Genomic DNA, 40,996 nt, shown 5'->3' on the forward strand with positions numbered 1-40,996 from the left:
ATGCCATGCAAGCGCTCTCCCAGCTGAGCTATACCCCCTGATCAAAGGAAGGGGGATTATACTGATGCGATGATTTATTGTAAAGAAAAGATCAACCGGGAAAACTACCGAGATGACTGTTCATGCGTGCCAGTGTTTCTTCGCGTCCGAGCAACGCCAGTACCGCATCGATCGACGGGGTGTGAACTTCGCCGGTGACCATGACCCGTAGCGGCATGGCGATTTTCGGCAATTTGACGTCGTGTTCCTTGGCGGCGGTTTTTATTTCCTGATGGATGACTTCGCGTGTCCATTCGATGTGGCGGAATTTTTCCAGCAAGCCCGTCATGATCGGTTTTGTTTCCGCAGTAAAATGCTGCGCTTTCAACTCGTCATCCGGTTCCAGCGGACGGTAAAAGTACACTGCGGCATCCGCCAATTCTTCGATGGTGTTCACTCGCTCTTTGAGCAAGTCGACAACCTGTGTCAGATCGGGGCCGCCATCCGTCAGACAATTGTCTTTGGTCAGGAAAGGTGTCACCAGTTCGGCCAGACGAGTATTGTCCGCTGTTTTGAGATATTGCTGATTGATCCAATGCAGTTTTTCCGGATTGAATTTGGCCGGAGAACGGCTGATTGCGGATAAGTCGAACCATTCCACCAGCTGATCGCGGCTGAAAATTTCCTCGTCACCGTGCGACCACCCCAGTCTCGCCAGGTAATTCAATAACGCTTCCGGCAAATATCCATCCTCGTGATATTGCATGACCGAGACCGCGCCATGCCGTTTCGACAGGCGTTCGCCGTTGGCGCCCAGAATCATCGGCACATGCGCGTATTCCGGTAATGTAGCGCCCAATGCCTTAAGAATATTGATCTGGCGCGGGGTATTGTTGACGTGGTCGTCGCCGCGAATGACGTGGGTGATATTCATATCCAGATCGTCGATCACCACACTGAAATTATACGTTGGGACGCCATCGCCGCGCAGCAGCACCAGATCGTCGAGTTCGTTGTTGGCGACGGTGATTTTCCCCTTGATCTGATCGTTGAAAGTCACGTAACCGTCCAGCGGGTTTTTGAACCGCAGCACCGGTTTTATACCGGCTGGCGGTGTTTGCTTGCTATCGCGCCAACGGCCGTCGTAGCGGGGTTTCAAACCGGCCGCCAATTGCTGTTCACGCATTTCCTCCAGTTCTTCCTTGGTGGCATAGCAGTAATACGCTTGATTATTTTGCAATAATTGCTCGGCAATCTCGTGATAACGGGCTAAGCGCTGCATCTGGTAAAACGGCCCTTCGTCGTAATCCAGTCCCAGCCACGCCATGCCGTCCAGAATCGCCTGAATCGATTGCTGCGTTGAGCGTTCCAGATCGGTGTCTTCAATGCGCAGAATAAATTTTCCGCCGTGCTTGCGTGCATAAGCCCAGGAAAACAGCGCGGTGCGTGCGCCGCCGATGTGGAGATAGCCGGTTGGGCTGGGGGCAAATCGTGTGCGTACCATCATGATTGTTGTGTCAACTATTACGCCGAATATTGGAAAGCGGGTAGTTTACGCGATTCCGCCGAGTATGTTGATAGCCGTATGAAAGCCAAAGCCGATTATAATGAGCGCACTTTTTAATTCAGATGCTTTTCTTGTGGCGCAGACAGGCGCGTTTGCTTAATGACTGACTTGATCCATGATCTGATTTTTGCCGCTGCCGGACGGACACCGGACGTCGAAGCGTTGTCTTATGACAGTCAGCGCATGAGTTATGCCATGCTGGCAGGGGCAGTTGCGGCAACGGCGGAGGGTTTGCGCGCATGTGGCTTGAGCCGTGGCGAGCGTGTGGCGGTTTATCTCGAGAAACGTTCCGAGACCGTAATCGCGCTCTTTGCCGCAGCGGCGGCGGGCGGTGTAATGGTTCCGGTGAATCCGGTATTGAAGCCGGAACAGGTGGCGTACATACTGATCGATTGTAATGTCAGGATACTGGTTACCTCACTGGAGCGGTTAAAGTTGCTGCAAGCGGTTCTGCCGCTTTGCCATGATTTGTATACGGTGATTCTCGTTGATGGCGGAGATCATTTGCCTGCGCTTGCCGGTCTGACAGTTGCCGGTTGGCAAGCCATTTCTGCGGTGCAAAAAGAATATTCCGCATCAGGCGTGATCGACAGCGACATGGCGGCGATTATTTATACCTCGGGCAGCACCGGTAAACCCAAGGGTGTGGTGCTGTCACATCGCAATTTGCTGGCTGGCGCGAAAAGTGTCGCGCAGTATTTGCAAAACCGTCCGGATGACCGGATTCTGACCGTACTGCCGCTGAGCTTCGATTATGGATTGAATCAACTGACGTCCGCTTTTTACGCGGGTGCAACCAATATCCTGATGAACTATCTGCTGCCGCGCGATATCATCCGCATCGTCAGCGACGAACGAATCACCGGCCTTGCGGCTGTGCCGCCACTGTGGATTCAGCTGGCACAACTGGACTGGGGCAAAACACCGTCGTTGCGCTACATTACCAATTCGGGTGGTGCCATGCCGCGTGCGACACTGAATCAATTGCGCAGCGTTTTGCCGGCAGCGCAGGTTTTCCTGATGTACGGTTTTACCGAAGCTTTCCGCTCGACCTATCTGGCGCCGGAAGAAATCGAACGGCGTCCGGATTCGATCGGAAAGGCGGTACCGAATGCAGAAGTTTTGGTTTTGCGCGACGATGGCTCGCCATGCGCGCCGGGTGAGCCGGGTGAATTGGTACAACGGGGCGCTTTGGTGGCGATGGGATACTGGAACGATGCGGAAAGAACGGCATTGTGCTTCAAGCCGCTGAAAGCACGCCAGGCCGGATTGCCGCTTGCGGAGATCGCTGCTTGGTCCGGCGATACCGTGCGTGTCGACGAAGAGGGATATCTGTATTTCATCGAACGCCGCGACGAGATGATCAAAACCTCCGGTTACCGGGTCAGCCCTACCGAAGTGGAAGAAGTTATTTATGCGTCGGAGTGTGTTGCGGAAGCGATTGCGATCGGTGTGCCGCATCCCGTGCTGGGACAAGCGATTTCGGTGATCGTGACGGCCCGCCGCGGCATGCGGCCGGAAGCTGATCTTTTGCTGCGTCTATGCAAGCAGCGTTTACCTGCGTATATGCTGCCCAGTCACATCGAACTGCGTGAGGGTAATCTGCCGCGCAATCCGAACGGCAAAATAGACCGTAAATTGCTTTCTCAGGAATTGCAGTATTTGTTTAAGGGAACCGCTCAATGAGCAATTTACCTCCAGAACATGCGCCGCTGGTGCAGTTTGCCGTGCAGGACGATTGTCTGCAAGTGGGCGGTATGGCGTTGACGCGCTTAGCGCAACGCGTCGGCACGACGCCGTTTTATGCGTATGACCGGCAGAAAATCAGCGAACGGATTGCATTATTACGGCGGCATTTGCCGGCAGGGATTTTGCTGCACTACGCGATGAAAGCCAATCCGATGCCGGCGCTGGTGCAACATGTGGCCGGTTTGGTCGACGGTATGGATGTGGCTTCGGCGGGTGAGATGCGCGTGGCGCTGGATACGGTTCTGCCACCAGCTCATATCAGTTTTGCCGGACCTGGGAAAAAAGAGCATGAACTGCGCAGCGCCATCGCGGCGGGCGTTATGCTGAATCTCGAATCCGCACGGGAGATGGAATCGGTCGCGCAACTGGGAGAAAGTTTAGGGATTACGCCCAAGGTGGCCATCCGGGTTAATCCGGATTTTGCGCTCAAATCCTCCGGCATGAAAATGGGCGGCGGGCCGCAGCCATTCGGTATCGATGCCGAGTGCGTGCCCGATGTGCTGCAGCGATTAGCCATGCTGGGCCTGGACTTTATGGGTTTTCACATTTTCAGTGGCTCGCAAAATCTCAATGCAGCCGCGTTGCAGGAAGCGCATGCAAAATCCTTGCAATTGGGTATCCGGCTGGCTGAATATGCGCCATCTCCGCCGCGCTGGCTGAATATCGGCGGCGGTTTGGGGGTGCCGTATTTTCCCGGAGAGCGAACGTTGGATCTTGCCGCCGTTGGCGAGAATTTGCAGCACCTGATGCCTGAGATGCAGCGGCAACTGCCGGGTGCCAGAATTGCGATCGAATTAGGCCGCTATATCGTCGCGGAAGCGGGGATTTATGTGTGCCGTGTTCTGGAACGTAAAATCTCGCGCGGACAAGTTTTTCTCATCACTGATGGCGGGCTGCATCATCATCTGGCCGCTTCCGGCAATTTCGGCCAGGTCATCCGCAAGAACTATCCGGTCATCATCGGCAATAAAGTCCGTGGCGCGGAAAGAGAAGTGGTATCCGTTACGGGGCCATTGTGCACACCTTTGGATATACTGGCCGATCAGTTGTCCATGGCCAAAGCATCCGCAGGCGACTTGGTTGTGGTGTTGCAGTCGGGCGCCTACGGTTTAAGTGCCAGTCCGGTCGCCTTCTTAGGTCATCCCGAACCCATCGAAGCGCTGGTTTAATCGATTAAATTTCATCGTTCTGCGCACAATTGTTGTTTATTGTGCACAAGTAGTTACCTTTGTTGTAATTCCGCTATTAATTGTTAAAGATCAGTTGAATATTCGCTTTAAATATACTTAAATGACCGCTGTAGTTAATTTATATTACTTATTGAAAGAAAAGCTTTGTTTCGTGCAGCTAAAAATAAGAAATGCACCGTAGATTCTGCGCTTTTTCAATGATGATGTAGCGCCAGCACAGTTTACTATTTTGACACTTTCTCTTGATATCAACGAATGTCCGGAAGAGTACTAAAAACGAATGTAACGAGCTGCTTATTTAATTGGGTGATTCTATGAATGATTTGTATCAAAATTTTCAGAAGTTCTTTGAAATTGTAGTTGCTGATACAGCTGAGCTGCTTGAGCATGTTTATAGAATCCGCTATCAAGTGCTGTGCGTGGAACAGCGTTTACCCGGATTCGACCCTGCGCTTTGTCCGGATGAAAAGGAGAAAGACAGTTATGACAGCCATTCCTGCCATGTGCTTTTGCGCTATCGCCCATCGGGAGAATTTATCGGCACTGTGCGGTTAATTCTGCCGGATTCAACGCGGCCTGAGAAGCTATTGCCGGTTGAGTTGTATAGTCAAACAGACCCGGCACTGTGCGATATCAAAGCGTTACCGCGCCAGCAGACGGCTGAGATTTCCCGCTTTCTGGTGATCAGTCAGTTTGACCGGCGTAAAGACGAACGGCGCAGGGAAGAGCGCCGCAAGGAAACCACCGGAACTGACAGCGATAAAAGAAACACGCAGGATCGCCGTTCCACCGATCGCCGTTCCGCGCTCAGCATTGGCCTGGTGTTGATGGCGGGCGTTTTACGCATGTCTGTCAAATACAATATTAAGCACTGGCTATCGGTTGCCGATCCCGCGCTGAATAAGCTGATGGGTTTTTACGGCTTGAATTTTAATCCGATCGGACCACCGGTAGACTATCATGGCATGCGCCGTCCCTATTACGTGAAAGTAGAAGACGCACTCAATAAAATGTATCAAGAGCATCACGATGCCTGGGAAGTCGTAACCGACTGCGGTACTTATAATCCCATTCATATTAACTAATGGAATAACCCTGAATCAGGAATCTGTTTCTTGAATTTATTTCATTTCTCTTTACAAGCTCAATTCTCAAGGCACTGTTTCTTAAAAACTAGAGCCTGCTTGTGTTTTGCTCTAACTGTATGCCTTTGGGTTGTGACAGTGGAAGTAAGAGCAAATGATCATTATGAAATTGTCACCAATCCGGGCGTGAACGAAAAAACCCTCTCGGTCAATTCGTTACGCTCAATTTTCAGTATGCGTTTGAAAACCTGGTCTGACGGAACCAAGATCAGGGTTTTTGTGCTATCCGATGAAGATCAATTGCATCAAATCGTTTCCAAGGAGAAGTTAAACGTATTTCCCTATCAACTCAGATCCACCTGGGATCGATTAGTATTCTCGGGCACAGGCCAAGCGCCGATTAAAGTCAACTCAAGTGAAGAAATGCTTGCCAGGATTGCTACTACACCCGGCGCAATAGGTTATTTATGGAGAGCCAATATTAATGAAAATGTTAACGTGCTCGAGATTAAGTAGCTATTTCAGCAGCTCCGTCCGGTGGCTGGGTAAGGGCGTTGCCGTGCTGTGGGTGATCGGCGCTGTTTCCGTTCAGGCGCAACAGCTTGATCAACCACAAAAGCAATCTGAATCCGCTCAAGCGCCTGTCAAATGGGTGCAAGCGAAAGATTTACCCGCCGAAGCGACAGAAGCGGGCAATACCAAAGAAAAACCCGGTGTGGTCAGCACTGTGCTCAATTGGTGGCATTCAACCGATCGCCCCGGAGATCTGCAGATTCATGGCTTTGTCAGCCAAGCTTACATAACAACTTCGGATAATGATGTTTTTGGCAATAGTGATAAAGGCGGCAGCTTTGGTTTGACCGAAGCCGGGCTCAACGCTTCCTTGCGGCCATTGCCGAGGCTGCAACTCTCGGCGCAGGTGTTGTCACGCCGTGCCGGTGAGGGAAATTCGGGCATGCCGCGTCTTGATTATGCCATCTTCGATTACCGCTTGTATTCCCAGGAGGTCAACCAATTCGGTATCCGCGTGGGCCGGTTGAAGAATCCTTTCGGATTCTATAATGAAACCCGGGATGTGGCGTTTACGCGTCCCAGTATTATGCTGCCGCAATCGATTTATTTTGACCGTACCCGCAATTTGGGGCTTTCCAGTGATTCCGTGCAGCTCTATGGCGATACTGCAGTATCCGATTGGGGTACGTTGTCTACCCAGTTTGGCGTGACACTGCCAGTCGTGAATAACAGGGATACTGAGAGTTCATTGCTGGGATTGGTACGGCCGGGGGAATTGAATCGCGAAATTTCCTATATTGGCCGCGGAATATTTGAGACTAATGATAAACGCCTGCGCTTGGGTATCAGCGGGATATGGCTGAATACATCGTATGATCCAACAAAATTGCGCTCACCGTTAGAATTGGGTCCCGGCGCCTTAGAGTTCACGCCGGTAATTTTTTCCGCCCAATATAACTCGGAACGTTGGACACTGACTTCGGAATATGCCATACGGCCTTTTAGCTATGATAGAAATTTTAAAAGTACAAAGTTAAATGGTCAGCATTTCGTTGGTGAGAGCTATTACTTTCAAGGTGAATATCGCTTTACTCCGAAATGGGAAGGTTTTTTGCGGTATGATGCTCTCTTTATTGATCGATCAGATCGCGATGGAAGCGATTGGATTGCAAAAGATCCCGCCGGACGAAGTGGTTTAGGACATAGTCGTTTTGCCAAGGATATTGCCGTGGGCATACGTTGGAATGTTACACCGGCGTTCATGCTGCGTGCCGAATATCATCATGTTAACGGAACAGGCTGGTTATCCGGATTGGACAATCCAATCGATCTAAAAACGGGCCGGCCCATAGACACACATCAATATTGGGATCTTTTCGCGATTCAGGCTTCTTATCGTTTCTAAGTAGAAATTCTGATGGAAAATAGTTCCGGAATTAAATTGGAGAAAGCGCCTGTCGTTTCAAATCCCAAAGGGCGCCGGTTCCGCAGTCTGAGATGGAAAATCTCACTGAGCAGCAGCATGATTCTGCTGGCGGTGGTGATGCTATTTTGTTTCGTCAGTTACCTGGGCTTAATGGCCAATTTTGATAATCAGCGGGAAGTCGAATACCATCGCTACTCCAGGGAAGTCAATAGTTTAATCAAGAACACCTCGCAGAATTTATACCAGCTGGCTGAAATGATTCCGTTTCTGGACGGTATGAAGAAAGCTTTGCTGACCAACGATGGCGAAAGCATCAGCAAAGTTTTTGATCTGCACTGGGCACTATTACAATTCCATAATGGTGTTGAATTCGTTCACTTTTATAATCCGCAGAATCAATTGAACGCCAGTTGGGATAGTCTGGATACTCATATGGATGGCAATATTCTGCTGTCGACCTGGGTCAGTCATGTCAATCAATCGGAAAGACCCATCAATCCGTTACTTTGCCGGGAAAGCTGCATACAGTACATTGTTGCGCCGTTGCTCGTGGAAGGTAAGAAGGTGGGTGTCGTGGTGATGGGAATATCGCTGGCGGATGTATTTCTGGCATTTAAACGCATCGCCGGCGCCGATATCGGCCTGCTGATCAAGGAGCAGAATAGTTTACTGCAGAATGATTTCGATTTTTTGCGCTGGAATATTCATATCTCGGCACTGACCAACAAAGAAAAAAATCTTGAGGTTCTGAAAAAGATCGCCCGGATATACCCGGAAATGACAGCGTTAAATAATGGTGCTCAGATTCGCTGGAACGATCAGTATCTGCAAATAAAATTAATTCCGCTCGACTCGTATGAACCCGATAAAGCGCATCTGATCGTAATGACCGATGTGACCGCCGCGGTGAAGAATATTCATGATTCCATCTGGAAGATTGCACTGATCGGTTTACTGGGGCTAATTTTTGCGGAAATATTGCTGTTTTTGATTTTTACCCGGTTGCTGGCGAAGCTGAAAGATGTCGTGTTTGTCCTGCCGCTTCTAGCCAACGGCCAGTTTGAAAGATTCCGCTTATCGGTGGCCTCGACGGATCGGGTGCAGCGTTTCAGGGATGAGGTCGACACTCTTTCGGAAGCTGCCGTTTCCTTGTCGCTGCAATTGGAAAAACTGGAACAGGAAGTATCTACACGGACAACAATGCTCATCGAGCAAAAAAATGAGCTCGGCAGAGAAAGGGATTTTGTCGAGAACCTGCTGGATACGGCGCAGGCTATCGTGCTGACGCAGAGTTCCGAAGGCCGGATCATGTCGCTCAATGCGTATGGCGAAATGCTGATGCGTTACACCGAAAGTGAACTGCAGGGCAAATCTTTCCTGAACATCCTGATTCCGGAGTATGAATCGCAAGATTTGCTGGCGCGCTTTAAAGAAATTCACAGCGGACAAAGAATGCAGTTGCGGCATGAAGCGATAACCCATTGCAAGGATGGAACGACACGGCATGTGGCCTGGCTGCATTCGCATCTCGGCCGGCAATCCGAGGATGATCCATCCATTTTGTCGGTTGGGTTGGATGTCACCGAGTATAAACGGGTTGAAGGGCACTTAGCTTGGCTGGCGGATCACGATCCGCTGACCAATTTATTCAACCGGCGGCGTTTCAGCGAAGAACTGGAGCAAGTGCTGAGCCGGGCGGAGCGTTACCGCCACCCGGGCGCGTTGTTATTTTTCGATCTGGATCGTTTTAAATATATCAACGATACCAGCGGTCATCAGGCGGGTGATACGCTGTTGAAAATGGTCGCCAGCATGCTGGCTCAGACCATCCGCGCAGACGATATCACCGGCCGTTTGGGCGGTGATGAATTCGCGATTATTTTGCCGGAAATCAATGCCAACGGTGCGATCGAAGTAGCGAAAAAGGTTCTGGATCAACTGGGCCATGCGCAATTGACCATCAACAACCGCACACACAAGATTTCAGCCAGTATCGGCATTGCGTTGTTTCCAGAGCATGGCGCCAATATTCATGACTTGCTGGCCGCTGCGGATCTGGCGATGTATCAGGCCAAGGCAATGGGACGGAATGCCTGGTATCTATTCTCCGATAAGGATCGCAGCCGTGAGCGCATTCATACCTTGGTGTATTGGAAAGAGAAAATCGAGTATTCGCATTTGCATGATAATTTCATGCTGTACTTGCAGCCGATCATGCAGGTGAAAACTAAAGAGATCTCGCACTATGAAGTGTTGCTGCGGATGCAGGATAAAGACGGTTCGGTGCTGTCACCCGGCGAATTTATTCCGGCGGCGGAACATACCGGATTGATTCACGCCATCGATCACATGGTGCTGCGCAAAGCCATCGCACAAGTGGCCAAAATTTACCAAGCCGGATTCAAGGTCAGCTTCTCAATCAACTTATCCGCGCATGCCTTTAATGATCCGGAATTATTACCGATTCTCAAGGAAGAATTGACTTCGCAGGACATGGATCCCGCCTGTGTCATGTTTGAAATCACCGAGACTGCGGCGCTGGAAGACTTACCCGGCGCGCGCGGGTTGATGATAGAAATCAAGGAGCTGGGTTGCGGTTTTGTGTTGGATGATTTCGGGGTCGGTTTTTCATCTTTTTACTATTTACGCGAGTTACCGGTCGATGTCGTCAAGATTGACGGCTCGTTTATCCGCAATTTATCCGAAAGCAGCGACGATTTGATCCTGGTTAATGCGCTATGCAGTGTCGCTCGCGGTTTCGGTAAGAAAATCACGGCGGAATTTGTCGAAAGCGCAGAGATACTGTCACTCATCGAAAAGATGGATATTGATTACGCGCAAGGATACTACATAGGAAAACCGGCGCCGGCCACGGAATTCTTTACCGATCATGAAAGTGATTCGTTTTAATGCGGTTTGTTTCCTTGATACGACTGGCTGATGCTGCTGAGCTCCGTTAATCGTGCCGCTACCCGGTAATTGATACTTCCTTCGGGATACCCGCCATTGGCATCCGCTTCTCCCGCCGGTAAACCGGTCAGCAGCGTAATAGCTTGATCGATATTTTCCACCGCGTAGACGTGAAATTGGCCTGCCGTTGCGGCATCGACGACATTCTGGCGTAGCATCAGATGCTGTACATTGGCTGCGGGAATCAATACGCCTTGCGTGCCGGTCAATCCGCGTGCGTTGCAGATGTCAAAGAAACCTTCGATTTTTTCGTTTACTGCGCCAATAGCTTGGACTTGACCCAACTGATTGATCGAGCCGGTCACGGCCAGCGACTGGTTGATCGGCGCATCCGCCAGATTGGAAAGCAACGCGCATAATTCCGCCAGTGATGCGCTATCGCCATCGATCATGCCGTACGACTGCTCAAACGCCAGGCTGGCGGACAGCGCCAACGGTTGATTCTTGGCGTAACGCGCGGCCAGAAACGAAGAAAGAATGAACACGCCTTTGGAGTGAGTGGCCCCGGAAAGCTTGACCTCACGCTCAATATTGATCAAATCCCCTTTGCCCAAGCGGCTGGTGGCGGTAATCCGGGTGGGTTGCGCAAAGGCGAAACCACCGAGTTCGATAACCGCAAGACCGTTGACCTGTCCGGTTACCGCACCTTGCGTGCCGATCATCAGGATGTCGCGCTGAATCGCCTCGTATAGCCGGTCTCTGATGCGATCTTGACGGCGGATCTGCGCGTCGATCGCCTGCTGTACATCGCTGGCCAGCACGGTGTCATGATTGGCTGCGCGCGCCCAGTAATCGGATTCGCGCAGTAAATCCGCGATGCTGCGCATGTGCATGGACAGTTTCTCCGCATTACCCGCTTGGCGTGCGCTGTATTCGATCACCCGGGCAACTGCGAAGCGGTCGTAAGGCAGCAATCCTTCCTTGCGCGCCACAGTGGCGATCAATTGCGCATAGAGAAAATGACTCTCGGCGGTCCGTCCGATGGTTTCCTCGAAATCCGCGGCGACTTTGAATAGCTCGCTGAACTCCGGGTCGTATTGTTGCAACAGGTAATAAAATAACCGGTCGCCGAATAAGATCACTTTGACATCCAGCGGAACCGGCTCCGGTTCGAGCGATACGGTGCTGACCAGGCTGTAAATCTGACCGAGTGATTCAATATCAATCTTGCGGGCTTGCAGTGCGCGTTTCAAACCCTCCCAGGCAAACGGCTGCATCAGCACTTTGCGGATATCCAGCAGCAAGTAGCCGCCATTGGCCTGATGCAACGCACCGGGTTTGATCAAGGTGAAATGAGTGACCAGCGCGCCAAACTGAGCAATATGTTCCACCCGTCCTACCAGATTGCTGTAGGTCGGATTATCTTCATAGACGATGGGTGCTCCCGGTTTCTGATGATTCGAGCTCAGCACATTCACCTGATAATTGTTGAATGTTTGATGAGTGACGACGGTCATGCCGGAAATATTAACGGATTCATCCGGTTTGCGGAAATCATCAACATGCAGCAACATGTCTTGCTGTAAAGCATCGAAGAAATCGAGCACGGCGGGTAAACCGGCATAGATTTCGCGCAATTCGTTGAGCATATGCGCAATGCTGGATAGCATGATATCGTGATTCAACTGTTTGATACGTTCACTGCGCTCGCGGCGGCGTTGCGGCAAGCGGGCCAAAATTTTTTCCAGATGCGCTTGCAATTCTGCAACATCGGTCTCGATCTGATCTTTTCTTTCCTGAGGCAGCTTATCGTATTCATCCGGCGGAATGGCTTCGCGATTGCGGCTTGGTGCCAGCGCAAATCCTTCTGGCGTGCGCAGCAGGATAATCTCTTTTTTCTCGGCTTCCGCTTCTAATTCCGCGATATCGCGTTCCTGCCGTTCATTGTATTCTTGCTGTATCGCACTGATTTTGCTCCGGTACTCCTCGCTTTCAAACTGCACGGGGATGGCGCTGCGCAAATAATCGACCAGCCGTGCCATGTGCGCACGCAATGCTTCCCCTTTGCCAGGTGGTAATTTAAGCGCTTTCGGTTTGTGTGGTTGAGTGAAGTTATTGAGATAGCACCAATCCGGCGGTTCCGCTTCTTCACTGGTCTTGCTTTCGAGATATTGCTGCACTAGGGTGTGCCGGCCCATCCCGGGCGAGCCCAAGACAAAAAGATTGTAACCTTCCCGGCGAATGTCCGAACCGAAACGCACCGCATCCATGGCGCGCGCTTGGCCGATGAACTCTGTTAAGTCCGGTACATCCGCCGTGGTCTGAAACGTGAATTGACCGGGATCGCAGGCATGACGTAGCCGTTGCGGTTGCAGAGGAATATTAGCGGTCATTATTTTTCTTCAGTAGGTTAGGGGATAATGGGTTGCCTGGTTGACACTTTTATGAGTAAAGTAGCAACCGGATCTTCCATACGATAACCGTATTGTAATGGATGAAAGCGCTTAGCCAATACGGATCGTTAGTTATTCACTTTTTCACAAGATATCAAATTTGTCATTGCATTGTGTGCATGGTGCGGACACGGCAATCGAACCGGAGAATGGGCAAACTTCATTCGGTACCGTGCCTTGAGAGAATTGCGGTTTTTGTGGCAAAAACCCTAGTGATCCCGGAGCGTCATGTTGAATACTGAGCCAGTACTTATCCTGTTGTTTAATTTTTTGCTTGCAAAGAGAGGAGAGAAAGAATGATAACGCTAAGAAAAAGTATGGTATTTCAAGTTTTTCTAATTGTTCTGACCATCGGTCATGCCCACCCCGTATGGGCGGATAAAGTATCCGGTGTTTTTACCGCGCAGCAAGCTTGTCCGGCGTATGTGTCAAAGAACAAATCGACCAATCCGGATAATAAGCAGATTCTTGCGGGCAGTCAGTACGATATTATCGAAGTGATTAAACCCAGCCAGCCGAGCTGGTACCGGGTGGTTCTGCCCAATGCAGACCCCAAAGAACGCTGGGTAAGTGCCGAATGCGGTCAAGCTCAGATTACCGGCGGCGGAACGGGGGGGGGCGGAAATTCCGGTGGTAGTTGCAACACAGCCGGTCAGGCGGACAGTTATGTGCTGGCGCTGACGTGGCAGCCCGCTTTCTGTGAAACCAAGCCGGACAAAGCGGAATGTAAGATTACCGATCCCAAGGTTTATCAAGCCAGGCATTTTTCATTGCACGGTTTATGGCCAAACAAAAAAAGCTGCGGTATACAGTACGGTTTTTGCGGCGATGTCAAAGGACAGAAGAGCAATTTCTGCGATTACCCAGCAGTTCAATTGGACGCCGATTCCACGGCATCATTAGCCGAAGTGATGCCCAGTGTGACATCAGGTTCCTGTCTTGAACGGCACGAATGGTTCAAGCATGGCACTTGCCAGGCGAGCTGGTCAATGGGAGGCTATTTTGATCTGGCAGCCGATTTGACGCGCCAGTTTAACGATGCCGGGGCGGCTTACTTCATGAATCGCCGGATCGGTCAGCAGGTTCGCACGGAAGATTTCCTCGGTCGCGTGGTTGCGGTGCTTGGCCCCGCCGTTAAAGACCGCATCAAGTTGACTTGCAATCAAGGCATGCTGGTCGAAGTGCAGCTGAATTTGTCAGCTGACTTGAAACCAGGCGCCGATCTGGAGAAACTGCTGGAGAATGCGCCGCTGCAAGGTAAATCCAATTGCGGCGATACTTTCCTGGTTGATGCTATCGGGCAGTAGTCAGCGCATCAATGAAACGTTAAGCCAGTTGATTACGTTCCCGGAGGTGGTGCGGGAACGTAATCCGCAAACTGTTGCGTGTTTATTCAATTACAACGCCTGAAACACCACATCACTGACTGAAAGCGCCGTCGACTGCTGCAGCACGCCGACAAACGTGATGCTGGCAATGTCGCTGACAAAGTGCACCACGATATCATCGCCTTGCGCATCGATGCTGGTGATATACGGTGATAGTTGCGCATAGTCCGCAACCCCCAATCCGGTATCGAATGCCACTTTATCCACGCCCGGAACGAAATCCTGAAAAGTATAGAAACCGATACTGGATAGCCCGAAGATATCGGAACCTTCACCACCGGCCATGCTGTCGCTGCCTAATCGTCCGATTAGCGTGTCGTTGCCGCTGTTTCCAATCAACGTATTATTGGCCCTATTTCCCACTAGCTTATCGTTACCGGAGCCGCCGATGGCATTTTCGATCACTGAATTTAATCCCAGTGACAAATTATCAACCGCAGCAGGACCTGCCGGGATAAGACCGACCGAGCTGAGCGTGCCGGGTGCGGCAGCATTGAGATTGAGCGTGACGGCTGTCGTCAAACCGGATGCGTCGAGCGTGTCGGCGCCGCCGTCATCGTAGATGGTTTGCACAATATGACCGCTGTCTGCCGTGAACGTGTAGGTGTCATCGCCGGTATTGACCGGTTTGGCATTATAAAGATAAGCCAACGCTGCATAATCATAGGGTGCGAGATTGATCCGCTCGAGACCTTGGCTTTGCTGGGTGTAAGACATGATGCTGAATAGTTCCGAATCCTCCACGCCAGTCAAGAACGGTCCGTCATTGGGATTCGATGATCCCGGGTCTGCCGCGTTGTAATCGCCAGGATGCTTCAATCCAAGGGTGTGTCCGATTTCATGGATCAAGGTCGAATAGGCATTGGTACCCTTTACCACGTGGGTTGTTTGCGAAACTGCGGCTACATTGTTGATGTATAGATCACCCGCGGTATCGCCGGTAAATTTTTCCGGATAATAGGCATAACCGGCTGTGGCAGCTTGGGAATTATTGCCGAAACGAAGCTGGCCGTACGTTGACGCGGAATCAGACACCTCGGTGAATGTGATATTGAATTGCGACGACAGCGTAGCCAGGATTTCCCGCACGGCAGTTTGCTGATCGCTGGTCATTACGCTGAAACCGTTGCCATCCTGAGCCGGATCCGCATATACGGGTAACGCCGACATGAAGCTGTACGTCAACGCCACGGTTCCACTTGGTCCTGCATCCCAGCGGATGTCACTGCCCGCCAGCACAGCGTCAATACGATAATCGTCCGTAATACTCGGCATACTTTTCTCCTTGCAAAATGTACAGATAGGCAATTAATTCTTGGTTTGCGGATTATAAAGCGATGAAAAACAGAGCAATCGCAATAACATCATAACTTTCTTGTTCTAATTTGAAGCTTGAATACAGAACTCAGCAACTACTTGAGCTAGCTATGCTAGCTGATCAGTTTCTTAAACACGCATGCCATTGATGAAAAAAGTTTTATCCCCATGGACCTACTCCCATGTCGATTCCTCGATCAAACAATTTTTTATCGAGTTTCTCGATCCGTTTATCCATTGCACGCTTAAGTCTTGCACGATTAAGATTGAAATGACTTATCTTAAGCTTAAAGAAATCACTGGAATCATTTGCCGCTTTGATATCCTGTTCTATCCATATCCAAGCACGAGGATCTGCTGATTTGAGGAAAAGTATCCAAGCAGCATAGGCCTCTTCAGGCTTGTTTGCCTTCAAATAGGTTTTCCACCAATGATGCGCGCAAGCCTCGATCCAACGGAAACGAGCAGCTCTCTTTTCTAAAGATTCGTGGCTGGTCTTAATTTCACCCTCCGGCCAAGCATCTGGAATAGGAAGAATGTTGTTTGCTGTGAATCCTGAGAGAACGCCGCCGCGTTTTCGTTTCCAAGCAAACGGAGATTTTCGGTCTGATTCAATCATCTCATTTAACCAAGCTGATTTACCATTGTACGAAGCGGCAATCGCCAGATTTAGCAAATCTTGATCGGTGTTACAGTAATCAAGTTCGAGCAACTCCGTACGCAATGCGATGACTTGGGGAGAGTCGGGGACACGAAAGATCATGTGCAAAGAATCCTCGATACCCGCTTTGCCAAGATAACGTGTGGACATCGTTGTGCGGAGAGAGCGCCACAAATTCACGCCTTGTGGGGGATCGTAAGAAAGAAGCGCTTCACACAGTGCAAGATAAGTGCCTTCTGCCAAGTGAACGCGGCGTCTGAAATCCGGTGTAAGTTCCTGATAGCCTTCAAGCCAACGCTCAACCAGATTCGAGGCATATCGCAAAGCTGGTATGAAGTCAGCTGCATCTGGAATTGTGAGATATAAATCTGCACCAGATGTTCTGGCTTCATTGATACGTGAAGCGGCTGTTTCGGCGGCGAGCCGGTGTGCTTTTATCCATGCATCATCATCCATGGCTGCTCCGAATATAGCAGATGGATCACTGGCATCAGTTTGACTTTGATGTGGTGTAACAGAAAATGAAAAAGGAGAAATTTTCGCGGCATTCCGGTCGAACGATAAAATTGATCCTGGATCAGGTTCACCGAGTTTTTCTGCTAAAAGTATATGCCCTATGATTTCAGCGGCAAGCCGTGTTTCTTTGGGATCAGCACCACGTAAGCTTACAGCTTCCAATAATCGCCATGGCGCCAATCGTGGCGCTATTTGATCAAAAGGAAGCGCTTGTGTTGCTTCGATAAGCGCGCCAGTGCCGTAGTGATTAATCCAGAAATGTTTGTTTGCGCTCCAATGCCAATTCTCGTCCATCAGCATCTTTCCAAAGCGAGTCGCATTGGAAAGAGCAAGAGTTTTGAAAGCAACATGACAAAATTCAGGATCGTTTTTTTGTTTAGATGACTCATTAGCATAGTGAGTAATTAATGCATCGATGTCTTCTGAACTGGGCGGTTGTAAAACTTGACCGATATCATCAATAATGAATTCTAGGTTCGCACTAATTAGTGCATCAAATTGAGCTTCTACATCAAGTTTGAGTATTTCCACCATTAAAAGCTGGTTGGCAACAAAATATTCATTTTTACCATCGGGAGCAGTACCACTTAATCGCAAAGTTTTTGCTGCCTCAGCTTCACTTTCATCTGCCAAAAGCAAATGATCGGTCACATGGATTGCGCTCCAATAGCGAGATTCTGCAGGACATGAAGCGATGCTTTGAATTTTGCGGCGCATCATATCAGCTAATAAATTAGGCGTGCATCGAGCAAAAGAATGTTCTAATTGCTCAAAATCGTCATCCTCAGTGGTATATGAGCAGTGTCTATCGAGTTTGTCGACTTCAATACAGTTTGCGTGCTTGCAAATTTCAGTGACAAATGAATCTGGAGGTTGAAAGAACGGATCAAACCAGAACTCTTTGGTTCTCTGCGCACGCCAGGATAAAGAAGATTCGGTATCCATTAGCGCAAGATTGGCATGCCGTCTTTCAAGCGCGAAAAAAAGCTATGACTCGGGTTTGGTAGGTAATCTTTTTCATAGGTATATCCGTGATCAATGTGCGGATTCAATTCTGTGGCAACTGCTTCGTCCGACTCCTGGCCTGTGAGCCAAAGGAGAAGTGCGGCGATACGATCAGGGATGTCTGGATTTATACCCGACTCAGGTTGCCGATGCCGGATTCTTTCTGCGTGTTCACGTAAAGCCAAGGATGTTTCATTTGGATCGATTTTGTTCAATAAGCAGAGCCATTTGAGAGCATCCCAGCCTTCGCAACGATTTCGAATTGATAGTGTAATTGCTGCTGCTTCAAAAATGGGTAGCGCATCAGCAAGCGGGAATCCTTCTATAATCGAAGGTGCAGCTAGCTGTAGTGTGCCGTCGCATTGATCAACGAGTACAAGTTTAACGCTCGCAACCGTAATTTCTTTCGATTGATCCATACCAATCCGGTGTATGAAACCTTCAGAACGGTTCTTTTCGTAACCTGCACTCTGATGGGGATAAATATCTCGTGAAATAACCTTGAACCACTCCGTAACCCTATCGAATATCGCCGCAGCAGCATGATGATCTTCTCTCGGTATGGCTTTTAATGCGTTAACGGCCCAATGACGCGCAGATGCCTGCGCATCATTGTCAGAGTGCTCTACGCAGCAAGTAACGCATCAATGAGATTGGGCGCAAGTGCGGCCAGCTCCAAGCGATGATCGTCGGTTATATTTTGAGTCTGCAACCAAGCAGTGACAAGCACTTCGGCTTGAATTAGAGGTTTAGAATCTTGCTTTAACAGAATAGAAACAGCCGCTCGCAGGATTTCCGAACGCTCGTCCAATCCTGCAATGGGGTCAAGCCATTGCGTGAGCGCGGTATGAAGTGACGTAAAACTTGCATCTAAAATAGAATCAAGGTGGGTTAGCAGTGCAACACCAAGAGCATGTTCGATAACTGTCGAGGTGAAATGCAAATTACCTGATGGGTCAGGTTCCGCAAACCGGCCATCGATGATGTCGCTGAGGCGTACATAATTCTCCGATTCATTCAAATAAGGGAGACTTACTGATTCACTGAGAGATTGGGGCGTGTACTTCTGGGTGCCATCGCGGTATTTTTGCGCAATTGCTTGTAACCAAGCTTGCCATTCTGCTTCGCTAAAAGACTTTCCAGCGCGGACACCCAAGGTATCTCGGCCATATTCCCAAAGTAATCTGTGAACAGTGATTTGGCCTGCTTCGATCAATCTATCGCGGAATCGGACTACAAGTGCGAATAAGCGAGGCGTGCGGGCTAGCTCAATTAGATCTGGGTGCAAATCGGCTTGAGTTAAACCCTCGAATACAAGCATTTGGTCAAGTTCACCTCCGGGGTTCGTATCGTAATTATCGACTTGAATAGATTTTGCAGCGGAACTTAGAACGCGAAGACTTCCTAGTTTGTTTTCGAAGTGATGTTTCCGCGTACTGATGATCGCTCGTATTTTTGATGAAAAGAATTCACTTTGCAGGATCTTGAGTAGATGAAGCCATTGAATAGAAGGTTCTTGATTTAAACCATCAAAGAAAATGGTGAAAACAGGGCCTTCCTCCTTTGGTCGCATAAACAGGTAATCAAGCCGCCGCAACCAATGGGCAGTATCTCTAACGCCACTAAGCTCATATAGCTGATTAGCTAGGAATTGCTTTACAGTCGTTTCGGAAATACTGGAAAGAGTGGCTGCGGAGGAGGACGGGACAACCAGGATGATTGGCTGCTCGTCGATTGTCTCGATTAGCCAATCAAGTGTTACCCAAGTTTTTCCGACGCCATCCCAGCCAATAACTGCCGCAGGAGAGTCTATGCTTGCCGGTGCAAGCCACCAATCATTGAGAGCTTGATGGATTGCATTGCGCCTAATTCGCTTTGTGTGAGCTCCACCGGCTGCGTCTTGCCCAAGGCTGGCATTTGATTCTCTGGGTGAATTCCAGATTTTTCTCAGTTTTTCGTGAGAACGGTTTTGCAAGGCCTTGAAACCTAAACACCAGGATTGTAGATCGCGCCGTAACATTTCGATCGTGTTGACTGAGACTGTCTGAAGTGCACCCGCCAATTCTCCAGCTTTCTTCGAAAATTCGGTTGTTACGAGATCAGGTGCAAAAGCACATAATGCTGCAAGCGGCGCTAGTTTGTGATCTTCCCAATCAATGATTACTACCGGCACTCCTTCTCTCTCCTTTTTGTGTAAGTTCTTGCCGGAGTTGTTCAGGAACATTGCGAGTTGCAATAAGAAACCATGCTTCCAATGCAATGTCTCGAGCGAGCGCTTGGTCTAATTCACCCAGTAATTCTCGATCACTAAGGCTAGTGGTGTCGCTGTATTTCTTGCATTCCAACCTAAAACGACGTCCATGCTGACCTGCTGGACCTGCATCTCCACCATGCTGAAAACCTGATTTTGCAACCGCAATCGGTACACCGAGAAGGCGGCCTATCAGAGCTGCTGCTAATTTTTCTAGTTTGGAGTGTTTCGGATCATTCTGCAGTTCTTTCTTTAAATCATTTTGATTTTTCTGATCTATTTCGCTTAATGTCATGAATTCTAGTAAATGCACGAATGTGTCAAGTTTGGGGTCTTATCGATCAGAAAATCACGATGTGCTTCTTGAGTTTCTCATGCTGCTACTTAAGATCGGATTACCACGGCACTTCCTTTCCATCGAACGCATAAAACTTTCCGGAATCTTGCAGTGTGAGATTGCCGATCACGCGGCGCATGCCGGTGACGCTTTGTTCGGCGGTGATCAACGCACCGGGGCCGCCCATGTCGGTTTTGACCCAGCCGGGGTGGAGCAGGATGGCGATGATTTTTTGGGGGATCAAGTCGATTGACAGGCTTTTCATCACGATGTTGACACCTGCTTTGCTGGAGCGGTAGATATAGCTTCCGCCGCCGCGGTTGTCGGCGATACTGCCCATTTTGCTGGTGATGGTGACGATGGTTTTGAGTTCGCTACGCGCGATCCGCTGGATAAAGACTTCGGTTATTTTCAACGGCGCCATGGTGTTGACTGCGAAAGCATGCTGCCAAGCAGCATAGTCGGTTTTGCCCAGAGCATCACCGCGCGCGAGGGGATAGACGCCGGCATTATTGATGAGCAGATCAATCGGCTGCTCGGATAATGTTTGTGCCAATTGATCAATCTGCGCGTGATCGGTGACATCCAGCGCATGCACGGTGATTTGATCTGGGTATTGCGCGGCGAGATGATTGAGTGCTTCGGCGGCTGCCGGTTTGCGGCAGCAAGCAACAACCCGCCAACCATCTGCGACATATTGCCGCACAAACTCTAGTCCGATACCCCGGTTAGCACCGGTAATCAACATTGTTCTCATTGTTCTCTCGCGTATTTATTGCAGGAAGCCGATTGCTGAAATGTGTCGGTTGAATGTAACAGAATTAATGTTAATCATGATCTTATCAATCTCCAATTGTATTAAGCGGGTTCCAATTCATAATAGCACTTTCCCGGATGGTTAATGGAACGTGATCAATGACATGAAAAACATTGTGCTATGTAGGTGATTATTAAGACTACATATTCACTTGACGAAGATAGTATGTCTGACTACCATAAAGAAAGCAGCATGGATTATTGCTGTTCTTTTGTCTTTCTTTAACTATTTTAAGGGCTTATTATGTTACAGTTTAAAAAGACGTTATTAGGTGGTATTGCACCATTACTGTTATCTATTGCACTGGCAAGTCCGGTGATTGCTTCCGATGCGCATCATCATGCACACGGAAAAGACCATAATTTCGGCGCCTTTAATAAAGATAATGTATTGCTGACGCCTAGAGGGTACCGTGAGTGGGTGTTTGTTGGCGCACCGGTTACACCGAACGAGCTGAACGATGGTAAAGCCGCATTTCCTGAATTTCACAACGTATACATCGATCCAACCAGCTGGAACCATTGGAAAAAAACCGGTGAATTCCGTGATGGAACGGTTATTGTTAAAGAATTGGTGAGTGTAGGTTCTAAATCAGCACCGAGCGGAAATGGTTACTTCGCGGGAGAATTCAATGGAATCGCTGCGATGGTGAAAGATTCCAAACGTTTCCCGAACAGACCAGGTAACTGGGCATTCTTCGGTTTCGAATCTTATGAAGCCAAAGAAGGCGCAATACAGGCTGATGAAGCTTGCGCAGCTTGCCATAAAGATAATGCCGCGCAAGACATGGTATTTACTCAATACTACCCCGTATTACGCGCAGCTAAGCCTAAAAAATAATTAAGCTGATGGCGAAATTAGCCATCATTGGTTTTTGAACGAAGCAATTTGATTCGTGATGAACATGGATCAAATTGCTTTTTTTATTTGAATATCGATATTGGTTGTATTTTCAGAAGTTGTTTTTCCATTCTCGCAATACCGAGAAAACGCTGAGTGGATCCGAGAGCGGTATTGCAGCATGTTGCTGCGCGCTTTCGATGAGTGCTTGCTGATCGCAGCGCAGGAAAGGATTCACGGCTTTTTCAAGAAATAATGGGGAAGGAAGCGTCGGGATATTTTGCTGCCGCAGTTGTTGCGCGGTGATTTCCAGTTCGATGAGTTTCCGGTTTTTCGGATCAACCGCTCTGGCAAAGCGGATATTGCTCAGCGTATATTCATGGGTGCAATAAATATTGGTATCTTCGGGTAACCGAGCGAGCTTTTGCAAGGATTGGTACATTTGCTGCGCGTTCCCTTCAAATATCCGCCCGCAGCCGCAAGAGAAGAGCGTATCGCCACAAAATACCAAGGCAAATGGATCGGTTCCATAATAAGCAATATGGCCGCGGGTATGCCCGGGAATATCCATGACGGTAAGACGTAGCGGCAGTTGCGGCACATCGATCTGATCGTTTTCCCGGACCGGGTGCGTAACTTCTGCGATGGTTTCATTGCAGGGTCCGTATACCGGCACAGCGGATAATCGCCGCAGCTCGGCAATACCTCCGGTATGATCGCTATGATGATGGGTGATAAGAATCGCGCATAATTGCAATTTTTCCGTTTGCAAATAATCTATAACGGGAAACGCTATACCCGGATCGATTACCACGGCATAATCCCGATTGTGAATGACCCAGATATAATTGTCTCTAAATGCAGGTACCGGCTGAATGTTCAACATGAAATTTCCCTGTCTTACGAATGGTGAAGCTGATGCTTTTGATCGGATGAGTTCAATCGTATAAATTTAAGCAGAATTATTGATCATGACTGTGCAAAATGTTCAACAATGGTTCGAATCCTCGCTTGGTCAATATCTGATCGAACATGAGCAGTGTTACTTTGATCAGGTTGTAGCGAATATTTTTGGCTACAATGCCGTGCAAATCGGCTGGCCGCAATTTAATTTTCTGCGCTTGAATAGAATGCCTTTTCATTTTTCCGTGGGACTCGAGGCTGGAGCATCCTTACGTGCCGCGCCGGGTTTTCTGCCGATTCAGAGCAACAGTGTCGATCTTGTCATTCTGCCACATACGCTTGAGTTTAATGTCAATCCGCATCAAATTTTACGTGAAGTACATCGAATTCTGATACCGGAAGGTCATGTCGTGATATCCGGCTTTAATCCGTTCAGTTTGTGGGGAGTGTGCCATTACTTGCGGTCGACCCGGCGGGAATTTCCCTGGAACGGTCAGTTTATTGCGTTATCACGGCTTAAAGATTGGTTGAAGTTACTGGATTTTGAAATGGCTGGTGGCCGGTTATGCTGCTATACACCGCCTTTTAAGCAAGAAAAGTGGCGTAAGCGGTTCAGTTTTATGGAAGCGGCAGGGGATCGCTGGTGGCCGATTTCCGGGGGAGTGTATTTTTTGCATGCGATTAAGCATATGCACGGTATGCGGATTATCAAGCCGGATTGGAAGGATTGTCTCAATGCCCGGAAAAAAATGGTGCCGGTCGCGCAAAGAGTAAACGAAGCTTCGCTTGAGGAGAAGTCAGCGGAAAAGCTCAATCAGACTGACGAGTCGCGCAGATAATGAGTACAGCGGATGCTAAAGTGGTTGAGATCTATACGGACGGCGCTTGCAAAGGAAACCCGGGCGTTGGGGGGTGGGGTGCTTTGCTGCGCTATGCCGGTCATGAGCGTGAGATTTTCGGTGGAGAGCAATTAACCACGAATAACCGCATGGAATTACTCGCAGCCATACGCGCTTTGGAATCACTCAAGCGTCCATGCAAAGTGCATCTTCATACCGATTCGCAATACGTTCAGCGGGGCATCAGCGAATGGCTCGATTCGTGGAAAGCTCGGAATTGGCGAACCGCGAACAAAAAGCCCGTAAAGAATGAGGATTTATGGAGACAGCTGGATGAGTTAGCGCAGCACCATGAGATTGAATGGTGTTGGGTGCGTGGGCATTCTGGGCATGTGGAGAATGAGCGCGCCGATCAACTGGCAAATCGTGGCGTGGAAATGATAACTTCTCGATAAGTAGAATAAATTCTAGGATCTGATATGCGTCAAATTGTACTGGATACCGAAACGACCGGCTTGGAGCATAAGCTCGGTCATCGTCTTGTTGAAATAGCGGCGGTGGAGTTATGGAACAGGCAACTCACGGGTAACCACTTTCACTATTATCTTAATCCGGATCGAGCAAGTGATGAAGGAGCGTTGCAAGTGCATGGATTAACAACGGAATTCCTTCAGGATAAACCGAGATTCCATGATATTTCCAAGGAATTCCTGAATTTTATCAACGACGCTGAACTGATTATCCATAACGCACCGTTCGACGTAGGATTTCTCAATCATGAATTGAGTTTGATCAATTTAAAAACACTGGATAAGTATTGCGCTGCGATAACGGATACTTTAAAACTCGCGAAGGAGTTTCATCCGGGTAAACGTAATAACCTTGATGCGCTATGCGAGCGGTACAGTATTGATAATTCAAAGCGCACGCTGCACGGGGCATTATTGGATGCGGAGCTATTGGCCGAAGTTTATCTGGCCATGACGCGCGGTCAGGAAAGTTTACTGATCGACCTGGAATATACCGAGACCATTCAACACGCCGTTGGGAATTTGGATAGTTTGAATTTGAAAATTATCGAGGCAACGGCTGAGGAATTGGCGCAGCATGCGATGGTATTAGAAAAAATCGCGCACGAGAGCAACAATAAATGTCTGTGGAGAAAGCTCGAGAGCGCAAATGCCAGTGATACGGAATCAATCGGGACGAGGCATTAAATTTGATAGCTAACCTGCGGGGTTTTGTCAAAACGTTCTATTAGAGAACAGTAGAGTTTTGCCGGTGATGCCGGACAAAACTCTAGTGAAATAAGTAGAGCCAGAGAGGGTGAGAATTGCAGTGAATGACGAGGCGAACCTGCAACTAGAATCCAAGACTGGCGAGTAGATCATCAACCTGATCTTGATTGCATACCACATCATTGCGTTTTTCGGGATTCGTGACAGGACCGTTCAGGAGTCCTTCATCAGCAACAATAATATTTTTCTTGGCTGGAACGTTTGCAAGTAGTAGATCTATCAGATCTTTCTCCAAACTTTGCACCATGTTTGTAACTTTCTTGATCACTTGACCGGTAAGATCCTGAAAGTCTTGTGCCATCATGATTTCCATCAGCTGCGTATTGGTGGCGCTGGCTTGTTCCGGGATTTTATCAAGATATTGCAGCGTATCAATTAGCAATAATTTAAATTTTTCCGTGTCTGGGTTGGTTTGATGAGTTTCGAATGCTTGTTTCCATTGCTCAGATAAATGCATGGCATCAGCGGAAATCTTCTCTTGAATTGGCATGGCAATTTCAGTTGCATTCAGTGTGCGTTCCGCCGCTTGCTCGGTTTTGGTCGCTATATAGGATAATTTATCTTGCGCTTCGGGGACTTCGGATGCAATTGACTGAAGGCGCTTGTCGTACCCAAGTTCACGCAAACTATCGTGTAAGTTTCTGGTTAATTGTCCAATCTGATCAATAACTTTTTTATTAGTAGTCACTGATTCGCTGGCTTCCGTATTTTGAGCCATTTCAACTGGCGGCGTATCAGCTAATTTGATGGATTTCTTGGGTTTGGTGCTGATTGTTTCTTGAGAAGTATCTTCTGTTTTAGCTTTCATAAGACTTTTTGTATTCATTTTGAACTCATCGGTTTGTTATGAAAAGAAATGCTATGCTTTTACAGCTATTTTGGCTTCCATGTTCTGGAATATCTTATTCAATTTTTCTTCCAGTACAGCAGCAGTGAAAGGTTTCACAATATAACCACTTGCTCCCGCTTGGGCTGCAGCAACGATATTTTCTTTTTTCGCTTCAGCGGTGACCATGAGTACAGGGATATTTTTTAATGCTTCATTGGCACGTACATTCTGAAGCATGGTTAACCCATCCATATTGGGCATGTTCCAATCGGATACAATAAAATCAAAATTGCCATCTTGTAGCTTGCGTAAAGCTACCGCGCCATCTTCAGCCTCATCGACATTGACAAATCCTAGTTCTTTTAAAAGATTGCGAACGATTCTACGCATGGTAGAAAAATCATCCACTACTAAGAATTTTAAATTTTTGTCAGGCATTCTCTTCTCCGTAAATAACAATATTTTATGTACTACCAGAATTGCTTTGATTTTTAACCAGCTCATCAGCTCTTGCTGCATGATTTTCACTTCGCCGTTGTTTTTACGACAGTCAAGCATGAAAGTTTAGAATAAATCTCAAAATTCCTATGAGCGGTGCAAAATGTAACGTTAAGCTTGCTTTGAAGCTGCTGAGACGTACAAGGTTGATAGTATTACGGGAGATTGATGGAAGATATTGAGTGAGAGGAAGTAAGCTTCGCTGGGATAATCGGATTACACGGAATCTAGCGGCAGTAGTCGTTTTCTTTGAACCATTTGACCGCATCCCTAAGCGCTTCAACAGCAGGGCGGTGTTGATAGCCCAATTCCCGGTTAGCTTTTGCGCTGGAGAAAAACATTAATTTCTTGGCCATGTGAATGCTGTCGAGTGTTGCACGCGGTTCCGTGCGTGTGAAGAGCGCCATTTTTTCCATACACCAAGCCATCGGCAGCATGACATTGATGGGTATGTTGACGCGCTTTCTGCGTGTTCCGTTGATTTCGTCAATAAGTTGCAGGATTTGCAGCAGCAACATGTTATCACCGCCCAGAATATAGCGTTCTCCAGCCTTTCCGCGCTGAAATGCCAGTAAATGGCCTTGCGCGATGTCGTCGACATGCGCAATATTCAGACCGGTATTGACGTACGCCGGCATGCGTCCCATCAAGGTATCGAGCACGATGCGTCCGGTCGGTGTGGGGCGAACGTCTCCAGGCCCGATCGGCGTGGAAGGATTAACGATGATTAATGGTAAGTGGTATTCATCAACGAGTTGTTGTACCAATTTTTCAGCTTGGTATTTGGAACGCTTATAGTGACCTTTAATGCCCGCAAAATCAGCGGGTGTTTCCTCGGTGGCGGGTGAGCCATCGGCCTTTAACCCGAGTGTTGCGACACTGCTGGTATAAACAATGCGTTGAATGCCTTCGTCATGGGCAGCTAAAATCAGCGCACGCGTACCGGTCACGTTAATTTCATGCATGGTTGCGGGATCCGGAACCCACAGCCGATAGTCGGCGGCAACATGAAACAGATTGTCGCAACCCCGGACAGCGCGTTTGAGCGATGCATGATCGCGCAAATCACCTTCGGCAATTTCAACAGCGAAATTTTTCAAATTTCTCCGGTCGCTATCGGGTCTTGCCAAAACACGCACCTCATGCCCGGCCGCAAGCAGGCACCGCATCACCGCGGAACCAAGAAATCCTGTTGCGCCTGTTACCAATGATTTCATGGTTCTGTGAAAGCAAGCCCGTATTCCGGCCCGGCTGGCATTGAAGAGTATCCGGAACCTGGAATGGCAACCATCATTTATCGGATTTCCGGCAGCGCTTCATTGTGCAGACTGGCCAGCGGCAGGTTCCGCGATGTCAGCTTGAACAATAATTCCAGGATCCAGTCATGACTGGCAAATAAACTGGTCGTTACAATGGTGGCTTTGACACTGCGGCGGCTGATTTTAACTTGGGTTCCTTCTGAAAAATCCCGGTGCTGATTGATTTTATTTAATGTCAGGATGGCCATACCGATGGCCCATAAGCAGAACTTGCGGATTCCTTTCTCTTTGGGAGGGATCATGCTGGTATAGGTCAGCGCATTTTGTAAATGACCTTTGGCAACTGCCAATAGCTCCGCTAATCCGGCTTGAAATTTCTCATCGGATATTCCAGGCCGCAAGTCGCGCAGATTGAATCCGTTTTTAAGAAAAATATCCTGCGGCAGCCAGCAAGCGCCTCGCTTCCGGTCGTCCCAAATATCCTTGAGAATATTCGTCATTTGCAATCCTTGGCCGAACGATACGGAAAGCTTCATCAACGCGGGTTTATGGCGATTGATTTCTTCCGAATAATCACAGAATAATTCGGTTAACATTTCACCGACAACCCCAGCCACGTAATAGCAATATTCATTCATTGACGGCAGATCTTTCAACCCGTCCAGCGATTCTGTTTCCTGATAATCCGCCATTCCCTTGGCCATGATTCGCACGCAACGCTCCAACGCTCTACGTTGCACGGGATTAAAGCTGTGTGTGACGCGAATAACCGCCGGGGTGTTTTTGATTAAATCGTGCTCTGCCGGAATGGTATGGGCGGAAAGCAGCGGATAGAGCTGGTGCGCGAATTCTTCCGCTGAAGCATTGCCGCACACGACCTCGGCAAACATGTCGGATAGCTGCCGGGTCTGCTCGTTGGTCAATGCACTATCGTCCTCAATCGTATCGGTAATGCGGCAAAGCAGGTACGCATTGCCGATCACGTGGCGCAACGTTTCGGGTAATTGCGGGATGGTCAGTGCAAAAGTGCGTGAAACACCTTGCAGGATATGGTCTTGATACTGCGCATCGTCGATACTGGGTTGGCTTGTCATTACGGATTTGTCATAAAGCGATACGGCATGTTACTACAATTGAGTGTATCTCCAAATGTCCTGTCATTTATTGCGGCAGTACGCGCTCATCGGCCATTAATTGATCGATCGTCTCGCGCTGCCGGATGATATGGATTTGATCGTGATCAACCATGATTTCGGCGGCACGCGGCCGGGTGTTGTAATTTGAGCTCATGCTCATGCCATAGGCACCGGCAGACATCACAGCCAGAAAATCGCCATCATTCAGGCTGAGTTTACGGTCATGACCGAGAAAATCGCCGGTTTCGCAAACAGGTCCGACCACTTGGTAGTTTCTGGCTTCACCTGCATTTTGCTGCACAGGCAGGATCGCATGATAAGCATCGTACAAAGCCGGTCGCATGAGATCGTTCATGGCCGCATCGACGATGGCGAAATCACGCGCTGAAGTGTGTTTAAGGTACTCCACCCGCGTCAGTAAAACACCGGAATTACCCACCAGTGAACGGCCCGGTTCGATTAACAAGCGTTGCTTGACTGTCCGGGTACCGGCGCATAGCGCGGAAACATAGTCTTTGATGCTTGGCGGTATTTCATCGGTGTAGCGGATACCCAAGCCACCGCCCAAGTCCAGGTGCTCAATGGACAGACCTTGCGATTGTAAGGTTTCGAGTAAATTAAGCATCTTATGGCTGGCTTGCAGGAACGGTTCAAGCTCGGTGAGCTGGGAGCCGATGTGGCAATCCAATCCGGTAAACCGGATATGCGGATAATGCTGTGTCGATTGATAAATCCGTTCGGCCACGCTGGCGGGAACGCCAAACTTATTTTCCTTAAGACCGGTTGAGATATAAGGATGCGTCTTGGCATCCACATCCGGGTTGACACGCAGGCTCACAGGCGCAATCTTGCCCATGTCTTTGGCGATCTGGTTTAGCACGATTAACTCGGCTTCGGATTCCACATTGAAACAGAGAATGTTGGCATTCAAAGCCATACGCATTTCATCAACGTGTTTTCCGACACCGGAAAATACCGTTTTGCCCGGATCGCCGCCTGCTTTAATGACACGCTGCAATTCTCCGCCCGATACGATATCGAAGCCGCTGCCAAGCCGTGCGAAGAGGTTGAGGATGGCGATATTCGAGTTGGCTTTTACTGCATAACAAATCAGATGTTCCCGGTTCGCAAATGCCGCATCAAATGCCTGATAAGCTTTGGTTAAGGCGGCGCGCGAGTAGACATAACAGGGCGTACCGAATTCCCGGGCAATCTGCCGGAGCGATACCGATTCTACAAAGAGCTCGTTATTGCGGTAATCAAATTCAGGAAAACCGCTCATTTTTTCTCTGCTGGATTGGATGGCGCGGTACTGGCTTCCTCAACCTTGGGAAGATAGAGCGGCCCCTTCAGGCCACAAGCGCTGAGCAAGTAAGCGGAGAGCAGTAGGATTAGAATTAAACGCATGCAAAACCTCTGGAACAATAATGACGGGATACTAACATAAGAGAATGATAAATTAACCCAACTTGAGCGTAATTTTGACTGCCCAAGCTGGGATTAATCGTGCGGTAATGTGGCGGCCAGCCAATTAACTAATTCATTCAGCAGTTGATTACTTGCCGCGCCCAAAGCAGACACGGCCCCCGCTGCATCGGCCGAAGGCGCTTTTGCCGTGATGTTGAAATTTTTTTGCGCCAGCAGCTTGCGTGTATTGCGTTCGATCAAACTGGCGCGCAAACCGACCACGATGCGGCTATCCGTAGCTGTATCAAACACTTGTGAGAATTCTTCCAGCTCGGTATGCAGTACATGATCGGCGGTTGCGATACTGTTGTCTTTAATCACTTGCTCCTGCGTACCAGCGGCGATACGGTTGCGCAGCTGCTGCGTAAACAGAGCGGCGGGCGTGGCAATCCAGCGATTACTGGCGTAGGTGTACGATTGTGCCGGATTGTGATAGAGCAGGCGGTAATGAATCGCCTTGTTATCCAGCCATACCGGCGCTGTCGTGTCCGCAACCAGCAAGCTATGCTTCCGCAGCTGGGCGGGCTGAGCCGATGGTTGGGATGACGGTGGCGTCTGTATACCAAAATCGTACACGGCTGTGGGATGCGATTTATGCAGAATAGTACAACCCGGAAGCAGGCAGATGATCGTGAGCAACAAGAGTATTCTGGTCATTGTGGCTTACTCCTTGGGGGACATAAAACCGGCTTCTCCAGGACCCGGCAAGGGGGAAGGGCGGCCAAATAATAAACTTTGCGGGTTTTCTTCCAATTGATGCAAAACTTTATCAAAATTATGCGAACTGCGGGCAATGCTGTGACTGGCATTGCGCAATTCAGGAATCGTCATGGCCAGTTCTTGCGTGCTTTGCGACAAGTCGTCAAAAATGCCATCTTTCTGATTGATTTTTGCAACGGTTATATTGATTTCACCCAGGATCTGATCCAGACGTTTAACCAGCGTCGCTGATTCGGTTGTGAGTTCAGTGAACGACGTGAGTACAGGCTGCAAGTGGCCGGCAATACCATCAAAATTGCGCGTGGCTTTTTGAATATTATGCAGAATATGGAAAACTTGATCTTGATTCTCGTCGTTCAGCAATTGGTGCATTTTTAGTACTAATTGGTTGACATTAGTGAGCAAGTCCTGCCCGGATCCGGCGACTTCGTCGAGCAATGAACGGCGCATCGGGATGCGCGCGTCATGGGCTAGTTGATCAGTACCGATGCCATCGTCGTTCAGTTGAATGTAGGCCAGCCCGGTAACGCCTTGATAGCCCAATTGCGCGTAGGTGCTGTTTCTGAGTATGACATTCTCGTTCACTGAAATACGCACAAGAATTTGTTGCGGGTTCTCCGGATCAAATTCGATATTTTCAACTTTACCGATGTTAACGCCGCGATAATGTACCGCCGATTGCGGGTTAAGCCCGCTCACCGATTCTTTGGTGACGACGAGATAATCGATGCGCTGAATGTTGCTGCCGCTAAACCACACCGTCACTAAAGCAATGGCGATGCTCAGGAAAATGACAAAGATACCTGCTACGAGGGCATGGGCGCGGTTTTCCATGTTTGCTCCGAGTTGTTTTGTTGCTCAATTTTATGCCGTATGCTTTTGAAGAAGCTGTTGATAAAAGGATGCGGAAAGCGGTATACCTCGTCCAGGGGACCGATGACAACCACTTGCTGATCGGCCAGAACGGCAATCCGGTCGGATAGCGCGACCAACGTATCCAAGTCATGCGTCACCATGACAATCGTCAGATCCATTTCGCTGCGCAGTGCCAGCACCAATTCTACGAAACTTTCACTCAGCTCGGGATCCAGCCCGGCGGTGGGTTCGTCCAGAAACAGTATTTCCGGATCCAATGCTAGCGCTCTTGCCAGCGCCACGCGTTTGATCATGCCACCGGACAAGGCGGCGGGCATTTTGTTCGCGTGTTCCGGCCCGATAGCCACCATATTCAATTTAACCATCACCAAATCCCGGATCATATCTTCGCTCAAGGTGTGCAATTCACGCAAAGGCAGCGCAATATTATCGAATACTGTCAACGCACTGAATAATGCACCTTGTTGAAAAAGCACACCCGAACGGTTGCGGATATTTTTTCTGCGCGGATTGGCGGCAGCGTTTGAACGAGTGCCGCCAGACACTTTAACGCTGCCTTGCGATGGTTCTTCCAATCCCAGCATCTGGCGTAACAACGTGGTTTTTCCGCTGCCCGATCCACCGATCAGTGTTAGTACTTCACCGCGGTAAACGCATAAATTGATATCGCGATGCACGATATGATTCCCGAAACGGGTATAGAGCGATTCAATCTCGATGATGCATTCCGGTTTTGTCATCATCTAGGTAAGCCCCAGGTCTGAAAACAACACGGCAAAAATGGCATCGATAATGATCACCATGGTAATTGCGGTTACTACCGAAGAAGTAGTGCCTTCACCCAGGCTTTCGGTATTGGGTTTGATCCTTAAACCAAAATGACAGGCGATGAGCGCGATGACCATGCCGCATACAACTCCTTTGCCGAGTCCGAGCCATAAATTAGCAATAGGCACTGCATCCGGTAGCGCTGACAAAAAGTATTGCGAGTTCAAGCCTAACTGCCATTCCGCAGCGACGATTCCCCCCAGCAAAGCGATCGCACTGGTCCATACCACCAGCAAAGGCATTGCGATACCGAGTCCCAGCACTTTGGGTAATATCAGACGCTGGCTATGCGAGATACCCATCACCGTCAAAGCATCCAATTCCTGAGTTACGCGCATGACACCGAGTTGTGCCGTCATGGATGAACCGGAACGGCCGGCAACCAGGATCGCGGCCAGCATGGGCCCCAGTTCACGGATGATGCTGATTCCCAATATGTTGATAATAAAGATATCAGCGCCAAATAACTGCAATTGTTTGGAAGAAAGATAGCTTAAGACAATACCGATCAGGAATCCGACCAACGCGGTAATGCCGAGTGCTTGCGCCCCGGTGCGGTATAAGTTGGCGGAGATTTCGCGCCAAGGGATATAAACCGGGTTGCGGAATAAATAAATCACATCAAGCAGCAACTGGCCAATCAAACTGACCAGACCGATGGCATGTTGCCATAACAGCAAAGCCAGTCCGCCCACAGCGGTTAAAGGCCAGAGCAAATCCCGGTATGGAGTTTCCGTCTTGATCGCTGGCAACTGTTCCAGGCGTGCAAACATTTTTTCGTGTTCCGGGCGCAGCTGAAGATGTTCCGGCCGTTGTGCTTTCCATGCACGCCACAACAGGGTCGTTCCTGCGATATCCATTTGCTGGATGCCGGTCAGATCCCAATGTAGATCACGATTTTTGGCTTGTTTACTCAGCTCATTCATTAATGACTTGAGGATCGGCTCTAATGCCGTCAACGTATAGTTACCGGTTAAAACGATATGTGCGAGACCAGCTCTCGTGGAAAGCTGAAACCATTGTTGCATCGTATTGGCAGGCGGATCGCTGGTGTGCATTAATTCTGGCTTGGGTTCATTCATAGGAATGCCAAGTATAGTCATAAACAATCGGGATAATTTTTACTATTTAAAATCCGGATATCCTTTTTAAGGATACTCTGATCTGACCGGCTAACAGAAGTTATTGTAACGTGTTAAAGCAAAATAGTTGGATCGGATTGCGGGCGCCACGGGAAAAACAGAAACGCAATGGCGCTATTGGGTTTGCGCGACAGCGGCGCGTGCCAGTGCCGGGTTATCCGAAAAGTATTTCTTGATGCCTAGGAACATCGCATCCGCCATTCTATCCTGATAGCCCTTGCTGCGTAGTTTTTCTTCTTCTTTGGGGTTGCTGAGAAACGCTGTTTCCACCAGGATTGAAGGAATGTCGGGCGATTTCAGCACAGCGAAGCCTGCTTGCTCGACATTTCTTTTGTGCAAATGATTAATGCCACCCAATTGTTTCAAAACGTACTCGGCGAGCTTGACGCTGTCATTGATAGTGGCATTCAGCGACAGGTCGAGTAGTAACTCCTTGATATCTTTTGATTTGGAAGTGATATCGATGCCGCCCATTAAATCGCTATCTACGCTATTTTCCTTATTGGCAAGCCAGCTTGCCGTGGTCGAAGTGGCGCCATGTTCGGACAACGTGAAAACCGAGGAGCCGTGCGCATGCGCTTTGGGATTGGCATCCGCATGGATCGACACAAACAAGTCGGCATTGGCGCGCCGGGCGTTAATGCGGCGCTGCGGCAGTGAAATGTAATAATCGCCGTCGCGAGTCAGAACGGCGCGCATATTCGGTTCTTTGTCGATCCGTTCTTTCAGTTTTCGCGCAATGGCCAAGGTTACATCTTTCTCGTAGGTACCCTGGTAGCCGACTGCGCCGGGATCCTTGCCGCCATGACCTGGGTCGATGGCTACGATAATGATGCGCGGAGCTTTGCTGATTTTGCGGTTTTGCGCGGCGGGAGAATTATTGATCTGCTTGGCCTGATTCAACTGCGGCTTGGGCGCGTGCGGCCAGATAAGACGTGCTTGCGGGCTGGCTTTGGGTTGTTTAGCGCCGCCTTGCACCAGCGTGGCAACCAATTCATCCAAAACATCCGCTTCAAAATCCGTGCTTGGCGCAGCGCCGCCACGCGCATTCAGTTCCGCCTTACCGGCTTTGTCCGGATGATGGATATCCAGAATCAATCGATGCGCAAAATTTTCCTTGGGTTCGATAACAAAGGTGCGCGGCACGACATTGGCTTTTAGATCAAACACCAGCCGGATGACGTGCGGTTTATACTGCCCGACGCGTATTTTCTGCACAAAAGGATCAATTGCATCCACCTTTTGCGGGAGTGCCGAAAGCGCCTGTGAAAGCTTGGTATTGCTTAAATCGATAACCACGCGGTGCGGGTTTTCCAGCATGCTTAATTCATATTCGAGCGGCTGGTTGGATTCCAGGGTGATGCGCGTGTAATCCGGCGTTAACCCGACACGAACCGCTTGAACGGTGGTATCTGCAGCCAGGACTGTTTGACTGGAACTTATCCAGCAACAGAAAAAGACCAATATAAAAAATATCAGGAAGTTATTTTTGACGGCAGCGTAGGTGTTGCTATTTGAATACGCAATCACTCGCTTTTTGGGTTGTTCCAATGTATCAAACATTGTTTTCCTGCCTCTGTGCCAGCCCGGATTTCAATCCCGCGGCCGTTGTCAAGAATGCTGAAGATGAGCTGCAAATCGGCTTCAGGCAATAAATTGCCTGCTTTTTCAGGCCATTCCACCAAACAAATTGCGTCTGAATTAAAGTAATCGCGGAAGCCTGCTTCTTCCCATTCGAGGTAATCATTGAACCGATAAAAATCAAAGTGATACAAGTATAACGCAGAGATTTTATAGATTTCAACTAAATTATAGGTAGGACTTTTGACTACATGCTGATATCCGAGGCCGTGTAGAATACCGCGCGTCAAGGTTGTTTTGCCTGCACCGAGATTGCCGCTCAGATAAATGGCCAGTCCGGAATGCAAGCAGGCAGCCAGTTTTTTACCGAATGCCAGCGTTGCCGCTTCATCTGCAAGAAAGCAGGTAACACCTTGTGCTGATTCAGTATCTGTCGAACGAGCGTTATGCAAGAAAATACCTCAACCAATAAATTACCGGATTACGCCGCCTTGGCGGCTGCCATCAAAACCTGGGGCAAGGAGCTCGGTTTCCACGACATCCGCATCGCCGATGCGCAGGCGGATATGTCAACGGTGGAATCCGGTCTGTTCCAATGGCTGGCGCAAGGATACCACGGTGACATGGATTATATGGCGAAACATGGCACCAAACGTACCCGGCCTGCGGAACTGGAACCGGGCACGCAGCGGATGGTTTCGGTGTGCATGAACTATGCGCCGCCCGCGGTTAAAAATAGCTGGGATGTGATCCATGACGGTGACAGTGCATTCATTTCGCGTTATGCGCTGGGGCGCGATTACCATAAAGTGATCCGTGCCCGGCTGCAAAAATTGGCCGACCGGATAACCAGCGAAGTAGGCACCTTCCGGTATCGCGTATTTTCCGACAGCGCGCCGGTGATGGAAGTGGCCTGGGCGCAGAAATCCGGTCTGGGGTGGCGCGGCAAGCACACCTTATTGTTGAATCGCCAAGCCGGTTCGATGTTTTTTCTTGGTGAAATGTATATCGATCTGCCGCTGCCCGTTGACGATGCGGTGGGCGATTATTGCGGCAGCTGCACCCGTTGCATCGATATTTGCCCGACCCAAGCGATTATCGGGCCTTACCAAGTCGATGCCCGCCGTTGCATCTCCTATCTGACCATCGAACTCAAAGACAGCATTCCCGAGCCATTGCGGCCGCTGATCGGTAATCGCATCTATGGCTGCGACGATTGCCAATTGGTATGCCCGTGGAATAAATACGCCAAAATTACCCAAGAAAACGATTTTCACGCGCGTAATGGCCTGGATGAGGTATCGCTGATCGAATTGTTTGGCTGGGATCAAGCAAACTTTGAAGCTAAGCTGGCCGGCAGCGCGATCCGCCGCATCGGTCATACGCAATGGCTGCGCAATATCGCCGTCGGTTTGGGCAACGCGCCGTATTCGGTCGAAATTGTGCAAGCCTTGCAAGCCCGCTCGGACGACCCGTCGGACATGTTGCGTGAGCATGTGCAGTGGGCGTTGCAGCAACAGGATCAAAAAAGAACCGCTATTCAGGAGTCATCAACATGAAAACACCATCAATCATTGGTACACCGCTGAGTGCATCGGCGAAAAAAATCATGCTGCTCGGCAGCGGCGAACTCGGCAAGGAAGTCATCATCGCATTGCAGCGCCTCGGCGTTGAAACCATTGCGGTCGACCGCTACGCCAACGCGCCGGGTCATCAAGTCGCGCATCGCGCGCATGTGATCAACATGGCGGACGGTCAAGCTTTGCGAGCATTGGTCGAACAGGAAAAGCCCGATATTATCGTGCCGGAAATCGAAGCGATCGCTACCGACATGCTGATCGAAATCGAGCAAGCGGGCATTGCCACGGTGATTCCCACCGCGCGCGCCACCCGGTTGACGATGAACCGTGAGGGCATCCGCTGTCTGGCAGCGGAAACGCTGGGGCTGCCGACGTCGCCGTATGCCTTTGCCAACAGCCTGGCGGAATTGCAAGCGGCCATCGACAGCACCATCGGTTATCCGTGCATCGTCAAACCGGTGATGTCGTCGTCCGGCAAGGGGCAGTCGCGCGTCGATCATGCCGGGGAAGTGAAAGCAGCGTGGGATTATGCCGCGAGTGGCAGCCGGGTTGATCAGGGGCGGGTCATCGTCGAAGGCGTGATTCATTTTGATTATGAAATCACGCAACTGACCGTGCGCGCGCTGGATGAGGGTGGTAACGTCAAAACGCATTTCTGCGAACCCATTGGGCACGTGCAGGTGCATGGTGATTACGTTGAAAGCTGGCAACCGCAGGCAATGTCTCCGGCGGCGCTGCAACGTGCGCGTGAAATTGCCAAAATCATCACCGATGATCTGGGCGGGCTGGGCATTTTTGGCGTGGAATTGTTCGTTAAAGGCGACGACGTGTGGTTCAGCGAAGTCAGCCCGCGGCCGCACGACACCGGCATGGTGACGATGTGCAGCCAGAAGCAGAGCGAATTCGATTTGCACGCGCGCGCGATTCTCGGATTGCCGGTGAATACTTCACTGCAGGCGCCGGGCGCGAGCGCGGTGATCTACGGTCAACTCGAAGCCAAAGGCATCGCATTCTCCGGTATCGCCGAAGCGCTCAGCGTGCCGCAAAGCGATCTGCGCTTGTTTGGCAAACCCGAATCGTTCAAGCGCCGCCGCATGGGCGTGGCACTGGCGAATGGCGCCGATACCGGCGAAGCCCGCAGCCGTGCTAAACTTGCCGCCAGCCGGGTGACACCGACCCAAAATTAACTCCAATCAATTAATAACAAAGGAAAATCATGACAATCGAACAACTCAACACGCAATTCGGCATCGCAGGTCAATTGGAATTTATCGCTGGCAACGGCGGACTGCCGATGATTCAAGTAAAAACCGCCAAAGCTAAAGCGCTGATTTCGATTCATGCCGGTCAGGTGTTGTCGTATCAACCCGCCGGTGAGCCGGAAGATGTGATGTTTTTGAGCGCGAAAGCGTATTACCAGGACGGCAAAGCCATCAAAGGCGGCGCGCCAATCTGCTGGCCGTGGTTCGGCGCCGATCCGGAAGGCAAGGGCCGCCCCGGACACGGTTTCGTACGCAATCGCGGCTGGAATGTGATCGCCACCGAAGCGTTAAGTAATGGCGATATCAAAGTCACCGTTGGCTTGGACGATACCCCAGAAACGCAAACCATCTGGCCGCATGCCTTCAGCCTGCGGCAGGAAATCGTCATCGGCGACAGCTTGAATCTGTCATTGATCACGCGTAATACCGGCAAGGAAAAATTCACTATCACTCAGGCGTTTCATACTTATTTCAAGGTTGGCGACATCAGCCGTGCAAAAGTGCTGGGACTGGCCGGTTGTGACTATCTCGATAAAGCCGGTGGCGGCAACACGCAAAAACATCAAACCGGTGACGTGACCATCGACGCCGAAGTTGATCGCATCTATCTGAATGTCGGCAATACCCTGACCATCGATGACGCTGCATTGAAACGCCGCATTCAAATCACCTCGCAAGGTAGCAAAACCGCTGTGGTATGGAACCCGTGGGAGAAAATCGCCAGAGATATGGCCGACTTGGAAGACGACGACTACAGACGCTTATTGTGCGTCGAAACCACCAATGCGGCGGATGATGTCCGGGAGGTTGCACCGGGCGAGGAATGCCGGTTGGTGGCTGATTATCGGGTGGTGCGGGGTTAATTAGTTGATCATGAAATGTCAGTAAGGAAATGATATTACAGCGTGAATTGAAAGGTTATTTGTTTTTATGGTGTGTGATGTCAAAACCTGGCGCATCGGATGATAACAATCGAATCTGACTCCATTGTTGTGTTTAACCTTTCAATCACAGATTAATGAACAATTTTGTGAGATGTAAGTTCCGATCCTATTGTGTTATTAGGTTATCTCATCACGAATTTCAAGTGCTGCATTTAGTACGGGCATTATTCGATCTTTTATTAATGTATCGGGACTTATATCTAACTTTCCTTCATGCGCTATATGATTTCTAGTAATGTAATACTTGCTTTGAGATTTTCCATCATCTTTCAGTAAACCTAGAAACTGCCTTGACTTTATATGAAGCTTCTCCACCATTTTGGTTGCATCGCTTTTTGAGGGAAGGCGCTTGTTAGTTGATATTGCTGCTTTCTCGAATGAGAATTTCTTCTGACAATCGATGTCAGATATTTTTGTTGAAAGATCACTCAACTTAACTTTTTTTGGGATTTCAGAAGGAATTACATCCTTATTGAAGTAGTATGAGACGATTTTCTCGAGTTCTGCTTCACGCATATTAAATTCCAGAAGTGATTTCTCTAAACTATCTTTAGTTGTTGAAATTTTATTTTTTATTTCTTCAGCGTATTCTCTTTTCTCAAGCATGGTATGGGTTACTTTTGTAAATAACTCAATAACAGCCCAACATCGTAGATACGTAACGGATAATTCATCTGCATTCTGTGAATGCAGCACTGCTGAATCTACTTTATTGAGTAATTCATTAATATCATTCTTTAACCATTCTGGATACATAGGCTTATTCTCAATTGATATTGATGACATATATCAGTGGACTAATCTATCTGGACTAAAACATCTAATCGCTGACATATCTTTCTGTGCTCGATATCAAGATTTTATCTAATTTGCCGCGAAGCCAATATTTCACCATTTTTATTATTATAGTAAATTATTTGACTTACATTGAACGGTATACTGGGGACTCTATTGGAAGAGTAATTCTTTGTTTCATCTTTAAAGTTTGAGATAGATAAGTTTACATTTACATGTCCCACGATCATTATGCCTATATAGAAAATATTATTCGAATGACCTCCTGTAGATAACTCGAGTAGTTTTTGCTTCGGCAATTTAAATGTGTCTTTTAGTTGCATGTAGAGTTGGAGTCCTTTTTGATGTTGAAGATATTTTAAAAAATCAACTTGTTTGCTAGAAAATATGATGCTGGTAATGCTGTTAATATTGCATGTGATTCCGTATTCAGTGCCTTTAACTATCGGTTCATCAACGCTACCGTACATTTCTTTTAAACTATCAGCAATTGCAGGGTTTCTTCCAGGATCTCTTGCAGGGTCTGTACAGAATTCACGGTGGGATTGAATGGTCGCCATCTCTGTATCTGCGTCGTATGCCACTTGAAATCCTTCTGTTTCATCGAATAAATAATCACTCATTAATGAAAAACCGTATTTTCTATTAAGATCAACAGTCTCAGATTTTAGTGCATGATAATTGCTGCGGTTCGCGAACTCGACAGATGTTTCAATAGGGCTTTTAGGTTGTAATACTTTAAGTAGATCGGGTTTAAGTGCCTCGGCCAGATTGACTGCATAAAAAGGATATCTATCGCTATATTGAGCGATAAACCCATCTTGCTCTTCATACTGTACAAACTCAACGGACCTGATCACAACTTTACTATTAGGGTGCTCTTCCTTATTTGTCTCTTTCTTAACTTGCTTAGGTGTAAGAATTCCTAGCGTTGTTTACAGTATTCAGGAGAATACTGTAGATGAACATACACAAACGCACTCGCTTAACATTATTGGATCGTCAGGAAATCTGGCGGCTTTATCAAACCCGGCT

37 protein-coding genes and 1 tRNA gene (1 of these 38 only partly in view) are annotated in these 40,996 nt (G+C 48.9%); 14 read left to right on the plus strand and 24 right to left on the minus strand.

The window, feature by feature from the left end; genetic code table 11:
- Together DU481_RS05075 and gltX are read right to left on the minus strand one after the other, a co-directional pair.
- Positions 1 to 38, minus strand: a tRNA-Ala gene (locus DU481_RS05075) (it extends 38 nt beyond the left edge of the window).
- Positions 39 to 91: 53 nt separating this feature from the next.
- Positions 92 to 1,483, minus strand: coding sequence for a glutamate--tRNA ligase (gene gltX / locus DU481_RS05080; protein WP_350133206.1), 1,392 nt, complete (start codon positions 1,481 to 1,483; stop codon positions 92 to 94).
- 162 nt (positions 1,484 to 1,645) lie between these two features.
- Here gltX and DU481_RS05085 point away from each other — a divergent pair, with 162 nt between their 5' ends.
- The 6 genes from DU481_RS05085 to DU481_RS05110 all read left to right on the plus strand — a co-directional run bounded on the left by DU481_RS05085 (position 1,646) and on the right by DU481_RS05110 (position 10,419).
- The gene (locus DU481_RS05085) at positions 1,646 to 3,232 is read left to right on the plus strand and encodes an acyl-CoA ligase (AMP-forming), exosortase A system-associated (protein WP_350133149.1); all 1,587 of its coding nucleotides are present in this window, start codon (positions 1,646 to 1,648) and stop codon (positions 3,230 to 3,232) included.
- Positions 3,229 to 4,464: a pyridoxal-dependent decarboxylase, exosortase A system-associated gene (locus tag DU481_RS05090; protein WP_350133151.1), complete on the plus strand. Its 1,236-nt coding sequence runs from the start codon at positions 3,229 to 3,231 to the stop codon at positions 4,462 to 4,464. The genes DU481_RS05085 and DU481_RS05090 overlap by 4 nt, the downstream gene beginning before the upstream one ends.
- A gap of 335 nt (positions 4,465 to 4,799) precedes the next feature.
- Positions 4,800 to 5,570: a PEP-CTERM/exosortase system-associated acyltransferase gene (locus DU481_RS05095; RefSeq protein ID WP_350133153.1), complete on the plus strand. Its 771-nt coding sequence runs from the start codon at positions 4,800 to 4,802 to the stop codon at positions 5,568 to 5,570.
- Between the two features lie 30 nt (positions 5,571 to 5,600).
- Positions 5,601 to 6,086 carry a substrate-binding domain-containing protein gene (locus tag DU481_RS05100; RefSeq protein ID WP_350133155.1) on the plus strand — a complete coding sequence of 162 codons (486 nt, stop codon included), beginning with the start codon at positions 5,601 to 5,603 and terminating at the stop codon, positions 6,084 to 6,086.
- A complete protein-coding gene (locus DU481_RS05105; RefSeq protein WP_350133157.1) occupies positions 6,055 to 7,488 on the plus strand; it encodes a putative porin in 1,434 nt (477 codons plus the stop codon). Before DU481_RS05100 ends, DU481_RS05105 begins: the two co-directional genes overlap by 32 nt.
- Positions 7,489 to 7,500: 12 nt before the next feature.
- Positions 7,501 to 10,419, plus strand: coding sequence for a bifunctional diguanylate cyclase/phosphodiesterase (locus DU481_RS05110; RefSeq protein WP_350133159.1), 2,919 nt, complete (start codon positions 7,501 to 7,503; stop codon positions 10,417 to 10,419).
- On the opposite strand, the gene DU481_RS05115 is transcribed toward DU481_RS05110, so the two are convergent.
- Positions 10,416 to 12,812, minus strand: a complete 2,397-nt coding sequence (locus DU481_RS05115; RefSeq protein ID WP_350133161.1) for a Lon protease family protein — start codon at positions 12,810 to 12,812, stop codon at positions 10,416 to 10,418. The genes DU481_RS05110 and DU481_RS05115 overlap by 4 nt on opposite strands.
- A 356-nt stretch (positions 12,813 to 13,168) precedes the next feature.
- On the opposite strand from DU481_RS05115, the gene DU481_RS05120 reads away from it, so the two are divergent.
- Entirely contained in the window at positions 13,169 to 14,179 is a 1,011-nt protein-coding gene (locus tag DU481_RS05120; protein ID WP_350133162.1) for a ribonuclease T2 family protein, read from the plus strand.
- 90 nt (positions 14,180 to 14,269) lie between these two features.
- Here DU481_RS05120 and DU481_RS05125 read toward each other — a convergent pair whose 3' ends face one another.
- The 6 genes from DU481_RS05125 to DU481_RS05150 all read right to left on the minus strand — a co-directional run bounded on the left by DU481_RS05125 (position 14,270) and on the right by DU481_RS05150 (position 21,104).
- Positions 14,270 to 15,535, minus strand: coding sequence for a M10 family metallopeptidase C-terminal domain-containing protein (locus tag DU481_RS05125; protein ID WP_350133164.1), 1,266 nt, complete (start codon positions 15,533 to 15,535; stop codon positions 14,270 to 14,272).
- 202 nt (positions 15,536 to 15,737) lie between these two features.
- Positions 15,738 to 17,699, minus strand: coding sequence for a hypothetical protein (locus DU481_RS05130; protein WP_350133166.1), 1,962 nt, complete (start codon positions 17,697 to 17,699; stop codon positions 15,738 to 15,740).
- Positions 17,699 to 18,178, minus strand: coding sequence for a hypothetical protein (locus tag DU481_RS05135; protein ID WP_350133168.1), 480 nt, complete (start codon positions 18,176 to 18,178; stop codon positions 17,699 to 17,701). The genes DU481_RS05130 and DU481_RS05135 overlap by 1 nt, the downstream gene beginning before the upstream one ends.
- 206 nt (positions 18,179 to 18,384) lie before the next feature.
- On the minus strand, positions 18,385 to 19,932 hold the full coding sequence (locus DU481_RS05140) for a hypothetical protein (protein WP_350133170.1): 1,548 nt from the start codon (positions 19,930 to 19,932) through the stop codon (positions 18,385 to 18,387).
- Positions 19,913 to 20,305 carry a hypothetical protein gene (locus tag DU481_RS05145; RefSeq protein WP_350133172.1) on the minus strand — a complete coding sequence of 131 codons (393 nt, stop codon included), beginning with the start codon at positions 20,303 to 20,305 and terminating at the stop codon, positions 19,913 to 19,915. The genes DU481_RS05140 and DU481_RS05145 overlap by 20 nt, the downstream gene beginning before the upstream one ends.
- A gap of 100 nt (positions 20,306 to 20,405) precedes the next feature.
- Complete coding sequence (locus tag DU481_RS05150) at positions 20,406 to 21,104, minus strand: SDR family oxidoreductase (protein ID WP_350133174.1); 699 nt, start codon at positions 21,102 to 21,104, stop codon at positions 20,406 to 20,408.
- A gap of 303 nt (positions 21,105 to 21,407) precedes the next feature.
- Between DU481_RS05150 and DU481_RS05155 the strand changes: the two genes are divergently transcribed.
- On the plus strand, positions 21,408 to 22,004 hold the full coding sequence (locus tag DU481_RS05155; protein WP_350133176.1) for a cytochrome P460 family protein: 597 nt from the start codon (positions 21,408 to 21,410) through the stop codon (positions 22,002 to 22,004).
- Positions 22,005 to 22,116: 112 nt separating this feature from the next.
- On the opposite strand, the gene gloB is transcribed toward DU481_RS05155, so the two are convergent.
- Positions 22,117 to 22,890: a hydroxyacylglutathione hydrolase gene (gloB, locus tag DU481_RS05160; protein WP_350133178.1), complete on the minus strand. Its 774-nt coding sequence runs from the start codon at positions 22,888 to 22,890 to the stop codon at positions 22,117 to 22,119.
- A gap of 85 nt (positions 22,891 to 22,975) precedes the next feature.
- Here gloB and DU481_RS05165 point away from each other — a divergent pair, with 85 nt between their 5' ends.
- The 3 genes from DU481_RS05165 to dnaQ are packed head-to-tail and all read left to right on the plus strand — an operon-like array spanning position 22,976 to position 24,963.
- Complete coding sequence (locus tag DU481_RS05165) at positions 22,976 to 23,746, plus strand: class I SAM-dependent methyltransferase (protein WP_502889912.1); 771 nt, start codon at positions 22,976 to 22,978, stop codon at positions 23,744 to 23,746.
- Positions 23,746 to 24,201 (plus strand): ribonuclease HI, encoded by a 456-nt coding sequence (gene rnhA / locus DU481_RS05170; RefSeq protein WP_350133180.1) that lies wholly within the window; start codon positions 23,746 to 23,748, stop codon positions 24,199 to 24,201. The genes DU481_RS05165 and rnhA overlap by 1 nt, the downstream gene beginning before the upstream one ends.
- 24 nt (positions 24,202 to 24,225) lie before the next feature.
- On the plus strand, positions 24,226 to 24,963 hold the full coding sequence (dnaQ, locus tag DU481_RS05175; RefSeq protein WP_350133182.1) for a DNA polymerase III subunit epsilon: 738 nt from the start codon (positions 24,226 to 24,228) through the stop codon (positions 24,961 to 24,963).
- Positions 24,964 to 25,108: 145 nt separating this feature from the next.
- Here the strand turns inward: dnaQ and cheZ are convergent, their stop codons facing one another.
- The 12 genes from cheZ to tsaE all read right to left on the minus strand — a co-directional run bounded on the left by cheZ (position 25,109) and on the right by tsaE (position 35,832).
- On the minus strand, positions 25,109 to 25,870 hold the full coding sequence (gene cheZ / locus DU481_RS05180) for a protein phosphatase CheZ (RefSeq protein ID WP_350133184.1): 762 nt from the start codon (positions 25,868 to 25,870) through the stop codon (positions 25,109 to 25,111).
- A gap of 33 nt (positions 25,871 to 25,903) precedes the next feature.
- Positions 25,904 to 26,311 carry a chemotaxis response regulator CheY gene (gene cheY, locus DU481_RS05185; RefSeq protein ID WP_090318938.1) on the minus strand — a complete coding sequence of 136 codons (408 nt, stop codon included), beginning with the start codon at positions 26,309 to 26,311 and terminating at the stop codon, positions 25,904 to 25,906.
- Between the two features lie 287 nt (positions 26,312 to 26,598).
- Positions 26,599 to 27,588 (minus strand): hopanoid-associated sugar epimerase, encoded by a 990-nt coding sequence (gene hpnA / locus DU481_RS05190; protein ID WP_350133186.1) that lies wholly within the window; start codon positions 27,586 to 27,588, stop codon positions 26,599 to 26,601.
- Positions 27,589 to 27,665: 77 nt separating this feature from the next.
- Positions 27,666 to 28,724 carry a phytoene/squalene synthase family protein gene (locus DU481_RS05195; protein WP_350133188.1) on the minus strand — a complete coding sequence of 353 codons (1,059 nt, stop codon included), beginning with the start codon at positions 28,722 to 28,724 and terminating at the stop codon, positions 27,666 to 27,668.
- A gap of 67 nt (positions 28,725 to 28,791) precedes the next feature.
- Complete coding sequence (gene lysA, locus DU481_RS05200) at positions 28,792 to 30,048, minus strand: diaminopimelate decarboxylase (protein WP_350133190.1); 1,257 nt, start codon at positions 30,046 to 30,048, stop codon at positions 28,792 to 28,794.
- Positions 30,045 to 30,173, minus strand: a complete 129-nt coding sequence (gene lptM, locus DU481_RS05205; RefSeq protein ID WP_090318825.1) for an LPS translocon maturation chaperone LptM — start codon at positions 30,171 to 30,173, stop codon at positions 30,045 to 30,047. The genes lysA and lptM overlap by 4 nt, the downstream gene beginning before the upstream one ends.
- 93 nt (positions 30,174 to 30,266) lie before the next feature.
- Positions 30,267 to 30,890: an ABC-type transport auxiliary lipoprotein family protein gene (locus DU481_RS05210; RefSeq protein ID WP_350133192.1), complete on the minus strand. Its 624-nt coding sequence runs from the start codon at positions 30,888 to 30,890 to the stop codon at positions 30,267 to 30,269.
- 6 nt (positions 30,891 to 30,896) lie between these two features.
- A complete protein-coding gene (locus tag DU481_RS05215) occupies positions 30,897 to 31,787 on the minus strand; it encodes an MlaD family protein (protein ID WP_350133194.1) in 891 nt (296 codons plus the stop codon).
- Entirely contained in the window at positions 31,760 to 32,569 is an 810-nt protein-coding gene (locus DU481_RS05220; RefSeq protein WP_350133208.1) for an ABC transporter ATP-binding protein, read from the minus strand. Before DU481_RS05220 ends, DU481_RS05215 begins: the two co-directional genes overlap by 28 nt.
- A gap of 3 nt (positions 32,570 to 32,572) precedes the next feature.
- Positions 32,573 to 33,739, minus strand: coding sequence for an MlaE family ABC transporter permease (locus DU481_RS05225; protein WP_502889913.1), 1,167 nt, complete (start codon positions 33,737 to 33,739; stop codon positions 32,573 to 32,575).
- 174 nt (positions 33,740 to 33,913) lie between these two features.
- Entirely contained in the window at positions 33,914 to 35,362 is a 1,449-nt protein-coding gene (locus DU481_RS05230) for an N-acetylmuramoyl-L-alanine amidase (RefSeq protein ID WP_350133196.1), read from the minus strand.
- Positions 35,326 to 35,832 carry a tRNA (adenosine(37)-N6)-threonylcarbamoyltransferase complex ATPase subunit type 1 TsaE gene (gene tsaE, locus DU481_RS05235; RefSeq protein ID WP_090318836.1) on the minus strand — a complete coding sequence of 169 codons (507 nt, stop codon included), beginning with the start codon at positions 35,830 to 35,832 and terminating at the stop codon, positions 35,326 to 35,328. Before tsaE ends, DU481_RS05230 begins: the two co-directional genes overlap by 37 nt.
- Here tsaE and queG point away from each other — a divergent pair.
- The 3 genes from queG to DU481_RS05250 are packed head-to-tail and all read left to right on the plus strand — an operon-like array spanning position 35,827 to position 39,085.
- Complete coding sequence (gene queG / locus DU481_RS05240) at positions 35,827 to 36,939, plus strand: tRNA epoxyqueuosine(34) reductase QueG (RefSeq protein ID WP_350133198.1); 1,113 nt, start codon at positions 35,827 to 35,829, stop codon at positions 36,937 to 36,939. The genes tsaE and queG overlap by 6 nt on opposite strands.
- On the plus strand, positions 36,936 to 38,147 hold the full coding sequence (purT, locus tag DU481_RS05245; RefSeq protein ID WP_350133200.1) for a formate-dependent phosphoribosylglycinamide formyltransferase: 1,212 nt from the start codon (positions 36,936 to 36,938) through the stop codon (positions 38,145 to 38,147). The genes queG and purT overlap by 4 nt, the downstream gene beginning before the upstream one ends.
- 29 nt (positions 38,148 to 38,176) lie before the next feature.
- The gene (locus DU481_RS05250; RefSeq protein WP_350133202.1) at positions 38,177 to 39,085 is read left to right on the plus strand and encodes a D-hexose-6-phosphate mutarotase; all 909 of its coding nucleotides are present in this window, start codon (positions 38,177 to 38,179) and stop codon (positions 39,083 to 39,085) included.
- A gap of 198 nt (positions 39,086 to 39,283) precedes the next feature.
- Here DU481_RS05250 and DU481_RS05255 read toward each other — a convergent pair whose 3' ends face one another.
- Together DU481_RS05255 and DU481_RS05260 are read right to left on the minus strand one after the other, a co-directional pair.
- Positions 39,284 to 39,952 (minus strand): regulator of G-protein signaling domain-containing protein, encoded by a 669-nt coding sequence (locus DU481_RS05255; protein ID WP_350133203.1) that lies wholly within the window; start codon positions 39,950 to 39,952, stop codon positions 39,284 to 39,286.
- 74 nt (positions 39,953 to 40,026) lie between these two features.
- Positions 40,027 to 40,821 carry a hypothetical protein gene (locus DU481_RS05260; RefSeq protein WP_350133205.1) on the minus strand — a complete coding sequence of 265 codons (795 nt, stop codon included), beginning with the start codon at positions 40,819 to 40,821 and terminating at the stop codon, positions 40,027 to 40,029.
- Between the last annotated feature and the right edge of the window lie 175 nt (positions 40,822 to 40,996).

The organism is Nitrosomonas sp. (assembly GCF_040240425.1).
Lineage (GTDB): Bacteria > Pseudomonadota > Gammaproteobacteria > Burkholderiales > Nitrosomonadaceae > Nitrosomonas.

Bases quoted from the DNA above. Each gene is read 5' to 3' on its own strand.
- DU481_RS05145 (WP_350133172.1), bottom strand. From the start codon at position 20,305: ATGACATTAAGCGAAATAGATCAGAAAAATCAAAATGATTTAAAGAAA.
- DU481_RS05230 (WP_350133196.1), bottom strand. From the start codon at position 35,362: ATGTTTGATACATTGGAACAACCCAAAAAGCGAGTGATTGCGTATTCA.
- hpnA (WP_350133186.1), bottom strand. From the start codon at position 27,588: ATGAAATCATTGGTAACAGGCGCAACAGGATTTCTTGGTTCCGCGGTG.
- cheZ (WP_350133184.1), bottom strand. From the start codon at position 25,870: ATGAATACAAAAAGTCTTATGAAAGCTAAAACAGAAGATACTTCTCAA.
- DU481_RS05085 (WP_350133149.1), top strand. From the start codon at position 1,646: ATGACTGACTTGATCCATGATCTGATTTTTGCCGCTGCCGGACGGACA.
- queG (WP_350133198.1), top strand. From the start codon at position 35,827: ATGCAAGAAAATACCTCAACCAATAAATTACCGGATTACGCCGCCTTG.
- DU481_RS05210 (WP_350133192.1), bottom strand. From the start codon at position 30,890: ATGACCAGAATACTCTTGTTGCTCACGATCATCTGCCTGCTTCCGGGT.
- DU481_RS05195 (WP_350133188.1), bottom strand. From the start codon at position 28,724: ATGACAAGCCAACCCAGTATCGACGATGCGCAGTATCAAGACCATATC.
- gloB (WP_350133178.1), bottom strand. From the start codon at position 22,890: ATGTTGAACATTCAGCCGGTACCTGCATTTAGAGACAATTATATCTGG.
- DU481_RS05125 (WP_350133164.1), bottom strand. From the start codon at position 15,535: ATGCCGAGTATTACGGACGATTATCGTATTGACGCTGTGCTGGCGGGC.
- DU481_RS05215 (WP_350133194.1), bottom strand. From the start codon at position 31,787: ATGGAAAACCGCGCCCATGCCCTCGTAGCAGGTATCTTTGTCATTTTC.
- purT (WP_350133200.1), top strand. From the start codon at position 36,936: ATGAAAACACCATCAATCATTGGTACACCGCTGAGTGCATCGGCGAAA.
- DU481_RS05110 (WP_350133159.1), top strand. From the start codon at position 7,501: ATGGAAAATAGTTCCGGAATTAAATTGGAGAAAGCGCCTGTCGTTTCA.
- DU481_RS05220 (WP_350133208.1), bottom strand. From the start codon at position 32,569: ATGACAAAACCGGAATGCATCATCGAGATTGAATCGCTCTATACCCGT.
- cheY (WP_090318938.1), bottom strand. From the start codon at position 26,311: ATGCCTGACAAAAATTTAAAATTCTTAGTAGTGGATGATTTTTCTACC.
- lysA (WP_350133190.1), bottom strand. From the start codon at position 30,048: ATGAGCGGTTTTCCTGAATTTGATTACCGCAATAACGAGCTCTTTGTA.
- DU481_RS05150 (WP_350133174.1), bottom strand. From the start codon at position 21,104: ATGAGAACAATGTTGATTACCGGTGCTAACCGGGGTATCGGACTAGAG.
- DU481_RS05165 (WP_502889912.1), top strand. From the start codon at position 22,976: ATGACTGTGCAAAATGTTCAACAATGGTTCGAATCCTCGCTTGGTCAA.
- DU481_RS05115 (WP_350133161.1), bottom strand. From the start codon at position 12,812: ATGACCGCTAATATTCCTCTGCAACCGCAACGGCTACGTCATGCCTGC.
- dnaQ (WP_350133182.1), top strand. From the start codon at position 24,226: ATGCGTCAAATTGTACTGGATACCGAAACGACCGGCTTGGAGCATAAG.
- DU481_RS05255 (WP_350133203.1), bottom strand. From the start codon at position 39,952: ATGTCATCAATATCAATTGAGAATAAGCCTATGTATCCAGAATGGTTA.
- DU481_RS05090 (WP_350133151.1), top strand. From the start codon at position 3,229: ATGAGCAATTTACCTCCAGAACATGCGCCGCTGGTGCAGTTTGCCGTG.
- DU481_RS05250 (WP_350133202.1), top strand. From the start codon at position 38,177: ATGACAATCGAACAACTCAACACGCAATTCGGCATCGCAGGTCAATTG.
- DU481_RS05225 (WP_502889913.1), bottom strand. From the start codon at position 33,739: ATGAATGAACCCAAGCCAGAATTAATGCACACCAGCGATCCGCCTGCC.
- DU481_RS05095 (WP_350133153.1), top strand. From the start codon at position 4,800: ATGAATGATTTGTATCAAAATTTTCAGAAGTTCTTTGAAATTGTAGTT.
- rnhA (WP_350133180.1), top strand. From the start codon at position 23,746: ATGAGTACAGCGGATGCTAAAGTGGTTGAGATCTATACGGACGGCGCT.
- DU481_RS05120 (WP_350133162.1), top strand. From the start codon at position 13,169: ATGATAACGCTAAGAAAAAGTATGGTATTTCAAGTTTTTCTAATTGTT.
- gltX (WP_350133206.1), bottom strand. From the start codon at position 1,483: ATGGTACGCACACGATTTGCCCCCAGCCCAACCGGCTATCTCCACATC.
- DU481_RS05155 (WP_350133176.1), top strand. From the start codon at position 21,408: ATGTTACAGTTTAAAAAGACGTTATTAGGTGGTATTGCACCATTACTG.
- DU481_RS05135 (WP_350133168.1), bottom strand. From the start codon at position 18,178: ATGGATCAATCGAAAGAAATTACGGTTGCGAGCGTTAAACTTGTACTC.
- DU481_RS05130 (WP_350133166.1), bottom strand. From the start codon at position 17,699: ATGGATACCGAATCTTCTTTATCCTGGCGTGCGCAGAGAACCAAAGAG.
- lptM (WP_090318825.1), bottom strand. From the start codon at position 30,173: ATGCGTTTAATTCTAATCCTACTGCTCTCCGCTTACTTGCTCAGCGCT.
- DU481_RS05105 (WP_350133157.1), top strand. From the start codon at position 6,055: ATGAAAATGTTAACGTGCTCGAGATTAAGTAGCTATTTCAGCAGCTCC.